General features: G+C 72.1%; 53 protein-coding genes and 1 pseudogene (1 of these 54 cut by a window edge). 33 read left to right on the top strand and 21 right to left on the bottom strand.

What is annotated here, in order from left to right; translation table 11 throughout:
* Together K313_RS20980 and rlmN are read left to right on the top strand one after the other, a co-directional pair.
* Positions 1–163, top strand: partial view of a phosphatidate cytidylyltransferase gene (locus K313_RS20980; protein ID WP_240483977.1) — the 3' end only. 746 nt of this gene lie to the left of the window's left edge; 163 of the gene's 909 nt are visible here — the last part of the coding sequence; its start codon lies beyond the left edge, outside the window; the stop codon is at positions 161–163.
* A 78-nt stretch (positions 164–241) separates the two neighbouring features.
* A complete protein-coding gene (gene rlmN, locus K313_RS0111895) occupies positions 242–1,414 on the top strand; it encodes a dual-specificity RNA methyltransferase RlmN (protein ID WP_019284518.1) in 1,173 nt (390 codons plus the stop codon).
* A gap of 3 nt (positions 1,415–1,417) precedes the next feature.
* On the opposite strand, the gene K313_RS0111890 is transcribed toward rlmN, so the two are convergent.
* Both K313_RS0111890 and K313_RS0111885 read right to left on the bottom strand, forming a co-directional pair.
* Positions 1,418–2,119, bottom strand: coding sequence for a DedA family protein (locus K313_RS0111890; protein ID WP_029211812.1), 702 nt, complete (start codon positions 2,117–2,119; stop codon positions 1,418–1,420).
* Positions 2,120–2,180: 61 nt separating this feature from the next.
* Positions 2,181–3,278, bottom strand: coding sequence for an LOG family protein (locus tag K313_RS0111885; RefSeq protein WP_029211811.1), 1,098 nt, complete (start codon positions 3,276–3,278; stop codon positions 2,181–2,183).
* 132 nt (positions 3,279–3,410) lie between these two features.
* Between K313_RS0111885 and K313_RS0111880 the strand changes: the two genes are divergently transcribed.
* From K313_RS0111880 to K313_RS0111850, 7 genes are all read left to right on the top strand, one after another.
* The gene (locus tag K313_RS0111880; RefSeq protein WP_019284521.1) at positions 3,411–3,890 is read left to right on the top strand and encodes a hypothetical protein; all 480 of its coding nucleotides are present in this window, start codon (positions 3,411–3,413) and stop codon (positions 3,888–3,890) included.
* Between the two features lie 196 nt (positions 3,891–4,086).
* Positions 4,087–5,991, top strand: coding sequence for a propionyl-CoA synthetase (locus K313_RS0111875; RefSeq protein ID WP_019284522.1), 1,905 nt, complete (start codon positions 4,087–4,089; stop codon positions 5,989–5,991).
* A gap of 158 nt (positions 5,992–6,149) precedes the next feature.
* A complete protein-coding gene (locus K313_RS0111870) occupies positions 6,150–7,316 on the top strand; it encodes a polyamine ABC transporter substrate-binding protein (RefSeq protein ID WP_029211810.1) in 1,167 nt (388 codons plus the stop codon).
* Positions 7,313–8,485, top strand: a complete 1,173-nt coding sequence (locus K313_RS0111865) for an ABC transporter ATP-binding protein (protein WP_240483976.1) — start codon at positions 7,313–7,315, stop codon at positions 8,483–8,485. The genes K313_RS0111870 and K313_RS0111865 overlap by 4 nt, the downstream gene beginning before the upstream one ends.
* Positions 8,482–9,327 carry an ABC transporter permease gene (locus tag K313_RS0111860; protein ID WP_019284525.1) on the top strand — a complete coding sequence of 282 codons (846 nt, stop codon included), beginning with the start codon at positions 8,482–8,484 and terminating at the stop codon, positions 9,325–9,327. Before K313_RS0111865 ends, K313_RS0111860 begins: the two co-directional genes overlap by 4 nt.
* Complete coding sequence (locus K313_RS0111855) at positions 9,324–10,160, top strand: ABC transporter permease (protein WP_029211808.1); 837 nt, start codon at positions 9,324–9,326, stop codon at positions 10,158–10,160. The genes K313_RS0111860 and K313_RS0111855 overlap by 4 nt, the downstream gene beginning before the upstream one ends.
* 12 nt (positions 10,161–10,172) lie before the next feature.
* Positions 10,173–11,093 (top strand): AEC family transporter, encoded by a 921-nt coding sequence (locus tag K313_RS0111850; RefSeq protein WP_029211807.1) that lies wholly within the window; start codon positions 10,173–10,175, stop codon positions 11,091–11,093.
* 41 nt (positions 11,094–11,134) lie between these two features.
* On the opposite strand, the gene K313_RS0111845 is transcribed toward K313_RS0111850, so the two are convergent.
* A complete protein-coding gene (locus K313_RS0111845) occupies positions 11,135–11,323 on the bottom strand; it encodes a hypothetical protein (RefSeq protein WP_019284528.1) in 189 nt (62 codons plus the stop codon).
* A 185-nt stretch (positions 11,324–11,508) separates the two neighbouring features.
* Between K313_RS0111845 and K313_RS22455 the strand changes: the two genes are divergently transcribed.
* The 5 genes from K313_RS22455 to ispG all read left to right on the top strand — a co-directional run bounded on the left by K313_RS22455 (position 11,509) and on the right by ispG (position 17,030).
* Positions 11,509–12,288: a peptidoglycan-binding domain-containing protein gene (locus K313_RS22455; protein WP_084412776.1), complete on the top strand. Its 780-nt coding sequence runs from the start codon at positions 11,509–11,511 to the stop codon at positions 12,286–12,288.
* A gap of 78 nt (positions 12,289–12,366) precedes the next feature.
* Positions 12,367–13,062, top strand: a complete 696-nt coding sequence (locus K313_RS22450) for a peptidoglycan-binding domain-containing protein (RefSeq protein ID WP_029211806.1) — start codon at positions 12,367–12,369, stop codon at positions 13,060–13,062.
* A gap of 220 nt (positions 13,063–13,282) precedes the next feature.
* Positions 13,283–14,482, top strand: coding sequence for a 1-deoxy-D-xylulose-5-phosphate reductoisomerase (gene dxr, locus K313_RS0111830; RefSeq protein ID WP_051274123.1), 1,200 nt, complete (start codon positions 13,283–13,285; stop codon positions 14,480–14,482).
* Between the two features lie 13 nt (positions 14,483–14,495).
* Positions 14,496–15,851, top strand: coding sequence for a M50 family metallopeptidase (locus tag K313_RS0111825; protein WP_029211804.1), 1,356 nt, complete (start codon positions 14,496–14,498; stop codon positions 15,849–15,851).
* 18 nt (positions 15,852–15,869) lie between these two features.
* Positions 15,870–17,030 carry a flavodoxin-dependent (E)-4-hydroxy-3-methylbut-2-enyl-diphosphate synthase gene (gene ispG, locus K313_RS0111820; protein ID WP_029211803.1) on the top strand — a complete coding sequence of 387 codons (1,161 nt, stop codon included), beginning with the start codon at positions 15,870–15,872 and terminating at the stop codon, positions 17,028–17,030.
* Between the two features lie 103 nt (positions 17,031–17,133).
* Here ispG and K313_RS23565 read toward each other — a convergent pair whose 3' ends face one another.
* Positions 17,134–18,816 (bottom strand): malectin domain-containing carbohydrate-binding protein, encoded by a 1,683-nt coding sequence (locus K313_RS23565; RefSeq protein ID WP_029211802.1) that lies wholly within the window; start codon positions 18,814–18,816, stop codon positions 17,134–17,136.
* A 461-nt stretch (positions 18,817–19,277) separates the two neighbouring features.
* Here K313_RS23565 and K313_RS0111810 point away from each other — a divergent pair, with 461 nt between their 5' ends.
* Positions 19,278–20,132 carry a GNAT family N-acetyltransferase gene (locus K313_RS0111810; RefSeq protein ID WP_029211801.1) on the top strand — a complete coding sequence of 285 codons (855 nt, stop codon included), beginning with the start codon at positions 19,278–19,280 and terminating at the stop codon, positions 20,130–20,132.
* A 170-nt stretch (positions 20,133–20,302) separates the two neighbouring features.
* Positions 20,303–21,634, top strand: coding sequence for an MFS transporter (locus K313_RS0111805; RefSeq protein ID WP_029211800.1), 1,332 nt, complete (start codon positions 20,303–20,305; stop codon positions 21,632–21,634).
* Between the two features lie 31 nt (positions 21,635–21,665).
* On the opposite strand, the gene K313_RS0111800 is transcribed toward K313_RS0111805, so the two are convergent.
* A complete protein-coding gene (locus K313_RS0111800; protein WP_029211799.1) occupies positions 21,666–23,213 on the bottom strand; it encodes an alpha/beta hydrolase in 1,548 nt (515 codons plus the stop codon).
* 122 nt (positions 23,214–23,335) lie between these two features.
* Here K313_RS0111800 and K313_RS0111795 point away from each other — a divergent pair, with 122 nt between their 5' ends.
* The 3 genes from K313_RS0111795 to K313_RS0111785 are packed head-to-tail and all read left to right on the top strand — an operon-like array spanning position 23,336 to position 26,644.
* Entirely contained in the window at positions 23,336–25,120 is a 1,785-nt protein-coding gene (locus tag K313_RS0111795) for a proline--tRNA ligase (RefSeq protein ID WP_034253026.1), read from the top strand.
* A gap of 38 nt (positions 25,121–25,158) precedes the next feature.
* The gene (locus K313_RS0111790) at positions 25,159–25,872 is read left to right on the top strand and encodes an HAD family hydrolase (RefSeq protein ID WP_029211797.1); all 714 of its coding nucleotides are present in this window, start codon (positions 25,159–25,161) and stop codon (positions 25,870–25,872) included.
* The gene (locus K313_RS0111785) at positions 25,865–26,644 is read left to right on the top strand and encodes a TSUP family transporter (RefSeq protein WP_029211796.1); all 780 of its coding nucleotides are present in this window, start codon (positions 25,865–25,867) and stop codon (positions 26,642–26,644) included. Before K313_RS0111790 ends, K313_RS0111785 begins: the two co-directional genes overlap by 8 nt.
* A gap of 36 nt (positions 26,645–26,680) precedes the next feature.
* Here the strand turns inward: K313_RS0111785 and K313_RS0111780 are convergent, their stop codons facing one another.
* The 3 genes from K313_RS0111780 to K313_RS0111770 are packed head-to-tail and all read right to left on the bottom strand — an operon-like array spanning position 26,681 to position 28,340.
* Positions 26,681–27,052, bottom strand: coding sequence for a hypothetical protein (locus K313_RS0111780; protein WP_029211795.1), 372 nt, complete (start codon positions 27,050–27,052; stop codon positions 26,681–26,683).
* A 5-nt stretch (positions 27,053–27,057) separates the two neighbouring features.
* The gene (locus tag K313_RS0111775) at positions 27,058–27,552 is read right to left on the bottom strand and encodes a dihydrofolate reductase (RefSeq protein WP_029211794.1); all 495 of its coding nucleotides are present in this window, start codon (positions 27,550–27,552) and stop codon (positions 27,058–27,060) included.
* Positions 27,549–28,340, bottom strand: coding sequence for a thymidylate synthase (locus K313_RS0111770; RefSeq protein WP_029211793.1), 792 nt, complete (start codon positions 28,338–28,340; stop codon positions 27,549–27,551). Before K313_RS0111770 ends, K313_RS0111775 begins: the two co-directional genes overlap by 4 nt.
* Before the next feature lie 256 nt (positions 28,341–28,596).
* Between K313_RS0111770 and dapA the strand changes: the two genes are divergently transcribed.
* Genes dapA through K313_RS0111755 form a run of 3 tightly spaced genes read left to right on the top strand, consistent with a single transcriptional unit; the run spans position 28,597 to position 32,179 of the window.
* Entirely contained in the window at positions 28,597–29,487 is an 891-nt protein-coding gene (gene dapA, locus K313_RS0111765; protein ID WP_029211792.1) for a 4-hydroxy-tetrahydrodipicolinate synthase, read from the top strand.
* Between the two features lie 26 nt (positions 29,488–29,513).
* The gene (locus K313_RS0111760; protein WP_029211791.1) at positions 29,514–31,193 is read left to right on the top strand and encodes a ribonuclease J; all 1,680 of its coding nucleotides are present in this window, start codon (positions 29,514–29,516) and stop codon (positions 31,191–31,193) included.
* A complete protein-coding gene (locus K313_RS0111755; RefSeq protein WP_029211790.1) occupies positions 31,190–32,179 on the top strand; it encodes an endonuclease/exonuclease/phosphatase family protein in 990 nt (329 codons plus the stop codon). The genes K313_RS0111760 and K313_RS0111755 overlap by 4 nt, the downstream gene beginning before the upstream one ends.
* 125 nt (positions 32,180–32,304) lie before the next feature.
* On the opposite strand, the gene K313_RS0111750 is transcribed toward K313_RS0111755, so the two are convergent.
* Positions 32,305–33,234, bottom strand: a complete 930-nt coding sequence (locus K313_RS0111750; protein WP_029211789.1) for a DMT family transporter — start codon at positions 33,232–33,234, stop codon at positions 32,305–32,307.
* Entirely contained in the window at positions 33,231–34,472 is a 1,242-nt protein-coding gene (locus tag K313_RS20960) for a glycosyltransferase family 4 protein (protein WP_156911366.1), read from the bottom strand. The genes K313_RS0111750 and K313_RS20960 overlap by 4 nt, the downstream gene beginning before the upstream one ends.
* Positions 34,473–34,743: 271 nt before the next feature.
* Here K313_RS20960 and K313_RS0111740 point away from each other — a divergent pair, with 271 nt between their 5' ends.
* Positions 34,744–37,593, top strand: coding sequence for a DNA translocase FtsK (locus tag K313_RS0111740; RefSeq protein ID WP_084412769.1), 2,850 nt, complete (start codon positions 34,744–34,746; stop codon positions 37,591–37,593).
* Here the strand turns inward: K313_RS0111740 and K313_RS0111735 are convergent.
* Positions 37,587–38,576, bottom strand: coding sequence for a dipeptidase (locus K313_RS0111735; protein WP_029211786.1), 990 nt, complete (start codon positions 38,574–38,576; stop codon positions 37,587–37,589). The two genes, K313_RS0111740 and K313_RS0111735, sit on opposite strands and share 7 nt — an antisense overlap.
* A gap of 36 nt (positions 38,577–38,612) precedes the next feature.
* Between K313_RS0111735 and rimO the strand changes: the two genes are divergently transcribed.
* The 4 genes from rimO to K313_RS0111715 all read left to right on the top strand — a co-directional run bounded on the left by rimO (position 38,613) and on the right by K313_RS0111715 (position 41,792).
* Positions 38,613–40,247, top strand: a complete 1,635-nt coding sequence (gene rimO, locus K313_RS0111730) for a 30S ribosomal protein S12 methylthiotransferase RimO (RefSeq protein ID WP_029211785.1) — start codon at positions 38,613–38,615, stop codon at positions 40,245–40,247.
* Complete coding sequence (gene pgsA, locus K313_RS0111725) at positions 40,244–40,852, top strand: CDP-diacylglycerol--glycerol-3-phosphate 3-phosphatidyltransferase (protein WP_029211784.1); 609 nt, start codon at positions 40,244–40,246, stop codon at positions 40,850–40,852. The genes rimO and pgsA overlap by 4 nt, the downstream gene beginning before the upstream one ends.
* Positions 40,849–41,331, top strand: coding sequence for a CinA family protein (locus K313_RS0111720; RefSeq protein WP_029211783.1), 483 nt, complete (start codon positions 40,849–40,851; stop codon positions 41,329–41,331). The genes pgsA and K313_RS0111720 overlap by 4 nt, the downstream gene beginning before the upstream one ends.
* Positions 41,332–41,465: 134 nt before the next feature.
* Complete coding sequence (locus K313_RS0111715) at positions 41,466–41,792, top strand: helix-turn-helix domain-containing protein (protein WP_029211782.1); 327 nt, start codon at positions 41,466–41,468, stop codon at positions 41,790–41,792.
* A 175-nt stretch (positions 41,793–41,967) separates the two neighbouring features.
* Here K313_RS0111715 and K313_RS0111710 read toward each other — a convergent pair whose 3' ends face one another.
* The 7 genes from K313_RS0111710 to K313_RS20945 all read right to left on the bottom strand — a co-directional run bounded on the left by K313_RS0111710 (position 41,968) and on the right by K313_RS20945 (position 50,166).
* Positions 41,968–42,834: a DNA-formamidopyrimidine glycosylase family protein gene (locus K313_RS0111710; protein WP_029211781.1), complete on the bottom strand. Its 867-nt coding sequence runs from the start codon at positions 42,832–42,834 to the stop codon at positions 41,968–41,970.
* Positions 42,835–42,888: 54 nt separating this feature from the next.
* The gene (locus tag K313_RS0111705; RefSeq protein WP_029211780.1) at positions 42,889–43,290 is read right to left on the bottom strand and encodes a VOC family protein; all 402 of its coding nucleotides are present in this window, start codon (positions 43,288–43,290) and stop codon (positions 42,889–42,891) included.
* 49 nt (positions 43,291–43,339) lie between these two features.
* Positions 43,340–43,741: a VOC family protein gene (locus K313_RS0111700; protein WP_029211779.1), complete on the bottom strand. Its 402-nt coding sequence runs from the start codon at positions 43,739–43,741 to the stop codon at positions 43,340–43,342.
* 49 nt (positions 43,742–43,790) lie between these two features.
* A complete protein-coding gene (locus K313_RS0111695; RefSeq protein ID WP_029211778.1) occupies positions 43,791–44,324 on the bottom strand; it encodes a DUF488 domain-containing protein in 534 nt (177 codons plus the stop codon).
* 88 nt (positions 44,325–44,412) lie between these two features.
* Complete coding sequence (locus tag K313_RS0111690) at positions 44,413–49,266, bottom strand: ATP-dependent helicase (protein WP_029211777.1); 4,854 nt, start codon at positions 49,264–49,266, stop codon at positions 44,413–44,415.
* 132 nt (positions 49,267–49,398) lie between these two features.
* Positions 49,399–49,788: a WGxxGxxG family protein gene (locus K313_RS24255; RefSeq protein WP_029211776.1), complete on the bottom strand. Its 390-nt coding sequence runs from the start codon at positions 49,786–49,788 to the stop codon at positions 49,399–49,401.
* A gap of 66 nt (positions 49,789–49,854) precedes the next feature.
* On the bottom strand, positions 49,855–50,166 hold the full coding sequence (locus K313_RS20945) for a WGxxGxxG family protein (protein WP_029211775.1): 312 nt from the start codon (positions 50,164–50,166) through the stop codon (positions 49,855–49,857).
* A 238-nt stretch (positions 50,167–50,404) separates the two neighbouring features.
* Between K313_RS20945 and K313_RS0111675 the strand changes: the two genes are divergently transcribed.
* From K313_RS0111675 to K313_RS24800, 4 genes are all read left to right on the top strand, one after another.
* Positions 50,405–50,641: a DUF3046 domain-containing protein gene (locus tag K313_RS0111675; protein WP_029211774.1), complete on the top strand. Its 237-nt coding sequence runs from the start codon at positions 50,405–50,407 to the stop codon at positions 50,639–50,641.
* Positions 50,642–50,694: 53 nt separating this feature from the next.
* Positions 50,695–51,159, top strand: coding sequence for a deoxycytidylate deaminase (locus K313_RS0111670; protein WP_029211773.1), 465 nt, complete (start codon positions 50,695–50,697; stop codon positions 51,157–51,159).
* 221 nt (positions 51,160–51,380) lie between these two features.
* Positions 51,381–52,472 (top strand): recombinase RecA, encoded by a 1,092-nt coding sequence (recA, locus tag K313_RS0111665; protein ID WP_029211772.1) that lies wholly within the window; start codon positions 51,381–51,383, stop codon positions 52,470–52,472.
* Between the two features lie 5 nt (positions 52,473–52,477).
* Positions 52,478–53,488, top strand: coding sequence for a RecX family transcriptional regulator (locus K313_RS24800; RefSeq protein WP_029211771.1), 1,011 nt, complete (start codon positions 52,478–52,480; stop codon positions 53,486–53,488).
* 51 nt (positions 53,489–53,539) lie between these two features.
* On the opposite strand, the gene K313_RS0111655 is transcribed toward K313_RS24800, so the two are convergent.
* A complete protein-coding gene (locus tag K313_RS0111655) occupies positions 53,540–53,932 on the bottom strand; it encodes a YccF domain-containing protein (protein WP_029211770.1) in 393 nt (130 codons plus the stop codon).
* A gap of 445 nt (positions 53,933–54,377) precedes the next feature.
* Between K313_RS0111655 and K313_RS0111645 the strand changes: the two genes are divergently transcribed.
* Entirely contained in the window at positions 54,378–55,028 is a 651-nt protein-coding gene (locus K313_RS0111645; protein ID WP_156911364.1) for a hypothetical protein, read from the top strand.
* Between the two features lie 57 nt (positions 55,029–55,085).
* Here the strand turns inward: K313_RS0111645 and K313_RS0111640 are convergent, their stop codons facing one another.
* The gene (locus tag K313_RS0111640; RefSeq protein WP_029211768.1) at positions 55,086–55,349 is read right to left on the bottom strand and encodes a hypothetical protein; all 264 of its coding nucleotides are present in this window, start codon (positions 55,347–55,349) and stop codon (positions 55,086–55,088) included.
* 341 nt (positions 55,350–55,690) lie between these two features.
* Positions 55,691–55,867 (bottom strand): hypothetical protein, encoded by a 177-nt coding sequence (locus tag K313_RS23555; RefSeq protein ID WP_156911362.1) that lies wholly within the window; start codon positions 55,865–55,867, stop codon positions 55,691–55,693.
* A 164-nt stretch (positions 55,868–56,031) separates the two neighbouring features.
* On the opposite strand from K313_RS23555, the pseudogene K313_RS20935 reads away from it, so the two are divergent.
* Positions 56,032–56,218, top strand: a pseudogene (locus K313_RS20935) (IS21 family transposase); the annotation flags it as partial.

The following is a 56,218-nucleotide window of genomic DNA, read 5'->3' as shown; positions in this document are numbered from 1 at the left end:
CGGGGACCTGTGCGAGTCGGTCATCAAGCGCGACCTCGGCATCAAGGACATGGGCCACATCCTCCCGGGGCACGGCGGCATCATGGACCGGCTGGACTCGTTGCTGCTCACCGCGCCGATGGCCTGGCTGGTCATCACCTATCTCGTGCCCGCGGCGGTCTGAGCTGCCGGCACGGCCGCGCGAAGGGCGTCACCACGCGTGGGGGCCGGCGGGGCGTCATACCTGAGACAATGGTGAGCGATGAGTGACTCCCAGCCGCAGGACCTGCCCACGCCGACGACCCGTCCGGTGCCGGGCCAGCTGACCTTCTCCGCGCCGCGCCGCGGCAAGCCGCCGGCCCACCTGGCCGACTTCGCGCTCGACGAGCGCAAGGCGTTCGTGACCGAGCTCGGGCAGCAGGGCTTCCGGGCCAAGCAGCTCAGCGTGCACTACTTCGACCGGCTGGTGACGGACCCCGAGGACATGCCGGACCTGCCCAAGGCCCAGCGCGCCGAGCTGGTCGCGCAGTCGCTGCCGCAGCTGCTCACCCCCATCACGACGCGGGTCGCCGACGGGGGAGCGACGCACAAGAAGGTGTGGCGGCTGCACGACGGCGCCCTCGTCGAGTCGGTCGTCATGCGCTATCCCGGCCGGGCGACGATCTGCATCTCGAGCCAGGCCGGCTGCGGCATGAACTGCCCGTTCTGCGCCACCGGCCAGGGTGGGCTGCAGCGCAACATGAGCACCGCCGAGATCGTGGAGCAGGTCGTGAGCGCTGCCCGTGCGCTGCGGGCCGGCGAGCTCGGCCCGATGCCCGAGGGCGACCAGGGACCGCTGCGCGTGTCCAACGTGGTGTTCATGGGGATGGGCGAGGCGCTGGCCAACTACAAGGCCTCGATCGGGGCGATCCGGCGTCTCGTGGAGCCCGCTCCAGCAGGGCTCGGGATGAGCGCGCGCGGGGTCACGATGAGCACCGTCGGGCTGGTGCCCGGCATCGACAAGCTCGCGGGCGAGGGCATCCCGGTCACCCTGGCATTGTCGCTGCACGCCCCCGACGACGAGCTGCGGGACGAGCTGGTCCCCATCAACACCCGGTGGAAGGTCGACGAGGCGCTGGACGCCGCGCGCCGCTACTTCGACACCACCGGGCGACGCGTGTCGATCGAGTACGCCCTGATCAAGGACATCAACGACCAGGCCTGGCGCGCCGAGCTGCTCGCCGACAAGCTCAACGCGCGAGGGAACGGGTGGGTGCACGTCAACCCCATCCCGCTCAACCCCACGCCGGGCAGCCGGTGGACGGCCAGCCGCAAGGGCGTCGAGCAGCAGTTCGTGGAGCGGCTGCGCGGGCGCGGCATCTCCACGACCGTGCGTGACACGCGGGGGCAGGACATCGACGGGGCGTGCGGCCAGCTGGCGGCGGCCACGGCCTGACGGTCAGGGGGTGCGGCGGCCCTTGAGCTTCTGCCGCACCCACCGCGCGATCAGGATGACGAAGAACGCGATCACGGCGTACTGGAACCAGCCGGCCCACTCCTCGATGCGCGCCCACTGCGAGCCGAGGGCGTAGCCGCCGAGGATGAGCGCGGCGTTCCAGCAGAGCGAGCCGAGCGTCGTGAGCAGGCAGAAGGTCGCTAGCGGCATCCGCTCGACGCCCGCGGGGATGGACACCATCGAGCGCACCATCGGCACCATGCGGCCGAAGAACGTGACGGTGCGCCCGTGCCGGTCGAACCACTCGAAGCCCTTGTCGATGTCGTGCACGTCGACCAGGGGGACCTTGCGGGCGATGGCGTTGACGCGCTCGCGGCCGAGGACGGCCCCGGCCCAGTAGAGGATGAGCGCGCCGATCAGGGAACCGATGGTGCTCCAGATGATCGCGCCCGCCAGGGTCATGCCGCCGCGGTAGGCGGTGAAGCCCGCCAGCGGCAGGATGAGCTCGCTGGGGATCGGCGGGAAGACGCTGTCGAGGATCGTCGCCACCATGGCGCCGGGCCCGCCGAGGGTCTCCATGAGGCTGACGGCCCACCCGGTGATCCCGCCGCTGTCGGGGGCCGCCGAGGGGAGCTGGGCGAGGAGCGCGAGGGAGGTCAGGGCAGTGTCCTTTGCAGGGGCAGCGGTCAGGTCCAGGTCGTCCAACGTCGCTCGTACCCCGAGGAGTTCCGTCCCAGCCCTCCCGAGCGGGCGACGGGCGGGGTCCTCAGCGCAGGGGCGTGGTGCTGGACTCGCGGAGCAGCTCGGGGACGTCGGCGATGTCGTCGACCAGGTGGATCCGGTCTCCCATCTCGCGGCCCTCGCCGAGGGCCTGCAGCAGCGGCCACACCGGGAGGGTCTGGGTCCAGTGCTCGCGCCCGACCAGCACGAGCGGCACGGTCTCGCCCTCGGCGGCGTAGTAGAGCCGCGTCGTCAGCTGGAACACCTCCTGCACCGTGCCCGCGGCGCCGGGGAGGACGACGACGCCGGCCGTGCAGCGGGCGAGCAGCAGGTCCTCGCGCAGGGCGTTGGAGAAGAACTTGGCGATGGCCTGCGCGAACGCGTTGGGCGGCTCGTGGCCGTAGAACCAGGTCGGGATGCCGATGCTCGTCACCGCATCGGGGGCACCGAGCCCGTCGCGTACCTCCAGGGCCACCCGGGCCCAGGGGCTCACCTCCGGCCGGAAGGACGGCACCGTGGCCAGCCGCCGCAGCGCAGCCTCCAGCGTCGCGTCGTCCGGGCACGCGGCGCCGAGGTTGGCGGCCTCCATCGCGCCCGGCCCGCCCCCGGTGGCGACCACCAGGCCGTATGCCGCCAGCGCCCGCCCCAGGCGCGCAGCCTCGGCATAGCGCGCGGTCCCGCGGTCGACGCCGTGCCCGCCCATGATCCCGACGACGCGCCGGTCCGCCAGCAGGTCGTCGAGGGCGTCCTCCATGGAGTCGTCGTGCAGGGAGCGCAGCACCGCGACATAGGGGTCACCGACGAGGCTCGCGTCCTGCGACCAGGCGTAGGCCAGCGCGTCCGGGGTCTCGTCGTAGCCCCGTTCGATCCCGGCATACAGCTCCTCCGGGGAGTAGAGGCGCGAGCGGTAGACGTCGACGGGGGAGTCGTGGACGGTGGGGAAGACGACGGCGCCGGCACCGACCAGGTGACGCACGAGCGGCGGTCCCATGGCGCCGCCGAGGACGACGAGCCCGTGCAGGTCCGACCGTGCGAGGAGCCGGTCGGCGCACAGGTCGAGGTCGATGCCCTGGACGCGCACGCCGTGCAGGCTGCGGCCCTCGTCGAGCAGGGCGGTGAGCGTGGCCAGGTCCTCGATCTCCATGTCGCCATCATGCGTGACCCAACCGTGACGAGGGGATGACGACGCGAGCCAACCAACCGCGCCGCTGCGGCGTCATCATGGTGATGTCGGCGCAACGCGCCGCAACCGCACACTCGAGAAGGATCCCCCGTCATGCTCCGCCGTTCACTGATCGCGACCTCCGCCACCGCCACCGCCACTCTCGCCCTCGCCCTCGGCCTGGGGATGTCCGCCCCCGCCGTGGCCGCCGCCCCCTCCGTCCCCACGGCCCGAGCGACCCAGCAGGTCACCGCGACCGCACCCGCCGCCTCGGGCGCCGTCACCGCTCGCACCCGCTCGACCCAGGTCACCCGGACGACCGTGCACCAGATCTACGTCGCCATCGCGGGCGACCGGTCCATGCGCGGCTGGAAGCGCGCCGATTGGCGCGTCCAGCGCATCAGCCTCGCCCCCGGCGCCCCGACCTGGGCACGCGCGACGGTCCACCCGACGCGCGGCCAGACCGACGACGCGACCGTGCTGCTGCACAAGGTGGCCGGCCGCTGGCGTGTCGCTGACCTCGGCACCGCGCAGGTCGGGTGCGGCGTCGCCCCCGTCAAGGTCCTGCGCGGCCTGCGCCTCGGCGGCTGCTGACCCGCCGGGCGAGCCCCGACTGGTCCGGGCGAGCCCCGACTGGCCGGCCTAGCCCGGCCGCCCCGTCATCCGGCCCGAGTGGTCGGTCCCTCGCCTCGCGACCGGGACCGACCACTCGCCGCGCACGACCTACCTGTCGTCCAGGCCACACCGTGTCCCGCTGGCCGTCGCCCGGCCAGGCGGGTTGGATGGAGGCATGAGCAAGGGTGCTTACGCCAGGGCGTACGAGACGAGCAGGCAGGACCCCGAGGCCTTCTGGGCCGAGGCGGCCAAGGACATCGACTGGATCACGAAGCCGAGGCAGGTCCTCGACGAGAGCCGGGCCCCGTTCTACACGTGGTTCCCCGACGGCCGGCTCAACGTCTGCTACAACGCGCTGGACCGCCACGTGGTCCACGGCCGCGCCGACCAGGCCGCCCTGCACTACGACAGCCCGGTCACTGGTGCCCGCGCGAGCTACACCTACGCCGAGCTGCTCGAGCTGGTGTCCCGCTTCGCCGGCGTGCTCCGCGACCTCGGCGTGACCAAGGGCGACCGGGTCGTCATCTACATGCCGATGGTCCCCGAGGCCGTCGTGGCGATGCTGGCGTGCGCCCGCATCGGCGCCATCCACTCGGTCGTGTTCGGTGGCTTCGCCCCGCAGGAGCTGGCCGCCCGCATCGACGACGCAGCCCCCAAGGTCGTCGTCAGCGCGAGCTGCGGCATCGAGCCCAAGCGGGTCGTGGCCTACAAGCCCTACCTCGACGAGGCGATCCGCCGCGCGGAGCACAAGCCCGACCGCTGCGTCATCCTGCAGCGCGAGCAGCAGCCCGCCGAGATGGGGGAGCGTGACCTGGACTGGGCCGAGGTCATGCGCCCCGGGGTCGTGCAGCCCGCCGAGTGCGTGCCGGTCGAGTCGTCCCACCCGCTCTACATCCTCTACACCTCCGGCACGACGGGGAAGCCCAAGGGGATCGTGCGCGACAGCGGCGGCTACGCCGTGGCCCTGCGCTGGTCGATGCCCAACCTCTACGGCATCGAGGCGGGCGACACGATGTTCACCGCCTCCGACGTCGGCTGGGTGGTCGGGCACTCCTACATCGTCTACGCCCCGCTCCTGGTGGGCGCGACCACGATCGTCTACGAGGGCAAGCCGATCGGCACCCCCGACGCCGGCGCCTTCTGGCGGGTCGTGCAGGACTACGGCGTCGCCTCGCTGTTCACGGCGCCCACGGCCTTCCGGGCGATCAAGAAGGAGGACCCGGAGGCGAAGCTCTTCGCCGACTACGACACGTCCAGCCTGCGCACGATCTATCTCGCGGGCGAGCGGCTCGACCCCGACACCTACCACTGGGCGACCGAGCGCACCGGCAAGCCCGTCGTCGACAACTGGTGGCAGACCGAGACCGGCTGGCCGATCGCGTCCAACCCGCGGGGGATCGAGGAGCTGCCGATCAAGCCCGGCTCGCCGTCGACCGCGGTCTGCGGGTATGACGTGCGCGTGCTCGACGACCAGGGCAACGAGGTCCCCGCCAGCACCGAGGGCGCCATCGTCATCAAGCTGCCCATGCCCCCCGGCACCCTGCCGACGCTGTGGCAGGACGACGACCGCTATGTCTCGAGCTACCTGTCGGCCTACGACGGCTACTACCTGACCGGCGATGGCGGCTACATCGACGAGGACGGCTACCTCTATGTCATGGGCCGCACCGACGACGTGCTCAACGTCGCCGGCCACCGCCTGTCGACCGGGTCGATCGAGGCCGCGCTCGCCGGTCACCCCGCCGTGGCGGAGTGCGCGGTGATCGGGGTGGCCGACTCGTTCAAGGGCCAGGTGCCCCGCGCGCTGGTCATGCTCAAGTCCGGCATCGACGCGTCGACCCCGCAGGCCCAGGAGACGCTCCGCAAGGAGCTGGTCCAGCGCGTCCGCGAGGAGGTCGGCGCCGTCGCCGCCCTCAACCAGGTCGACATCGTCGACGGTCTGCCCAAGACGCGCTCCGGCAAGATCCTGCGCAAGACCATGCGCCAGATCGCGGACGGGCAGGAGGCGCAGGTGCCGTCGACGATCGAGGACCGCAGCGTGCTCGACAGCCTGACGGCCGTGCTCCGGCCCCAGGGCTGAGCCTGCACCACGCCCGCCGTATGTCGTGAGGGCCGGTCGCCGCAGGGCGACCGGCCCTCTCACGTCCGTCGTCCGCGCGCCGGGCCCCGGCATACCGCTGGTAGCGTTGCCCAGGTTTGTCTCCGCCCACCTGGGCCGCCCCCGGAGGTCCGTGCCTGATGCCCGACCGCGCGCTGTCGCGCCGCAGCCTGCTCGGCTCGGCTGCGGCTGCCGGCCTGCTCGCGGCCTGCGCCCCGCCGGAGCCCCCCGCGGCCGCGCGGACGACCAGGGCGCTGCCGGTGGACCGTTCGGCCACCGACCGCCGGGTCGCGTTCGCGAGCTGGACGCAGTATCTCGACCAGGACGAGTCCACCAAGCGGTTCCCGACCCTCGACGCCTTCGTCCGGGCCACCGGGATCCAGGCGAGCTACGCCGAGGAGATCGACGACAACGACCTCTACGTCAACAAGATCGCCCCGCAGCTGCGCGCCGGCCAGGACATCGGGCGTGACCTGGTCGTCCTGTCGGACTGGATGGTCAACCGGGTCATCGACCAGGAGCTGGTCCAGCCGCTCGAGCTGATCCGGATGCCGCACGCCGGCAACGTGCTGCCCGAGCTGATGGACGCGCCGTTCGACCCGGGGCGCCAGCACTCGCTGCCGTGGCAGTCCGGCCTGACGGGGATCGGCTACGACGCGAGCAAGGTCAAGGAGATCCGTTCCGTCGAGGACCTGTGGCGTCCCGACCTCGAGGGCCGGGTCGTGGGGCTGAGCGAGTGGCGCGACACGCTCGGCGTGATCCTGCGCAGCCAGGGCGTCGACCCGGCGAGGCCCTTCACCCGCGACCAGCTGGCCGCCGCCGTCGAGGTCGTCGACCGCCGGCTGCGCGACGGCCAGATCCGGCGGATCCGCGGCAACTCCTACGTCCAGGACCTGCAGAGCGGCAACGCGCTGGCCGGCCTGGTGTGGAGCGGCGACATCGCGACGCTGCGCGCCGAGACCGGCAACGAGCGGTGGACCTTCGTCGTCCCCGAGTCCGGCGGGATGCTGTGGAGCGACAACGCCGTCGTCCCGATCACCTCGCCGCGCCGGCGCAACGCCCAGCGGCTGCTCGACTGGTACTACCAGCCCGAGATCGCCGCGCAGGTCGCCGCGTGGGTGGGCTACATCTGCCCGGTTGCCGGCGCGCAGAAGGCCATGGAGAAGGTCGACCCCGAGCGCGTCGAGGACCCGCTGATCTTTCCCACGGCGGACTTCCTGGCGCGCCGGACGAGCGTGTTCCGGGCCCTGGACCCGCGCGAGGAGCAGGAGTACGCCGCGATGTGGACGCAGGTGGTGGGGCAGTGAGCGCCGGTGACCTGAGGCTCGACGGCCTCACCAAGAGCTTCGGGCGGGACGTGGTCGTGGACGACCTGTCCCTGCACGTGGCGGCGGGCAGCTTCTTCGCGCTCGTGGGGCCCTCGGGGTGCGGCAAGACGACGACCCTGCGGATGGTGGCGGGGCTCGAGCGCCCCGACGCGGGGCGGGTGCTGCTGGGGGAGCGGGACGTCACACTGCTGCGGCCGCACGAGCGCCCGGTCAACACGGTGTTCCAGTCCTACGCGCTCTTTCCGCACCTCAGCGTCGGGGACAACGTGGCCTTCGGACCGCGCCGTCGTGGGGTCCCGCGCGCCGCGGCCGCCGAGCAGGCCCGCGAGGCGCTCGCCCTCGTCGAGCTCGACGGTATGGCGAGCCGCCGCCCCTCCCGGCTCAGCGGTGGCCAGCAGCAGCGCGTGGCGCTGGCGCGGGCCCTGGTCAACCGGCCCGAGGTGCTCCTGCTGGACGAGCCGCTGGGCGCCCTCGACCTGCGCCTGCGGCGGCAGATGCAGCTGCAGCTCAAGCGGATCCAGGCCGAGACGGGCCTGACCTTCGTGCACGTCACGCACGACCAGGAGGAGGCCATGAGCATGGCCGACACCGTCGCCGTGATGCGCCAGGGCCGGATCGAGCAGCTCGGGCCCCCGGCCGAGCTCTACGACCTGCCCCGGACCAGGTTCGTCGCCACCTTCCTCGGGCAGTCCAACCTCGCCCCGGTCACGGTGGTCGGGGCGGAGGGCGACCTGCTCGTCGTGGAGCTCGGCGGCCAGCGGGTGCGGGTGCTGCGGTCACGGGCCGCCGCGCCGGACGCCAGGCGCTCGCTGGTCGGGGTGCGACCGGAGAAGGTCCGGATCGTCGCTGACGGGGCCGAGGTCCGCCGGCGGTCCGTCGCGAACGTCCTCGCGGGGGCGCGGGTGCTCGACGTCGCGTTCACGGGCGTGGCGACGCAGTACGTCCTGGACGTCCCCGGCGTCGGCACCTGGACGGCCTACGAGCAGAACCTCGACGTCGACGCCACGGCTCGCCCGGGGGACCTCGTCACCGTCGCCTGGGACCTGCGGCACACGTTCACGCTCCCCAGCGACGAGGGCAGCGACGCCGATCTCGGCGCCGACGCCTCGGCAGCGGGGTCCGCGCCCGTGCGGGTGACCTCTCCGTGAGCAGGCGCGCGGCATACCTGCTGCTCCTCCCCGGGCTGCTCTGGCTCGGCGTTCTGTTCGTCGCGCCGCTGGTGCAGCTCGCGAGCGTGAGCCTGCAGTCGGGCTACCCGGGCTTCCCCGGCTACTACTACCGCGACGTCAACGTCGGCAACTACCTCGTGGCCCTGACCGGCTTCGGCGGGCAGCTGGGTCGGTCCTTCCTGTATGCCGGCCTCGCGACGCTGCTGTGCCTGGTGCTGGCGTTCCCGCTGGCCTGGACCATGGCCTTCCGCGCGGGGCGGTGGCGTGGCGTGCTCATGGTGCTGGTCGTCGCGCCGTTCTTCACGCCGTTCATCCTGCGCACGGTCGCGTGGCGCCAGATCCTCGCCGACGACGCGCCGGTCGCGTCCACCCTGCGGGCGCTGCACCTGCTGCCCGGCGGGCACCTGACCGAGACGCCGTTCGCCGTGGTCATGGGCCTGACCTACACCTTCCTGCCCTTCATGCTCCTGCCCGTCCTCGCCTCCCTGGAGCGGGTGGACCGGTCGGTGCTGGCCGCCGGCGCAGACCTCTACGCCGGCCCGTGGCAGACCTTCCGGCTGGTCACCGTGCCGCTGGCGATGCCGGGCATCGTCGCCGGGACGCTGCTGACCTTCATCCCCGCAGCCGGAGACTACGTCAACGCCGACCTGCTCGGCTCGGACCGCGGCACGTCGATGGTCGGCAACGCCATCGACGCCCAGTTCTTCCGCGTGATCGGTGGCTACCCGGTGGCCGCGGCGCTGTCGTTCACGCTGATGCTGGCCATCCTCGTGCTCGTCCTGCTGTACCTCCGGCGCTACGGCACCCGGGAGCTGGTGTGAGCGGGGGCTCGTCGCGCTCGTCGTCGGCCCGGCGGTGGGTCGCCGACCACGTCGTCGTCCTGGTGTCCGTGCTGGTGCTGGCCTACCTGCTCCTGCCGGTGGCCTACGTCGTGGTGTTCTCGTTCAACGGCTACACGAGGTCCAACATCGCCTGGAGCGGCCGCCCCACCCTGGACCACTGGCGCGACCCGTGCGGCGCCCCGGGGGTCTGCGAGGCGCTCGGCACCTCGCTGGAGGTGGGGCTCGCCACGACGGTGCTGGTCACCACGCTGGGGACCATGATGGCGCTCGCGCTGGCGCGGGGCCGGTTCCGCGGCCGACAGGCGGTCGAGGCACTGGTGCTGCTGCCCATGGCCACCCCCGAGGTCGTCCTCGGCGCGTCCCTGCTGACGATCTTCGTGCAGGGCTTCACCCGCGTGGGGCTCGAGCTGGGGTGGTGGACCGTGGTCCTCTCGCACGTGATGTTCTGCCTGTCCTTCGTCGTCGTGACCGTGCGGGCTCGGCTCGAGTCGCTCGATCCCGGCCTGGAGGAGGCGGCCGCCGACCTGTATGCCGGGCCCGCCGCGACCTTCTGGCGGGTCACGGTGCCGGGGGTGCTGCCCGGCGTGGTCGCCGCAGCCCTGCTGTGCTTCGCCCTCAGCATCGACGACGTCATCATCACGACCTTCGTGTCGGGCGAGGTCGCCACCTTCCCGACCTATGTCTATACGGCCTACCTGCGGGGGATCCCGGCGGAGGCCAACGTCATCGGCGTGCTCATGCTGCTGGCCGCCGTCGCCTGCGCGGTGGCGGCCCGTCTGCTCGGTGGACGCCTCCCGTCCACCGAGCGCTGAGAGGAGCACGCCATGTCCGGTGTCGCCGCGGGGTTCTGGATCATCGGCGCCCTCGCGGGGCTGGGCTTCCTGCTCGCGCACCTCGGGGTCCTCGACGCGAGCGCGCAACGCGTGCTGTCCCGCCTGGCCTTCTTCGTGGCCTCGCCCGCGCTGCTGGTCGACGTGCTGTCCCGCACCCCCTTCGCCCAGGTGGTGGGGCACAACCTGCTCGTGTCCGCCTCGTCCGTCGTGATCACCGTGGCGGTCTACCTCGCCGTCGTGGTGCCGCGCTGGCACCCGGACCTGGGCGAGGCAGTGATCGGCTCGCTGGCCGCGGCCTACGTCAACGCCGGCAACCTCGGGATCCCCATCGCGGCCTACGTCCTCGGCGACGTCGCCCTGATGGCACCCACCCTGCTGCTGCAGCTCGTCTGCCTCACCCCGCTCGCCATGGCGTTGATGGACGTCGATGCCCTCGGCCGTCGCCCGCGCCCGCTCGAGACGCTGCTCGCGGTCGGGCGCAACCCGATGACGGTGTGCGCGCTCGCGGGCGTCGTGATGTCCCTGGTCGGCTGGCGGCCGCCCGGCCTGGTGATGCGGCCGGTCGAGATCGTCGGCGGGATGGCCGTGCCCGCCATGCTCCTGGCCTTCGGGGTGTCGCTGCGGCTGGGTCCTCGCCCGGGCGCCTCCGGGTCGACGGGGCAGATCGTCACCATCGTCGTGTGCAAGCTGGGGGTGCAGCCGCTGGCCGCCCTGGCCCTGGCGAGCGCGCTCGGCCTGACCGGCGTCCACCGGCTCGCGGCGGTGGTGACCGCCGCGCTGCCGTGCGCGCAGAACGTCTTCACCCACGCCGTCCGCTACGACCGCAGCGTGCTGCTGGCCCGGGACGCCGTGCTGCTGACGACCCTCGTGTCGCTGCCCGTGATCGCCGTGGTGGCGGTCCTGGTGCACTGAGCCGACGGGCCCGGCATACGGCCCGCTCGCCCCGGAGGGGCTCAGGCCGGGGGAGTCGTCCCGGCCGCGGCGTGGGCGGCGGCGACCTTGCGCCGCCGCTCGCGCAGCAGGTTGTCCTTGGGGTCGTTGTCGGGGTCCAGCTGGGCCGGCCCGAACACGCTCACCCCGACGTAGCGGATCCGCCACATGATGCGGTAGCCGAGGCTGAGCCCGGTGCGGTCCTTGGCCATGATGGTCCTCCCCGTGGATGTCGGTGGCGGTCGCCGCCCTCGACCACCCTAGTCCCGGAGGTGACCCCGCGACCGCCCTCGTGCTGTGACCTCCCCCTCGCCGTGGAGGGTGGGTCGAGACGCCGTCCGGGTGAGCCGTGCGCGGTCCTCGCGCGTCCTGCCCGGTCGCGCGGGAGGATGACCCCATGGGGACGCGTATGACGCCGCGCCGCAGCCTCCTGCAGGTGCTGCTGGCGGGCGGGGGATGGACGCTCACGATAGCGGTGACCGTGACGCTGACCGGTTGTGGGGCGGGCGCAGGGACGGCCGCCCCGACCCGGACGGTCACCGTGACGCCGACGCCCTCTGCAGCCACGACGTCTCCGTCACCCGCCGCGTCCGCGACCGTCACCGTCACGACGACGGCCCAGCCACACGCCGGTTCCGGTGAGGGCGCCTCGCCCGGCGTCGCGGCCCGCGAGGGCCCGACCACCGGCCGTCGCGCGACCGCCTATCCCGAGCAGGCTGCCGGGCGCTGTGGGACGCCCGACCACTACGGGCTGCTGACGATGGGGCAGCGCGGACGCAGCGTCGCGACGCTCCAGTGCCTGCTCGACCAGGCCGGCGAGGACGTCGTGGTGGACGGCGTGTTCGGCGAGCAGACGGCCATCGCGTACGCCCGGGTGGTCGAGCGGGCGCTGGGGGAGTCACCCCAGTCCCCCGACGTGATGACGCGCGAGTGGATCGTCCTCTACGCAGCCGGCCCCACACCCAGGCTCACCCGGGGGTCGCGCGGCGAGGCCGTGCGTCGGGTCCAGCGCGCCATCGGGATCGCGGTTTCGCCCATCCCGGTCGACGGCATCTTCGGCGAGCAGACGGACGCGGCCGTGCGGGAGTACCAGTCCCTCACCGGCCACACGGTCGACGGCGTCGTCGGGCCGGCCACCTGGCGCGCGCTGCAGACCGGTGAGCACGTCGGAGACTGATCCTCGGATCCACCCCCTCCCGTTGGAGGCGGCGGCGCGAGACCATCGTCAGCGACCACGCGGCACCAGGAGGCATCGATGAACCGCTCCACCAGCTCCATCCCACCCGGGAGGGGCAGCGCCGCAGCCGTGGCCACTGCCGCCGTCCTGACGCTCTGCCCGGCGATCGCGGGCTGCTCCTCGGGGGTCGAGGGGACCGAGGTCGTGCAGGTGACCCGGACCGTGACCGCGACGGCTACGGGATCGGCGGCGGGCGAGCCGGTCTCGGCGCCGGCGACCGAACCCGCTGGGACGCCGGCCGCCGGACCGGCTTCGACGCAGGCCGTGAGGACGGGCGCTACCGTGAGCCCGACCAGCGTGGTCGTCGCAGGCGCAGCCCCCGCCGCCCGGGCGTGCTCCCCGACCCTGCGGCGCTATCCCGACCTCGATCCCGGGGCGCGCGGTCCGGCGGTCGAGGCCTTCCAGTGCCTGCTCCGCCAGCAGGGAGCGAGCCTGACGGTCGACGGCGTCTACGGCCCGGTGACCAGGCAGGCCTACGACCAGGTCGCCCGCCGGCTCGGCTGGCAGGCCTGGGTCCCCCACGTCGAGGCGCACGTGTGGACCCTGCTCCTCTCGCAGGGCCCCACGCCCAGGCTGCGCCGGGGCAGCACCGGCGAGGCGGTCTCGCGGGTGCAGCGATCGCTCGCGGCACAGGACATCCCGGTCACCGCGGACGGACGCTTCGGCGCCGACACCGAGCGCGCCGTCCGCACGCTGCAGACCGGCTGGGCATGACGGTCGACGGCATCGTCGGTCCCGACACCTGGCGGGTGCTGCAGTCCGGCGGCGGGCCCACCGACTGAACGGGCACGCCCCGGGGACGGCCGAGACACGGGTCGATCGGTGCGAGGATGGTCGGGTGAGCCAGAGCCCGTATGCCGACAGCCCGCCGCCCCCCGCGCACACCTATCGCGCCGGCCACCGCACGGTCGCGCTCCTCGGCTCCACCGGCTCCATCGGCACCCAGGCGATCGACGTGATCACCCGCAACCCCGACCGGTTCACGGCGACCGCGCTCAGCGCCGGCGGCCGCAACCTCGCCCTCCTCGCGGAGCAGGCCGTCCGGCTCCAGGTCGAGCTCGTCGGCGTCGCGGACGGCGACGAGGCGGCGGTGCGGGGCGCCATCACGGCGGCCGCCCGTGAGGCCGGGCTGGCGTCATACGCCCCGCGGGTGGTCGTGGGGGAGGGTGCCTCCGAGGAGGTGGCGGCGCACGGAGCGGACGTCGTGCTCAACGGCATCACCGGGTCGATCGGCCTGCGGCCGACCCTGGCGGCGCTCCGAGCGGGCAGCACGCTCGCGCTCGCCAACAAGGAGAGCCTGATCGTCGGCGGCCCGATCGTCACACGTGCGGCCCGGCCGGGCCAGATCGTGCCGGTCGACTCCGAGCACAGCGCCATCGCCCAGAGCCTGCTGGCGGGTCGCCGGGACGAGGTGCGGCGGCTGGTGATCACCGCCAGCGGCGGGCCCTTCCGCGGTCGCGCCCGCGACGAGCTGCGCGAGGTGACGCCGGAGCAGGCGCTGGCTCACCCCAACTTCGCCATGGGCAAGGTCATCACCACCAACTCCGCGACCCTGGTCAACAAGGGGCTCGAGGTGATCGAGGCGCACCACCTGTTCGACGTGCCCTTCGCCGACATCGAGGTCGTGGTGCACCCGCAGCAGTACATCCACTCCATGGTCGAGTGGTGCGACGGCGCGGTGGTCGCCCAGATCGGGCTGCCCACCATGCTGGTGCCCATCGCGCTCGGGCTCGCCTGGCCCGATCGCCTGCGCGACGTGGAGACGCCGGTCGACTGGACCCGCGCGTCGACGTGGGAGTTCCTCCCGCTGGACCGTGAGGCCTTCCGCTCCGTCCCGCTGGCCTACCGGGTCGGCGAGGCGGGCGGGACCTACCCCGCCGTCTACAACGCCGCCAACGAGGAGTGCGTCGAGGCCTTCCACGCCGGCCGGATCGGCTTCCTCGACATCGTCGACACCGTCGAGCGGGTCGTCGACGAGCACCACGCCGGCGGCGAGCAGGCCGCCAACGTCGGGAACAACGCCTCGGACCTGGACGTTGCCGCTGTGCTGCGTGCCGAGTCCTGGGCGCGTGCCCGGGCCCGCGAGGTGCTCGGCCTGAGTCCCGCCTCCACCCCGACCGAGGAGCCCGCATGACCGAGGAGTCCGCATGACCGTGGTCCTGACGATCCTCGGCATCCTGTTCGTCGTCGTCGGCGTGGGTGTCTCCATCGCGCTGCACGAGATCGGCCACCTGGTCCCGGCCAAGCTGTTCGGGGTCAAGGCGCCGCAGTACATGATCGGCTTCGGCCCCACGCTCTGGTCGCGCCGGTTCGGCGAGACGGAGTACGGCCTCAAGGCGATCCCGCTCGGCGGCTACGTCCGCATGATCGGGATGTTCCCGCCCAAGGGCAGGGGTGAGGACGAGCACCACCTCCGGGCCTCGAGCACCGGCCGCTGGGCCGCCATGGTCGACGACGCCCGCACCCAGTCGATGGAGGAGATCCAGCCCGGCGACGAGGACCGCGTGTTCTACAAGCGCAAGAGCTGGCAGAAGGTCGTCGTCATGCTCGGCGGCCCCACCATGAACCTCGTCATCGCGACGGTCCTCATCGGTGGCGTCCTCATGGGGCACGGGGTCTTCGTCGAGCACGGGGCCAAGGTCGCCTCCGTCGTCGAGTGCGTGCGCCCGGCCGGCGCCGACGCCACGAACGCCTGCACCGAGAACGACCAGCGCACCCCGGCCGCGGTGGCCGGGCTCCTGCCCGGCGACCGCATCGTCTCCATCGGTGGCACGACGGTCGACGGCACCGCCGCCGTGGGACGGGTCGTGCGTCCCAGTGCCGGCAAGGCCCTGCCCGTCGTGGTCGAGCGCGCGGGGCAGCAGCAGACCCTCACCATCACCCCCATCACCAACGCGCTCCCTCGGCTCGACGCCGAGGGCGTGCCCGTGACCGGGGCGGACGGCAAGCCGCTGACCGTGCAGACGGGCTACATCGGGATGCAGTCGGCGCCCGTCGGTGCGATCGAGAAGCAGCCGATCACCGCGGTGCCGGGGGCGGTGGGCAACGCCGTCGCGCAGACCGCGGGCGTCATCGTCAAGATCCCCGAGAAGATGGTGGGGATCGCCAAGGCGGCCTTCGGCTCGGGGGAGCGCGACCCCAACGGCCCGATCTCGGTCGTGGGCGTCGGGCGCATCGGCGGCGAGGTCGCCGCCGGCCAGGTCCAGGGGCTCGAGGGCACCACCTCCAAGCTCATCACGCTGATCATGCTCATCGCGTCGCTCAACGTGGCGCTCTTCGTCTTCAACCTCATCCCGCTGCTGCCGCTGGACGGTGGTCACGTCGTCGGTGCCGTGTGGGAGGCCATCCGTCGCGGGTTCGCCCGCGTGGCCCGGCGCCCCGACCCGGGCTACATAGATGTCGCCAAGGGGTTGCCCATCGCCTATGCCATGTCGGTCGTCCTGGTCGTCATGGGTGGCCTGCTGATCTATGCCGACATCGTGCGGCCCGTCAAGCTCGGATGAGTGAGGGATACTGACACCATGACCGTTTCGCTAGGGATGCCTGCTGCTCCGGCGCCGGTGCTCGCACCGCGTCGCAAGACCCGCAAGATCAAGGTCGGCAAGGTCGATGTCGGTGGTGACGCGCCCGTCTCGGTGCAGTCCATGACGACGACCCTGACCTCGGACGTCAACACCACCCTGCAGCAGATCGCCCAGCTCACGGCGGCTGGCTGCGACATCGTGCGCGTGGCCTGCCCCAGCCAGGACGACGCCGACGCCCTGGCGCAGATCGCCCAGCACAGCCAGCTCCCCGTCATCGCGGACATCCACTTCCAGCCCAAGTACGTCTTCGCCGCCATCGAGGCCGGCTGCGCCGCGGTCCGCGTCAATCCGGGCAACATCCGCAAGTTCGACGACCAGGTCAAGGAGATCGCCGCGGCCGCCCGCGACCACGGCACCTCGATCCGCATCGGCGTCAACGCCGGATCCCTCGACAAGCGCCTCCTCGAGAAGTACGGCAAGGCCACCCCCGAGGCCCTCGTCGAGTCGGCGGTGTGGGAGGCCAGCCTGTTCGAGGAGCACGGCTTCCACGACTTCAAGATCTCGGTCAAGCACAACGACCCCGTCGTGATGGTGCGGGCCTACGAGCTGCTGTCCGAGCGCGGCGACTGGCCGCTGCACCTCGGCGTCACCGAGGCGGGCCCCGCCTTCCAGGGCACCATCAAGTCCGCCACCGCCTTCGGTGCGCTGCTGTCCAAGGGCATCGGTGACACCATCCGGGTCTCCCTGTCCGCCCCTCCCGTCGAGGAGGTCAAGGTCGGCATCCAGATCCTGCAGAGCCTCAACCTGCGGCCCCGCAAGCTCGAGATCGTCTCCTGCCCGTCCTGCGGGCGCGCCCAGGTGGACGTCTACAAGCTGGCGGACGCCGTGACCGCCGGGCTCGAGGGCATGACCGTGCCGCTGCGCGTCGCCGTCATGGGCTGCGTCGTCAACGGCCCGGGCGAGGCTCGCGAGGCCGACCTGGGGGTCGCGTCCGGCAACGGCAAGGGACAGATCTTCGTCAAGGGCGAGGTCATCAAGACCGTCCCCGAGGCCGCGATCGTGGAGACCCTCATCGAGGAGGCCATGCGCCTCGCCGAGGAGATGGGCGAGCCTGCGGACGAGGAGTCCGCCGGCAGCCCCACCATCACCGTCGGCTGAGTCCGCGGCGTCCGTATGACGTGACGCGCGATGACGACCGACGAGAGCGGGCCACCCCACACGAGGGGTGGCCCGCTCTCGTCGAGCCCGTCGGCGGACGCTGTCAGAGCTTGGTGACCTCGACGGCGGCCAGGCTCGGGGTGTCCTTGACGGCGTGGAAGCCCAGGTCGAGCCGCCCGTCGGTGACCGTCACGGTGAAGGTCGGCTCGTAGGCCCGGAAGGCGCCGCCGGTGCGGGCGAAGACGTCCACGTCCTTGAGGACCGTTGAGCCCTCCGCCCGGACGGAGTAGACCCGGCGCCCGGGAGCCGTGAAGTAGTCCTCGGCGGTGTAGAGCTTGACCCGGTAGGTCCCGTTGGCGACCTTGGTCCGGTAGGAGGTCATCCCGTAGACCGTGGAGCGGTACAGCTGGTCGTCACCGGTGCCGGCCACGTCACGGCCCACCATGGCCGTACCCGTCTTGTACGAGTCGAACGCGTCACCGCGCCCGGCCCATCGCCGGCCCTGGGCATCGGTCTGGTCGAGCCAGGCCGCGGTCTGCCGAACGGTGGCGACGCCCGGTCCCGGCACCGGAATGGTCGGCGTCGGGGTGGGCGTGGGGGTCGGGGTCGGGGCCGGGGTCGACTTGGTGGGAGTGGGCGTCGGAGTGGGAGTGGGCGTCGGGGTGGGTGCGGGCGCCGACGAGACGGGCGCCTCGTAGTTCATCGGCAGGACCTCGAGGAGCTCGAGCGGGAAGCCACGCTCGCCGCGTCCGGGGTCGCCCAGCATCTCCTGCCAGTCGGCCCGCCCGCGGAACAGCTCGGGATAGGGGTCGCTGGTCATGCCGATCGGGTTCTCCGCGCGGAAGCTGATCGATCCCGCCGTGTCCCAGACGACCACGCCGTACTCCTGGGCGGCCTTGGCGATGGTCCGCGCCGTCGGCGACAGGCGCAGGGCGTCGAGGTTGACGGAGGCCGGGATGCGCAGCATCTGCCCCTCGGCGGCGGCCGGTCGTCTCGACGGGTTCCAGCCGTCGGTGCGGTTGGCCGGACGGGAGACGTTGGGCCAGGGGGCGTTGTGGGGCAGCGCGATGCCGATGACGTGGTCGATACGACCGCGGCGCAGCTCCTCGGGGCGGATGGTGCCCCCGGCGAGGGAGAGCCCGCTGGCAGTGGTGCCGAAGGGGTGCGGGAAGACGCCGTTGCTCTTGGAGGCGTCCGGGATGCTGCCGCCCCAGCACGCCGACCAGGTACCGTTGTTCTTGCGGGTGACCCAGGTCTCCGTGAGGCGGCGGGAGCTCGCGTCGTACACCAGCATCTCGAGGTCCGTCCCCTCTGCCGGACGGGCGTAGGCCGGGATCCTCAGGTTGCTGAGGTGGTTGGCGATCAGGCCGGTGTCGCCGTACGACTTGCCCTGGCAGTTCTCGAACCTGAACGACGTGGTGGGGTCGCCAGCCTTGGCCATGTACATCGGCGCGGAGTAGCGCACCGTGTTGACCGCGATGGACGGGGCACCGGGGCGGCCGTAGTACGAGACGCCCTGGTCGTAGATGTGCTTGGAGATGTCCGCCGAGCGCGGGTCCTTCGGGGTGTTCGCCGGCAGCCTGCGATACCAGAACGCGTCGGGGGCGAAGATGCGCTCGGGCAGCCGGTCGCGATCTGCGGTCGCCGCAGCGGGCGCCGCCGTCACGGGCGCCGCGGAGGCGGCGGCGAGCTGGGCTGACCCCAGGGCGGTTGACGTGAGCAGGGCGGCGCCGATGACGCCTCCCGTCAGCCGGCGTCGCCGGCGTGCGGACAGGGGGGTGTGCATGAGACCTCGAGAGGGTGAGGGGAGAACTGCAGCCGGGCCGGATGATGGCGCTACGGCCGCGACAACCACTCTGTGCAACCGTTTCTGCACGAATGGCTGTCCATCAGCCAGTGTGATAGTTCAAAGCACTCGAGGGTAGGCCTATTCGGGGAAAAAAAATCACTCTATGTGTTGTATGACGATTCAAGGCCGTGGCGCCCCGAAGGTCACTTCGACATCGAAGTCTTTGATATGGTGAGGGTGTTGCGAGGCGCGGCCGGATGGGGGCCACCTCGGGGGAGCACGGCGAGATGGGCGCCGCCCCCGGCGCCGTTCGCAACCGCGGGGCCTGAGCAGCCCCGCAGCCAGAAAGGGCCTCGTCCGGCAGCTGCCGTGGCGGGGCCTTTTTCTGCTGCGCGAACTCGTCCCGGCGCGTCGCGTGGTGGCGTGACAAGCGACCCACCGCAGTCCACCCTTGGGGGGTGCTCCGCTCCCGATCGCCGATCCAGGCCCTGACGCCGGCCGACGAGGACGCGGCGATCGCTGTCTGTGCACGTCGGCCTGACGCCCACGTCTTCGTGGCGGCGCGCATCCGTGAGGGTGCGCTGCGGACCACCCCCGGCTGCGTGCTCGGCTACGCCGACCGGGGCGACCCCCTCGGCTGGCGATCTCTGGTGTGGACCGGAGCCAACGTCGTTCCGGTCGAGGTCGGACCGGACACGGCCCCGGCCTTCGCCCAGCGACTACGCCGGCGCAGCCGCTGGGCCTCCTCGCTGTTCGGCCCGTCCGACGAGGTGCTCGGGCTCTGGGCGTTGCTCTCGCCGTCGTGGGGGATGCCACGGGCCGTCCGCGGGTCGCAGCCGCTCATGGCGACGACCGTCCCGCCCAGCGAGCTCGGCCTCGCTCTGGACCCTTGCGTGCGGCTGGCCGGGCCCGACGAGCTGGACGCCGTCGTGCCGGCTGCGGCGGCCATGTTCACCGAGGAGATCGGCTACCCGCCGTACGTCGGCTCGGTGGCGTCATACCGCCGATCCGTGGCCTCGCTGATCGAGCAGCGGCGGACCTATGTCGTCACCGAGGGGCCCGACGTGGTGTTCAAGGCCGACGTGGGTTCGGTCGCTCTCGGGACCGCCCAGATCCAGGGGGTCTGGCTGGCGCCGCACCTGCGCGGCCGACGGCGTGCGGGGCCGGCCATGGCAGCCGTCGTCGAGGCAGTGCTGGCGGAGCACGCCGCTCGCGCCTCGCTGTACGTGAATGACTTCAACGTCGCCGCGCGGGCCACCTACGCCCGCATCGAAATGCGGGAGGTCGGGGAGTTCGCCACCGTCCTGCTGTGAGCGCGCCGTTCGTCGGTGGGTGGACATGCGGTCACCGACCGCCCGTCAGGAAGGGGCGACCGTTCGTCGCAGGGCACCGGCGAGACGCATTCCGTTGACGTGGCGTCAAGCAACACCCTCCGTCCAGGAGCCGTCCGACGGAGCACGGCTCACCCGCCCGAGGAGCCTGCATGAGCACCGTTGCACCCACCCCCGAGTCCACCCTCCCCCCGCCGGCGACGCCGACACCCGGGGCCTTCCCGGTCAAGCCCATCGCCGCGGCGACCGTGGGCCACGCGGTCGAGTGGTTCGACTGGACCATCTACGGCCTGTTCGCGACCTACTTCGCGACCCAGATCTTTCCGAAGGAGAACGAGGACCTCGCACTCCTGCTGACCTTCGCGACCTTCGGCGCCGCGTTCTTCTTCCGCCCCCTGGGTGGCTGGATGATGGGCCGGGTCGCGGACCTGACGGGGCGTCGCGGCGCGATGCTCGTGTGCGTCGCGCTCATGGCCGGAGGCTCGTTCGTCATCGGCGCACTGCCGACCTACGACCAGATCGGGATCTGGTCGCCGCTCGTCCTCGTCCTCGCGCGCATCGCCCAGGGGATCGCGGCCGGCGGCGAGCTGTCCAACACCTCGGCCTACCTGTCCGAGGTCGCCCCCGCAGGTCGGCGTGGCCGCTACGTCTCGTTCATGTACATCGGCACGGGCGTCGCCCTGCTGCTGGCGACGACGCTCGGCTTCTGGCTCACCCGCACGCTGGGACCCGCCAAGATGGCGGAGTTCGGCTGGCGCATCCCGTTCATCCTCGGCGGCATCTTCGCCCTCGTCGGTCTGTTCATGCGCAAGGACCTCAAGGAGTCGGCGCACTTCGAGGAGCACAAGGCCAAGGCGGTCGACAAGGTCAAGAACCCCCTGATGACCACCCTGCGGCTCTACCCCAAGTCCGTGCTGCACGTCGTCGGCACCACCATGCTGTTCGCCGTCGCCTACTACACGCTGATCGGCTCCATCAACTCCAGCGTCGTCAAGAAGTTCGCCAAGACCAACCCGGACGTGGGTCAGAACGTGTTCATGGCGCTCACGATCTCGATCGTCATCTTCATCGCCCTGCAGTACCCGTTGGGAGCACTGTCCGACAAGATCGGGCGCAAGCCGATGATGCTGATCTTCACGGTGTTCTATGCCGTGGCGATGGTGCCCTTGTCCTCGCTGATCAAGCCGGACCTGCTGAGCCTGACCATCCTCTACGTCCTCGGCATGTCCGCGTTCGCCTTCGCGTCGTGCATCCTGCCGGCGATCATGGCCGAGCTGTTCCCGACCGAGGTCCGGTCCACCGGCATCGGCGCCTGGTACAACATCACGGTGGCGATCTTCGGCGGGGGAGCGCCCTACCTGATCACCTGGCTCAACCAGAACCAGATGGGCGACCGCTTCTTCTGGGTCGTCTCGGCAGTCGCCGCGGTGGCGACGCTGATCATCCTGACGATGCCGGAGACGCGCGGCAAGAAGCTCGACTGATCGACGATCGACTGATCGACTGATCGAACCGTCACTGCACCGCCTCGCCCGCGTCGCCGGGGTCCGAGGCGCTCGACGAGCCGCCCGTGAGCATCGCCCACGGGCGGCTCGTCAGCTTGATGCGGGGCTGGTCGTCCGCGACCACGGCCGCCAGGTGGAGCAGGCTCGCGGTGCCGCGGTGGTAGTACTGCTCGTGCCCGACCGGCGGCCGCAGCACCGTCCAGGTGCCGTCGGGGTAGACAACGCGTCGGGCCAGCGGGGACAGCTGGTGCACGCCGGGGATCCGCAGCACCTCGCCGCCGAAGATGCCCAGGATGCCGATGAGGTCGCCGGGAGCGACGCAGGCGTACAACGTGCCGGGCGCCAGCCCGAGGTCGGAGAGGCGGGAGGCGAAGATGCCCGGTGCGCCGGCCGTCATCGCGGCGTCCACCACGTGGTGGTGCCGGGCGGCGAGCTGGGCGAGGGCGAGCCCCATGGCGGACGCGCCGTAGGAGTGGCCGCTCGCCACGATGCGTGCCCCCGCCGGAGCGATCTCCCGCACCCCCTCCAGGGTGCGCGCCAGGTGGTCGGCTGCCTCCCGCGCATATCGAGGGTCGGACGCCTCACCGGGCACGAGGACGCGCATCCCCGTGTCTCCCAGGGCCTTTCGCGTGGCGATGTCGTATGGCGCCTGGTAGCCGATCCAGTCGATCACCGCCACGCGTGCGTCGGGGCCGAGCAGGCGGACCGTCTCGTCGCGCAGCCAGGACATCCAGGTGGCCTCGCGATAGAGGCGCAGGTCCACGGTGGTGGTCGTGCCGGGCACGTGCACCACCAGGTGGGTGGCGGTGTCGGGGTCGCCGAGCGCGATGGCCGTCCGCAGGGGATAGCTGCGGGCGTCCAGGAGATAGAGGAAGCGACGCGAGGGCGGGGTCGAGACCTGGGCGAGCCCCTCGGGGACCTCGGCCAGCAGCTCGGGGTCGGAGAACAGCGCCCGGAGCTTGAGCAGGCCGCGCAGGTCCCGCTCCTCCTCGACGGTGGCCTCGTCGGCGGGTGCGCCGGTGTCGACGTCGAGCTCGCGGCTGCGGCGGGCGATCTCGGCCTCGAGCACCTGCAGGTTGGCCGTGTGCCGCACGGCGGTGGGGAGCCCGTCCGCCCGCCCCACCCAGGGGGCGTGGCGCCGCAGGACCTCCTCACGGTCGCCGGCGTCCAGGTCCCGCCACCAGGCGGCGACCACGTCGGGCGCCTCGTCGCGGGGGATCGGCAGCACGTCCTCGCCAGCCAGCCCGAGGCGGGGGTAGCGCGAGGCGGCGGTCCGGGCCTCGGTGCGGAGCTGGTCGACGAGCAGGCCTGCGGCATACAGCCCGACGTCGGTGCGCCGCGTCAGGATCTCGTCGAGGACGGCGTCGCCGGGCCGGGCCCACGTCCGCTCGGCCGCCAGCGCCTCGGTGAGGTGCAGGTGGGCGCTCGTCGCCGCCGCCACGGCCTGCTCCAGGGACTTCGCCGCGGCCAGCAGCCCCGCCTCCAGCGTGAGGGGTCCGGTGCCGGCGTCCCCTCCAGGTCGCACGCCCTCGCCCGGCGTCTCGACGCCCTCCTCCACGACCACTCACCTCCGTCTCCGAGGCTACGCCCGAACGTGGTCGAGGCCAGGAGCCAGGGCCGATATCCTGCCGTGGTCCCACCTTCGCCCATCCGAGGAGCCCCACCGTGTCCGGTGAGATCATGCGCATGTCGTCCCTGTTCCTGCGGACCCTGCGCGAGGACCCGGCCGACGCGGAGCTGCCCGGTCACCGGCTGCTGGTGCGCGCCGGCTACGTCCGTCGCGCGGCGCCCGGCGTCTACAGCTGGCTCCCCCTGGGGCTCAAGGTGCTTCGCCGGGTCGAGGGCATCGTCCGCGAGGAGATGGACCAGATCTCGCAGGAGCTGAGCTTCCCCGCGCTGCTGCCGCGCGAGCCCTACGAGTCGACGAACCGGTGGACGGAGTACGGCGACAACCTCTTCCGCCTCACCGACCGCAAGGGCGCCGACATGCTCCTCGGTCCGACGCACGAGGAGATGTTCACCCTCGCGGTCAAGGACCTCTACAGCTCCTACAAGGACCTGCCGCTGTCGCTGTACCAGATCCAGACGAAGTACCGCGACGAGGCGCGTCCCCGCGCCGGCCTGCTGCGCGGCCGCGAGTTCATCATGAAGGACTCCTACTCCTTCGACGTCTCCGACGAGGGGCTGCAGAAGTCCTACGACGCCCACCGCGACGCCTACGTCAAGATCTTCGACCGGCTCGGCTTCGACTACGTCATCGTCCAGGCGACCTCGGGCGCGATGGGCGGGTCGGCGAGCGAGGAGTTCCTCGCGATCAGCGAGGTCGGCGAGGACACCTTCGTGCGGGACGACAGCGGGTATGCCGCCAACGTGGAGGCCGTCGTCGTGCCGCAGGCCGAGCCCGTCGACGCTTCGGGCGTGCCGGCGGCGCAGGAGGTGGACACCCCCGACACGCCGACCATCGAGACCCTCGTCGACATGCTCAACGCGGAGCACCCGCGCCACGACGGCCGCGCGTGGACGGCCGCCGACACGCTCAAGAACGTCGTCGTCATGCTCGTGCAGCCCGACGGCACCCGCGAGCCCCTCGTCGTGGGCCTTCCCGGAGACCGTCAGGTCGACCTCAAGCGCCTCGAGGCCCAGGTCGCGCCTGCCGAGGTGGAGGAGTTCACCGAGGCGGACTTCACGGCCTACCCGCAGCTCGTCCGCGGCTACATCGGGCCGGGCGCGCTGGGGGAGACCGTCGAGCGCGACGAGCAGGGAGAGGTGGTGTCCCGCACCGGGATCCGCTACCTGCTCGACCCGCGCATCGCCGACGGCTCGTCCTGGGCCACCGGGGCCAACAAGCCCGGCGTGCACGTCGTCAACCTCGTCCACGGCCGCGACTTCACCGCCGACGGGACCGTCCAGGCCGCCGAGGTCCGCGACGGCGACGTCGCGCCCGACGGCGCCGGCACCCTGCGCACCGCCCGGGGCATCGAGATGGGCCACATCTTCCAGCTCGGCCGCAAGTATGCCGAGGCCCTGGGTCTCAAGGTGCTGGACGAGAACGGCCGGCTCGTCACCGTCACGATGGGCTCCTACGGCATCGGCGTCTCGCGCGCGGTCGCCGCCATCGCCGAGGCCAACCACGACGAGATCGGCCTGGTGTGGCCGCGCAACGTCGCCCCCGCCGACGTGCACGTCGTCGCGACCGGCAAGGACGAGGCGGTCTTCGTCGAGGCCGACCGGATCGTGACCGAGCTCGCCGCGCAGGGGATCACCTCGATCGTGGACGACCGCGCCAAGGTCAGCCCCGGCGTGAAGTTCAAGGACGCCGAGCTCATCGGGGTCCCGACCATCGTGGTCGTGGGCAAGGGCCTGGCCGACGGCACCGTCGAGATCAAGGACCGGCGCACGGGCGACCGCCGCGAGGTCGCCGTGGCCGACGTCGTCGCCGAGATCGCCCGGGAGGTGCGGTCCTGACCGGCCCCGCGCGCGCTCCGGACCCGGCGACCTCGCCGGTGGGTGCCGTCATCTTCGACTGGGGCGGCACCCTGACCCCCTGGCACGACGTCGACCTGCGCCAGCAGTGGGTCGAGTTCTCCCGCGGCTACGGCACGATGGCCTGCTCGCTCCACGAGCTCACGGCGCGCATCCTGCTCGCCGAGGACGAGCTCTGGCAGCGTGCCCGCACCAGCCACGAGTCTGGGCGCCTCGCGGACCTGCTGACGCAGGTGGGCCTCGACCCCGAGCACGAGGCGACGCTGGCCGGGCTGGCGGCCTACGAGACCTTCTGGGAGCCGCACACGCTCACCGACCCGCAGGTCGAGCCGTTGTGGACCGGCCTGCGCGAGCGGGGGATCCGCGTCGGCGTGCTGTCCAACACCATCTGGACCCGCGACTACCACCGTGGCGTCTTCGAGCGGGACGGGGTCGCCCACCTCATCGACGCCGACGTCTACTCGAGCGAGATCCCTTGGGCCAAGCCGCATCCCGAGGCCTTCCTCGCTGCTGCACGCGCCGTCGGCGTCGAGCCGGAGCGGTGCGTCTACGTCGGGGACCGGTCCTTCGAGGACGTCCACGGCCCCCAGCAGGTGGGCATGCGAGCGGTGTGGGTGCCCCACTCGCGGATCCCCGTCGCGCAGCAGGTCTCGCACGAGGCGGAGCCCGACGCCGTGGCCCACGAGCTGCTCGACGTCCTCACGATCGTCGACCGGTGGTGCGGGCGTGGGTGAGCTGTCCCTCCAGGTCGTGCTCTTCCTGGTGGCGTCCGCGTTCTGCGCGGGCTGGGTCGACGCCGTCGTCGGCGGGGGAGGGCTGATCCAGCTGCCCGCGCTGCTCGTCGGTCTGCCCGGCGCCTCGCCCGCGCAGATCCTCGCCACCAATAAGCTGGCCTCGATCTGCGGCACCTCCACGAGCGCCGTGACCTACTACCGCCGGGTGCGTCCCGACCTGCGCACCGCGATCCCGCTCGCGGTGGCGGCGTTCGCCGGGTCGTCGCTCGGCGCGGTCGTGGCCACCAGGATCCCCAAGGAGGCGTTCAACCCGATCATCCTGGTGGCGCTGGTCGTCGTGGGCGCCTACACCGTGGTCAAGCCCAGCCTCGGCGCCTCGACCCAGCTGCGGTTCTCCGGCCAGCACCACCTCGCGGCGGCACTGGTCATCGGGGTGGTCATCGGCTTCTACGACGGGGCGCTGGGACCCGGCACCGGGTCGTTCTTCGTCTTCGCCCTGGTCGGGCTGACCGGCTACGCCTTCCTCGAGGCCAGCGCCAAGGCCAAGATCGCCAACTTCGCGACCAACCTCGCGGCCCTCGTGGTCTTCATCCCGCACGGGGCCGTCATGTGGCCGATCGGGGTCGTCATGGGGCTGGCCAACATCGCGGGCGGCTACATCGGGGCGCGGACGGCGGTGTCGCGAGGCACGGGCTTCGTCCGCATCGTGTTCATCGTGGTGGTGGGCGGCTTCGTCGTCCGCATCGGCGGGCAGCTGCTCGGCCTGTGGTGAGCGTCGGCCGCTGGTGACCCGCGCTGGGCGCCTCGTTCAGCCCCGGCGCGGTCGACGCGGTCGCCGCAAACGGTTCTGGCGGCGCCACACGGCCCTGATCGTCGCCCAGCGGGCGAGGCCGGCCCCGAGGCCCGCCAGCATCCCCGGGACGAGCAGGAAGGTCCCGTCCATGGCGTCCCGGCCCAGGTCCGCGCGTCCGCCGGCGAGCCCGGTCAGGACGCCCACGGCCACCCCCAGGAGCAGCCCGGCCAGCGCACCGCCGAGGGTGAGCGGCCAGACGAGCGCGCGACCCCGACCCCGACCCGCAGCCCGGGCGGCCAGCTCTCGGGACCGCGTCCAGGCGACCGCGACCCCGACGGCGGCGACGATCGCCGGGAGCATCAGCAGCAGGACGGCGCGGTTGCGCACGAGCGTCAGCCCAGCACCCGGTCGTAGGTCACGAACGCGAAGCCCGGGTGGGCCTGGGTCGCCGCGACCTCTTCGCGCCGGACCTCGCGCCACTGCGCGCGATCGATCTCGGGGAACCACGTGTCGGCGTCCGGGGCGTCGTCCACCTCGGTCAGCTCGAGCCGGTCCGCCAGGGGCAGGGCGAGGGCATAGATCTCGCCGCCTCCGCCGCAGCGCACCTCGTCGTGGCCGGCCAGCGCCAACGCCTCCTCGAGGGAGGACGCGGTCTCCGCATCCGGGACGACCCACCTGGCGTCCCGGGTCACCACGATCGTCCGTCGGCCCGGCAGGGCGCGACCGATCGACTCGTAGGTCTTGCGCCCCATGACGAGCGGACGCCCCTGCGTCAGGGCCTTGAAGCGGGGGAGATCGCCCGGCAGCTGCCACAGCAGGTGCCCGTCCCGCCCGAGGGCGCCGTTGCGACCGACGGCCGCGACGAGGGTGAGCGTCCGGGACGTCATACGGCGATCGGTGCCTTGATGCTCGGGTCGGCGACGTAGCCGTCGAGGGTGAAGTCCTCGAGCTCGTAGGCGTCGATCGACGGGCGCCGCGCGACGTGCATCGTGGGGAGCGGGTGCGGCGTGCGCGTGAGCTGGAGCCGCGCCTGGTCCAGGTGGTTGGAGTAGAGGTGCGCGTCGCCGAGCGTGTGGACGAGGTCGCCCGGCTCGAGGTCCGTCTGCTGCGCGACCATCATCGTGAGCAGCGCGTACGACGCGATGTTGAACGGCACCCCGAGGAAGATGTCGGCGCTGCGCTGGTAGAGCTGGCAGGACAGCCGCCCCTCGGCGACGTAGAACTGGAACATCGTGTGGCACGGCGGCAGGGCCATGCGGTCGACGTCCGCGACGTTCCAGGCGGAGACGATGTGGCGCCGCGAGTCGGGGTTGCTGCGCAGCGACGCGATCACCTGACCGATCTGGTCGACGTGGCGGCCGTCCGGGGTGGGCCAGGACCGCCACTGGTGGCCGTAGACGGGTCCGAGCTCGCCGTCCGCGTCGGCCCACTCGTCCCAGATGGAGATGCCGCGCTCCTGCAGCCAGCGCACGTTGGTGTCGCCCCGCAGGAACCACAGCAGCTCACCGATGATCGACCGCAGGTGGAGCTTCTTGGTCGTGAGGACCGGGAAGCCCTGGGCGAGGTCGAAGCGCATCTGGTGCCCGAAGACGCTGCGCGTGCCGGTGCCCGTGCGGTCCGCCTTGTCCACCCCGGTCGTGAGGACGTGGTCGAGGAGGTCGAGGTACTGCTGCATGGCGACCACGGTAGCCGGGCGGGTCCGTCATACGGTCATCGACGGGGCGCGAGAGAGCGGCCAGCCGATGTGAGCCAGGTCACACGAGTTCCCGCGACCCGGCTGTAACGAGATCGCCCTCCTTGCCGATGTAGTCCGTGAATCGCGTAGCCACCCGGACCCCCGAGCGGGTGGCTACGCGATTCACATGTCCGGCGCCGACCCGTGGCCGTGGCGGTCACCGCCCCTCGCGCGCACCCCGGGATACATTGACCTCATGACGACCTCACCCGCGTTCGGCCGAGTCCTGTCGGCCATGGTGACCCCGATGCTCCCCGACGGCTCGATCGACCTTGACGGCGTGCGTCAGGTCGCGCGCCACCTCGTCGACCACGGCCACGACGGCATCGTCGTCAACGGCACCACCGGCGAGTCGCCGACCACCACGGACGACGAGAAGGCCGAGCTGGTCCGCCTGGTGCGTGAGACCGTCGGCGATGGCGTGCACGTCGTCGCGGGCGTCGGCACCAACGACACCAGGCACACGATCGAGCTGGCCGGCCAGGCCGCCGACGCGGGCGCCGACGGGCTGCTCGTCGTGACGCCCTACTACAACAAGCCCCCGGTGGCCGGGCTCGAGGCGCACTTCCGCGCCGTGGCCGACGCCACCGAGCTGCGCGTCATGCTCTACGACATCCCCGGTCGGGCGGGCGTCCCGATCCCCACCGACCTGCTGGTCCGGCTCGCGGACCACCCGCGCATCGTGGCCGTCAAGGACGCCAAGGGCGACCTGTGGGCCGCGACCAAGGTCCAGCGCGCCACGGACCTGCAGTGGTACTCCGGCGACGACGTCGCCAACTTCTCCCACCTGGCGCTCGGCGCCGTCGGCATCGTCAGCGTCGTGGCCCACGTGGCCGGCGACGCGTATGCCGAGATGGTGGGGGCCATCCAGGGCGGCGACGTCGAGCGGGGGCGCGAGATCCATCGCCGCCTCGTGCCCGTCGTCGACGCCGTGATGAACGTGACCCAGGGGGCCATCATGACCAAGGCGGCACTCGTCGAGCTGGGCGTCATCGCCCACGCCGACGTGCGCCTGCCGCTGGTCCCGGCCACCGACGACCAGGCCGAGATCGTCCGATCCGGCCTCCGTAGCTCAGGACTGATGTGACTTCTGCTTCCGCTGCACCCGACCTCGTGACCGAGGTCCCCACCACCCCGCCCGCGCTGCCCAAGGACGGCCTGCGGGTCGTCGCCCTCGGCGGCCTCGGCGAGGTCGGCCGCAACATGACGGTGCTCGAGCACCGCGGCCGGCTGCTGATCATCGACTGCGGGGTGCTCTTCCCCGAGGAGCACCACCCGGGGATCGACCTGATCCTCCCGGACTTCGACTACCTCGAGGATCGGCTGGACGACGTCGACGCCGTGGTCCTCACGCACGGGCACGAGGACCACATCGGGGCACTGCCCTACCTGCTCAAGCGCAAGCCCGACATCCCGCTCATCGGCTCCCAGCTGACCCTGGCGCTGGTCGAGGCCAAGCTCAAGGAGCACCGGATCACGCCCTACACGCTGGGCGTGCGCGAGGGGCAGCGCGAGCAGGCCGGCGTCTTCGACCTGGAGTTCGTCGCGGTCAACCACTCCATCCCCGACGCCCTCGCGGTGTGCGTGCGCACCGCCGCGGGCACGCTGCTGCACACCGGTGACTTCAAGATGGACCAGCTGCCGCTGGACCGCCGCCTCACCGACCTGCGGGCCTTCGCGCGTCTGGGCGAGGAGGGGGTCGACCTCTTCCTGACCGACTCCACCAACGCCGAGGTCCCCGGCTTCACCACGCCCGAGCGCGAGATCGCCCCGGCCATCGACAAGGTCTTCCGCCACACCACCGGTCGCATCATCGTGGCCTGCTTCTCCTCGCACGTGCACCGGGTCCAGCAGGTGCTCGACGCGGCGCACAAGGCCGGGCGACGGGTGGCCATGGTGGGCCGGTCGATGGTCCGCAACATGACCATCGCCGCCGAGCTGGGCTACCTCCACGTCCCGCCCGGCGTGCTCATCGACATCAAGAAGGTCGGGTCCCTGCGCGACGACCAGCTGGTCCTCGTGTGCACCGGCTCGCAGGGCGAGCCGATGGCTGCCCTGAGCCGTATGGCGAACCGCGACCACCGCATCGAGGTCGGCCCCGGCGACACGGTGCTGCTGGCCTCGTCGCTGATCCCCGGCAACGAGAACGCCGTCTACCGCGTGATCAACGGCCTGATGCGGCTCGGCGCCGACGTCGTCCACAAGGGCAACGCCAAGGTCCACGTCAGCGGGCACGCGAGCGCCGGCGAGCTGCTCTACTGCTACAACATCGTCAAGCCCCGCAACGTCATGCCCGTGCACGGCGAGTGGCGTCACCTGGTGGCCAACGGACGCCTGGCCGAGGCGACCGGCGTGCCGGCCGAGCGGGTCCTGCTCTGCCAGGACGGCACCGTCGTCGACCTCGTCGACGGGGTCGCGAGCATCGTGGGCGAGGTTCCGTGCGGCTACGTCTACGTCGACGGGTCGGCCCTCGGCGGCGAGACGAGCGACGAGCTCCTGCGCGACCGGCGGATCCTGCGCGACGAGGGCTTCGTGACCGCCATCGTGGTCGTGGACACCTCGACCGGCGAGGTGGTCAGCGAGCCCGAGATCACCTCGCGCGGCGTGGCCGAGGACCAGGAGGTCTTCGACCGGGTGCGCCCGCAGGTCGAGAAGGCCGTGGTCGAGGCCATGGCCAAGGGCACCACGGACACCTACGCCCTGCAGCAGGTCGTGCGACGCACGCTCGGCTCCTGGGTCGGCACCAAGCTCCGGCGCCGCCCGATGATCATCCCGGTCGTCATCGACGCATGACGGCGGGGTCGACCCGCACGAGGCCCACGACGACGATCTGGTCACCCTCCTCGCGGGTGCTCCTCGTCGCGGGGGCCGTGCTGACGCTGGCGGGCACCGGGCTGCTCGCGCTGCGCTGGGCCGTGGTCCCCGAGCGCACCGGCTTCCTCGCCCTGCAGGCCGTGTCGCCGCTGGGCGGGGTCCTCGTGGGGCTCGGGGTCGCGGCCCTGCTCCTGGCGCGGGCCTGGGGCCCGCTGGCGGTGGCCCTCGTCCCGGCCCTGGCGTATGGCGTTCTGGCCGCCCCCACGGTCCTGCCCGACACGGTCCCGCCCCGCCCGGACGACCTGGTGGTGCTCTCGACCAACCTGCAGTACGGCCGGGCCGACCCGCACCGCGTGATCGCCGCCATCGACCGCGTCGACGCCGACGTGGTCGTGCTGGTCGAGGTCACGCCGGGCGCCCTCGAGCGGCTCGACGCGGCGGGGCTGTCCGGGCGCTACGCGCACTCGATGGGTCAGCCCGGGCCGCGGGCGAGCGGCCTCGTGGTGCGCACCCGTGACCCCCTGCGCGTCGTGTCCCCGTCCTACGACCCGCGCACCGGGACGCCATACGGCCTGCTCGGCACGAGCAGGGGAGAGGTCCTGCTCTGGGGGGTGCACCCGGCCGCCCCGACCAGCCCCGACCGCTGGCGCAGCGACCTCGCGGACCTCGAGTCCTGGATCTCTCGGGTGGCCCGGCTCGACCCGGAGCAGCCGGTCGTCGTCGCGGGGGACCTCAACGCGACCTACAGCCACCCGCCCTTCCGCCAGGCCGTGGCGCCGCTGACCGACGCCGCGCGGTCGGCGGGAAAGGGCTGGGAGCCCACGTGGCCCCAGGGCCGGTGGTACCCACCCTTCGCGCAGATCGACCACGTGCTGGTGCGCAACGTCGGGGTGGTCGACAGTGGGGTCGTCGCGATCCCGGACACGGACCACCGGGCGGTGTGGGCGCGGTTGCGGGTGGGGTGAGCTGCGCGGGTCGGGCCGCTCAGGCCAAGGTGCTCAGCCACGGTGCTCAGCCACGGTGCTCAGCCACGGTGCTCAGCCACGGTGCTCGGGCCGGCGCACTCAGGCCGCGCACTCAGGCCGCGCACTCAGGTCAGGACGGGTCGCTCGTCGGCCGGCCCCTCGGCCGGCCCGTCTGCCACGGCATCGTCCTGCTGGTGCCGGGCGGACAGCCGGCTGAGGGCGAAGACCGAGGCGAGCAGGACCGCGAGCCCGATGCCCTCCAGCAGCAGGTCCTTGGGGGCGGAGTGAAGGCGCTCGCCGTAGACCGCGCCGCCGATGATCAGGCTGAACAGCGGGTCCAGGCTCGCGATGACCGGCAGGCTCGACGACAACGGCCCGGCCTGGAAGGCCATCTGGTTGAGCACCAGGGCCAGCCCGCCGGCGATGATCAGGGTGTAGAGCTGCCAGGAGAGCAGCAGTTCCGGGATGCCGTGCTCGACGATGCGGGTGCAGGTCTTGATGAGGGCGGCCGTGCAGGCGTAGAGCGCGGCGACCGCCGTGGCCAGCAGGGCGGCCTTGCGTCGAGGGCCGACGCGGCGGGCCACCGTCACGCAGACGAGGACGAGCATGGTGGTGCCGACACCCACGACGATGGCGGGGTTGCGGGCGCCCTTGGCCTCCGGCCCCTTGGGGGCGGCGGCCCCGGAGGCCCACAGGAACAGCACGAGGCCGCCGACCAGCGCGAGCGCCAGGAGCACCTCGCGCCCCGAGGGGCGCTGCTTGAGGAACCACGCGTTGAGGACGAGGGAGAAGACCAGGGCGAGCGTCAGCATCGGCTGCACGACCGAGATCGCACCCTCGCGCAGCGCCAGCACCTGCAGGATGATGCCGCCGGCGTCGCACACGAGGCCGCCGAGCCACAGAGGGTGCGAGACCATGGCCTGGACGAACCGCCGCACGCGGACGAGGCCCGTCCCGGTGATCTCGGGCATGGTCCCGGCGGAGCGGTGCTTGAGCACCGAGCTGAGCGCAAAGACCGCGGTCGCCGCCAGCGACAGCAGCAGGACCGTCGTCACCGGTCCGACCAGCCCTGCTGGCGGGTGCGCGCGGTCTCGTCACCCTGGAGGGGCGTGATGTCGATCTCGGGCAGGAGCGAGACGTCACCGGCGCCCGCGGTCTCGTAGACGTCGGCCAGCAGCGAGAGCGTGTGCGGCCAGATGACGGCGCAGTCCTGGGTGCGGTTGTAGTGCTGGATCCGGCGCAGCAGGGAGCGGTCGCGCGCCAGCCGCTCGAGGGCGTGGGTCATGTCGCCGTCCGTCTCGCAGATGAGGCCCTCGCGCTCGTGCCGGACGAACTCCGGCAGGCCGCCGGACGCCTTGGCGACGATGGGGAGCCCCGCACACCGCGCCTCCAGCGCGGCGAGCCCGAAAGACTCGAGGTTGGCGGGGGCGATGAACGCGTCGCTGGACTCGAGCATGAGGCGGACGTGGTCACGGTCCAGGCGCCCGTGCAGCGTGACCTGGTCGGCGAGCCCGTGGCGGCGCAGGTAGCGCTCCATGGCCCCCTGCCGGGGTCCGCACCCGGCGATCTGCAGGCGGATCGTGGTGGTCGGTCCCAGGCGGTTCTGCGCCTCCCGCAGCATCCGCAGCAGCGGCATCGGGCGCTTGCGGGCGCTGAGCCGCATCACGGCCGCGACGGTCAGCTCGCCCTCGCGGTCGGGGTAGCCGCCGCGTCTGGTCCACCGGGCCGGATCGACCCCGTTGGGGATCACGTGCACCTGGGCACCGTCGGGCAGGACCCGCCGGACGTGGCGGGCCGCCATGTCGCTCACCGCGGTCCAGGTGATGGGGAGCGTGGTCCACCCCCACACCAGGTTGCACAGGCGGAAGATGCCGATGGCCCAGGCCCACAGCGAGTGGACGGTGACGACGGTCGGGATGCCGGCCCTGGCGGCGGCCCGGGCGACGAAGAACCCGAGCGGCGAACCGACCCCGACATGGCAGTGGACGAGGTCGTAGCCGCCCTCGCGGACCTCGCGGCAGCCGTCGCGCCACGCCGCGGGGTGGATGGCGTGCTGGACCCGGAAGCCGTCGGTCAGCCGGACGACCGCGTCGGGGCCGAACGGCACCCCCGCGCTGGTGTGGCTGGGGGCGTAGGGGTCGCCAGAGGCGGGCGCGTCGCGGTTGCTCGGCGAGCTGGTGACGACCACGACCTCGTGACCGGCCGCGCGCTGGCGGCCGGTGAGCTCTGCGACCTGCATCTCGATCCCGCCGAGGCGGGGGAGGTAGAAGTCGGTGACGTGCGCGATCTTCATCAGTCGTCGTGGTCCTTCGTCGTGCCCGCGCGTCACGGCGACGGTGTCGTCGTGCAGCACGGCCCCCGTGCGGGCGCGCTATGGGCACGCCCACCAGCGATCATGCCGGAACGGACAGATCCTCGCAGATGCCGTCGTCGGCGTGTCGGCTCCCGGTCGTGGGGGACGTCCAGGTCCCCCGTGCTGGCGCGGGCTGCCCGTGGTCACATTGTGATCACCGGCGCGCGTGTGCCTCGGGGGCCGGGAGGGGCGGTCCCGTAGCCTGCGGAGCATGGCGACCCGTGGCTCCACCAGCACCACACGCTCCACCTCGACGAGTCGTGGCGGATCGACGCGCCCCGGCTCGAGCAAGGGCGGCGCGACCCGCAAGCCTGCCCCGGGACGCACGCGCGACGGGGGGCTGCCGCTGCCCGTCAGGGCTCTGAGGGGCACCTGGATGGGGCTGGCCCATGTCGTCGGAGGGGGCGTGCGCAGCGTGGGACACGGAGCCGCAGACCTGGAGCCGGAGCACCGCCGCGACGGCGTCGGGTTCGCCCTGGTCGCCCTCGCGATCGTCGTCGCCGCCCGAGAGTGGTGGAACATGCCCGGGTGGCCCGGCGCGGTCGTCCACACGGTCGTCGCGGGCACCATCGGGTGCGTCGCGCTCGTCCTGCCCCTGGTCCTGCTGGGCTTCGGGCTGCGCGTGCTGCGCGCACCGGACGACGGCCACGCCACCAACCGCATCGCCATCGGCTCGTTCGCCCTCCTGCTCGCCACCTGCGGGATCGTGCACATCGCCAAGGGTCTGCCCACCCCGAGCGGCAGCGCGGAGGAGATGCAGGCCGCCGGCGGCATCATCGGCTTCCTCGCCTCGAGCCCGCTGGCCGCAGCCGTCAGCATCTACGGCGCCGTCCCCATCCTCGTGCTGCTGGGGATCTTCGGCCTGCTGGTCGTGACGGCGACGCCGGTCCACCAGGTGGGTCCGCGGCTGCGGGGCGCCTACCTGCGGCTCTTCCACGGCGAGGGCGCCGAGAGCGACGGGGGCGCCGACGGGACGCCCGGCCACGGCCAGGACCTGATGGCGCAGCGCGCCGGTGGGGCGACCCGGCGCCGCCGCGGCCGGACCGACGCCGAGCTCGACGAGCGTGCCGGCGACGAGGCCTACGAGCAGGCCGCCGTGGTCGAGCCGACCGGCCGGCCCGCCCGTCCCGGCCTGCGACCCGGGCAGAAGCGCCCCGTCGGCGCCGAGGCCGAGGCACTGCGTCGCGCCCGCGACAACGCCGCCGCCCAGGGGCACGCGCCCACCGCCGACGGGGTCGAGGATGCAGCCGATCCCACCGATCCCACCGATCCCACCGGGCTCCTCGACGCCGCCGGTGCCCCTGGAGCGCGGCGCACCGAGGGCGCCCGCACCGCCACCTCCGCCCCGGTGCCGAGCAAGCCGCAGCTGGAGGCCCCGCCGACCGAGCCGCTGCCGCAGCGGGTCGAGCAGCTGGCCCTGGCCGGCGACATCACCTACCACCTGCCCGAGGACTCGATCCTCAAGCCCGGCCCGCCCCACAAGGAGCGCAGCGCCGCCAACGACCGCGTCGTCGACGCCCTCACCGGCGTGCTCGACCAGTTCGACATCGACGCCCAGGTCACGGGGTTCACCCGCGGCCCCACGGTCACGCGGTACATCGTGGAGCTGGGGCCCGGGGTCAAGGTCGAGCGCATCACGGCGCTGTCCAAGAACATCGCCTACGCGGTGGCGAGCGCGGACGTGCGCATCCTGTCGCCCATCCCCGGCAAGTCCGCCATCGGCGTCGAGATCCCCAACACCGACCGCGAGAACGTCTGCCTCGGCGACGTCCTGCGCTCCCAGGTCGCGCGCAACAACACCCACCCGATGGTCATGGGCGTCGGCAAGGACGTCGAGGGCGGCTATGTCATCGCCAACCTCGCCAAGATGCCGCACATGCTCGTGGCCGGCGCGACCGGCGCGGGCAAGTCGAGCTTCGTCAACTCGCTGATCACCTCGATCCTCATGCGATCGACCCCGGACGAGGTCCGGATGATCCTGGTGGACCCCAAGCGCGTCGAGCTGACGGCATACGACGGCATCCCGCACCTGATCACCCCGATCATCACCAACCCCAAGAAGGCCGCCGAGGCGCTGCAGTGGGTCGTGCGCGAGATGGACCAGCGCTACGACGACCTCGCGAACTTCGGCTTCAAGCACGTCGACGACTTCAACAAGGCGGTGCGCGCCGGTCAGGTCAAGCCGCCGGCCGGGTCGGAGCGGGAGATCCACCCCTACCCCTACCTCCTGGTCATCGTCGACGAGCTCGCCGACCTGATGATGGTCGCCCCGCGCGACGTGGAGGAGTCGATCGTCCGGATCACCCAGCTGGCGCGCGCCGCGGGCATCCACCTCGTGCTGGCGACCCAGCGTCCCTCCGTGGACGTCGTCACCGGCCTGATCAAGGCCAACGTCCCCAGCCGGATGGCGTTCGCCACCTCCTCGCTCGCCGACTCCCGCGTCGTCCTCGACCAGCCGGGCGCCGAGAAGCTCATCGGTCAGGGCGACGCGCTCTTCCTGCCGATGGGCGCCTCCAAGCCGATGCGCGTCCAGGGCGCCTGGGTCACCGAGTCCGAGATCAGCGAGGTGGTCAAGCGCGTCACTGAGCAGCTCAAGCCGAGCTATCGCGAGGACGTCGCGGTCGTGGCGCCCACCAAGCAGATCGACGACGACATCGGCGACGACCTCGACCTGCTGCTGCAGGCCACCGAGCTGGTCGTGACGACGCAGTTCGGCTCGACCTCGATGCTGCAGCGCAAGCTGCGCGTCGGCTTCGCCAAGGCGGGCCGGCTCATGGACCTGCTCGAGTCCCGCGGCGTCGTGGGCCCCTCCGAGGGCTCCAAGGCGCGCGACGTGCTCATCAAGCCGGACGACCTGCCCACGACGCTCGCCGTCATGCGCGGGGACGAACCCCCGGCAGCCCCCGTGGCAGCCGCGCCCGTGGCCGGTCCTGCGGCCGGCGGTGACCGGTATGCCGGAGCGAGCGACGACATGGCGACCGGCCGCGTCGTCGAGGGTGAGGGCGACGAGGAGTCCGAGGACGCCTGGGCGCTGACCGATCGCGGCTCCGAGCGCTACTGACGCCGCGTGACGGCGTCCAGGACGCGCAGGACGTTGCGGTGGGTGAGGGCCTCCAGGTCGGTCCGGCTCCACCCCCGCGCCTCGAGGGCGGCGAGCAGGGCGGGATAGGTGCTGACGTCACCGAGCCCCGCGGCGACCAGCGGCGTCCCGTCGTAGTCCGCCCCGATGCCCACGTGCTCCACGCCGACGAGCTCGCGGACGTGCTCGACGTGGGCGACCACGTCGTCGATCCCGGCGGTCCGCTCGTCCGCGGCGACGAACTTCGGCACGAACGGGATGCAGCACACCGCACCGGTCGCGGCCGCCGTCGCCAGGACGTCGTCCGGGACGTTGCGGACGTGATCGGTGACGGCGCGCGCCCCCGAGTGGGTGAACAGCACCGGGTTGGCGGTGGTGGCGAGCGCATCGCGCATGGTGTCGGCCGCGACGTGGGACAGGTCGACGATCATCCCGAGCCGGTCCAGCTCGCGGACCACCTCCCGGCCGTATGCCGACAACCCCTGGTGCACGGGCACGTCCGTGGCGCTGTCGGCCCAGGGGGTGTTGTCGTTGTGCGTGAGCGTGAGGTAGCGCGCCCCCATGGCGTGCAGGACCCGCAGGACGCCGAGGGAGGACCCGATCGAGTGGCCGCCCTCGACGCCGATCAGCGATGCGAGACGCCCGTCCGCCCAGGCCGCCTCGACGCCCGGGACGTCGACGGCGAGGCGGTCGGCATACGAGGCGATCATGCGGTGCACCAGGTCGAGCTGGTCGAGGGTGGCGACCACGGCCTCGGGCTCGGGCAGGGCGGAGGAGACGTAGACCGACCAGAACTGACCACGCAGGCCGCCACGCGACGCCCTGGCCCAGTCGGTGTGGAGCGTGGGCTGGTCGGCGCGCAGGTCGACCGCCGTCGGGTCGCCCGCCCACCGCTCGCGCAGCTGCCACGCAAGGTCGTTGTGGGTGTCGAGCACGGGCAGAGGGCTCTTCGCCAGGTCAGGCATGCCGCCATTCAACCGCAGGGCAACTAGGGTTGTCCCATGACCTCCCAGCCGATCGAGACCGACCTGCAGCCCTCCCGGACGGTGGCGGTCGTGACGCTCGGCTGCGCGCGCAACGAGGTGGACTCCGAGGAGCTCGCCGGTCGGCTCGCCGACGGGGGCTGGATCCTCGTCGAGGACGCCGGGGACGCCGACGTCGCCGTCGTCAACACCTGCGGGTTCGTCGAGCAGGCCAAGAAGGACTCGATCGACGCCCTCCTCGAGGCGTCCGACCTCAAGGAGCACGGCCGCACGCAGAAGGTCGTGGCCGTGGGCTGCCTGGCCGAGCGCTACGGCAAGGAGCTGGCCGACCAGCTGCCCGAGGCCGACGCGGTGCTGGGCTTCGACTCCTACACCGACATGAGCTCGCACCTGCGCGCCATCCTCGCGGGGAGCACGCCCGAGGCCCACACGCCCGGCGACCGGCGCCGCCTGCTGCCGCTGTCCCCGGTGGACCGCCAGGCCGCCTCCACGGGCGTCGCGCTGCCGGGCCACGGCGCCGACGCCGTCCACCACGGCGTCGCCCAGGTGCCGGACCTGCCCGAGGGGGTCGCGCCCGACAGCGGCCCGCGCGTCGTGCGCCGCCGCCTCGACGGGCGCCCCTGGGCACCCCTCAAGATCGCCTCCGGCTGCGACCGGCGCTGCGCCTTCTGCGCGATCCCGGCCTTCCGGGGATCGTTCGTGTCCCGGCGCCCCGCCGACGTCCTGGCCGAGGCTCGCTGGCTGGTCGACCAGGGCGTGCGCGAGGTCTTCCTCGTCTCCGAGAACTCCACGTCCTACGGCAAGGACCTCGGTGACCTGCGGCTGCTCGAGTCCCTGGTCGAGTCGCTCGGCGAGGTCGAGGGGCTGCCGCGCATCCGCGTGTCCTACCTCCAGCCCGCCGAGATCCGACCCGGTCTGATCGAGACGCTGCTCGCCGTGCCGACCGTGGTGCCCTACTTCGACATCTCCTTCCAGCACGCCAGCGAGCCGGTGCTGCGCCGGATGCGGCGGTTCGGGTCCACCGAGGCCTTCCTCGCGCTGGTCGAGCAGATCCGGGCGATCCGGCCCGACGCCGGCATCCGGTCCAACGTCATCGTGGGCTTCCCCGGCGAGACCGAGGAGGACGTGGCCGAGCTGGAGCGCTTCCTCACGGCGGCGCGGCTCGACGTCGTCGGCGTCTTCGGCTACTCCGACGAGGACGGCACCGAGGCCGAGGGCTACGCCGACAAGGTCGACGAGGACGTCGTCGCCGAGCGCGTGGCCCGCGTGCAGTCGCTGGTCGACGAGCTCATGGCCCAGCGGGCCGAGGAACGGGTCGGCTCCGTGGTCGAGGTGCTGGTCGAGTCCGTGGAGCGAGCGGACGGCGATTCTGGCGGAGACGCCGATGCTGACGCTGAGGTGGAGGTCCAGGGTGTCGGCGACGAGGTCGAGGTGGTCGGGCGCTCGCCCTTCCAGGGCCCCGACGTCGACGGCGTGACCCTGCTGTCGTATGCCGACGGCGCGACCCTGCCTCGCGTGGGTGACCTCGTCCGCGCGACGGTGGTGGCCAGCGAGGGCGTCGACCTCGTGGCCGAGCCTCTGGCAGAGCCGCCGTCGCCGGAGCCCCGGACGCAGCAGGCACCCGAGCCGCTGGAGGCGGGGGCGGAGCGGTGAGCGCGCCCGTCACGCCCGGCGGCCGCGCCCCTCAGCGGCACGTCAGCAACTGGAACATCGCCAACGCGCTGACCATGCTGCGCATCCTGCTCGTCCCGGTGTTCGTGTGGCTGCTCATGCGCCAGGGCGGTCTGGACGCGAGCGACCGGTGGTGGGCCTGGGGTGTCTTCGTCCTGGCGTCGATCACCGACAAGATCGACGGCGACCTGGCGCGCTCTCGAGGCCTGATCACCGACTTCGGCAAGCTCGCGGACCCCATCGCCGACAAGGCCCTCATGGGCGCCGGACTCATCTGCCTGTCGCTCGTCGGCGACGTGTGGTGGTGGGTGACGATCGTCATCCTCGTGCGCGAGATCGGCATCACCCTGCTGCGCTTCGTGGTCATCCGCTACGGCGTGATGGCGGCCAGCCGCGGCGGCAAGCTCAAGACCATGCTGCAGGCTGTCGCGCTCGGCATGTACGTCCTGCCCGGCAACGACCTGTGGCACTGGGCCTGCGCCGTCGTCATGGCCGCGGCCCTCGTGGTCACCGTCGTCACCGGCGTCGACTACCTCCTCGCCTCTCACCGGCTGCGGCGCGACGCGCGCCGCGGCGGCGGGGTGTGACGGCGGCCAGGGAGGTGGACCTGGCGTCGCGGCTCATCGCCCGGCTGGCCGGTCGCGGGCTGACCGTCGCCACCGCCGAGTCGCTCACGGGTGGGCTCGTGGTCGCCGAGCTCGTCGCTGTGCCGGGTGCGAGCGCCGTGGTGCGTGGCGGGGTGGTCGCCTACGCCTATGACGTCAAGGCGAGCGTGCTGGGCATCGATGAGGACCTGCTGGCGGCCCGAGGCGCGGTCAACGACGACGTCGTCCGACAGCTGGCCGAGGGCGCGCGTCGGGTCTGCCGGGCGGATGTCGGGCTCGCCACCACGGGAGTGGCAGGACCGGACCCCGCCGACGGTGAACCGGTCGGGACCGTCTACGTCGCCGTGGCCGACGAGCACGGTTGCGCGTCGTGGCGACTGGCGCTCGCGGGGGACCGCGCGACGATCCGCGCCGCGACGGTGCAGACCGTCATCGGACGAGCCTTGGAACGTCTCGGCTGAGTCGGGTGTTGTCCAGGGAGTGCTCTGACGGCGCTGCTCCGACCGAGGGGCGACCGCATGGCAGCACGGCCGCCGCAGGGCCGGCACGCTATCGTGGGCCTCGGATGTCCGTGCGGGTGAGAAGGGAGCGAGAGATGATCCTGCTGCGTCGTGAGCTGGGCCAGGTCCTGCGCGACCGCCGACGCTCGCTCGGTCGCACCCTGCGTGACGTGTCGGCGTCCGCCAAGGTCTCCCTCGGCTACCTGTCCGAGGTCGAGCGCGGCGAGAAGGAAGCGTCCTCCGAGCTCATCTCCTCGATCTGCGCCGCCCTGGACGTGCCCCTGTCGGTCGTCCTCGGCGACGTGTCCACCCGGGTCGCCGCCTCCGAGCGGATGTCCCGGCCCGTGCCCCTCCCCGTGGGTGCCGAGCGCGTGGCACCCGAGCGCGAGCCGGCCACGGCGACCGCCCGCTCCGCGGCCTGACCTACCCCAGGTAGTCACATCGACCCGCCTTCGCATGCCAGGCTGATGGACCTACCCCAGGTAGTCACATCGACCGGCCTTCGCACGCCAGGCCGATGTGACCGAGGCCGGTCGATGTGATCAACCCCGGCCGATTTCTGCTGCGGTGCCTGCTCGACGTCCGGCCAGCGCCGCATCATCCGTTGCGGCTCGGCCCGCTCCGCCCCTCGCCGAGCGGACGCTGCCGTCGACCGTCGTCGTCCGGCCCCAGACCGCCCTGGCACACCGGGCAGTAGAACATCGCCCGGTCCTGCGGCGGCTCCCCGATGCGCGACAGCCGGACCGGCCCCCCACAGCCCCGACAGGGCAGGGCGCTGCGCCCGTGGACGAGCATCTCCTGACCTGGCACCAACGACCCTGTCGAGGTGGACTGCCGGAGCAGCTTGCTGCCATCGACCAACCCCTGCACCCGGGTGACGATGGCCCGCAGCTGGCCCGGGCCGAGCTCGCCGACGCGTGTCCACGGCCACACACGCTCCAGGTGCAGCACCTCCGCGTCCCACATCGTGCCGACGCCGGCGAGGTTGCGCTGGTCGAGCAGCGCCGCCCCGATGTGCCGGTCCGGGCGGCGCAGCAGGTTGGTGACGGCGACCTCGGTGTCCCAGTCGGGGCCGAGCAGGTCGGGGCCGAGATGTCCGACGAGGCGGCCTTCGTCGGCCGTGCGGACGAGGTCGATCATCCCGAGCTTGGTGCCGATCGCCGTCGCCGTCTCGCACCCCACGACGGCGCGGACGTCCGTGTCCCGCAGGTGCCGCAGCGTCAGTCTCGCGGGGTCGTGCGTGCGCCACGATCCGTCCATCCTCAGGTGCGAGTGCAGCGTGAGCCCGTCGTCGAGCCGGTGCAGGATGTGCTTGCCGCGCGGGACGACCTCGACCGTGGTGCGCCCCCGCAGGTCGGCGGTGGCCAGCGAGGGCCAGCGCAGGTCGCAGTCGGTGACGACGCGCCCGGCCAGCGCCCGGTGGAGGCGCCGGGCGGTGCGCCATACGGCATCTCCCTCGGGCATGGGCTGATCCTGGCACGACCGGTCGTATGCCGGGAGCCCGGCGCGTCGCGGGGCTCAGGCGTCGGGCTGGAACCCGATCAGCCAGTGCAGCCCGAACCGGTCGATCACCTGCCCGTCCCAGTCGCCCCACGGGCGTCGCTGCAGGTCGTCGACGACGGTGCCACCGTCCGCGAGGGCGTCGAACCATCGCCGCGAGGTGTCGGGGTCGCCGGCACCGAGCAGGGCCAGCATGAGGCCGGTCGTGTGCACGGGGTCCTCGCCGTCGGCTGCGTCCGACCCGAAGATCGTGATCGGACCGGTCAGCTGGCCGTGCCCGATCGCGTCGAGGGGCTCGTCGGTGCGCTGGAGGTCGCCGCGGGTGTGCAGGCTCAGCTCCCCGCCAAAGATCCGCTGGTAGGCGCTGAGCGCCTCTCGGGTCGTGCCGGGGAACGTGACGTAGGGGGAGGGAGCGCTCATGTGGACACCGTACACACCCAGCGGGCAGAAGGGGAGGGCCGGCGTCGAATCAGCCCTGGACGAGGCAGAAGGGGTGACCCGCTGGGTCGAGGTAGACGCGGAAGTCGCCCTCCTGCGTGGGCTGGTGCTCGTGCACCCGTGCGCCGAGCTCGAGGACGCGCGGCTCGGCGGCATCGATGGCAGGGACGCTCAGGTCCAGGTGGAACTGCTGCGGGTGTGCGCCACCGGGCCAGGTCGGGGCGACGTAGTCGTCGATGCGCTGGAAGGCCAGTGTCGCTCGCCCGTCCGGGTTGTCCTTCGAGACCCCGCCGCCCGGGGGGACGAGGTTGACCCAGTCGCGGTCGGCGCCGTCCTCCAGCTCGTAGCCGAGCAGGGCGCCGTAGAAGCGACCGAGCTCGACGGCGTCTGGGCAGTCCAGGACGATGAGGTCGAGCGTGGGGGTGATGTCCATGGCAGGACCGTAGCGACGATTGCGGACGGCTCGCGTCCGGTAGCCGCGATCAACGGGGCCGCTCCGGGGGATAGGTGGGATAGGTGACCGAGGTGCCCTCGACATGGGCGAAGGAGGTGAGCGTGTGCTCGCTCGTCCTGGCCGGGCCCATGATGTCGACGACCTGCACCCCGCGGACCACAAGTGCGTCGGCCACGAGCGAGCGGTGGCACCGCCAGGGCACGGCCTCGGCGCACATGATGGCCGTCCGACGCTCGCCCGCCAGGTCCACGAGATCGTCCACCGCCGCACCGAACTCGGGCGTCTGCATGTAGTCGGCGTAGCCGCGGAAGGACGCGTTGCGCCAGGCTCCGTTGACCGACTCCGGCACCCCCTTGCGCAGGCCGCCGAGCTCCTTGAGGTAGACGTACCGGACTCCGCGCTCTGGGAGCGAGCTCTCGAGGGCGTTCTGGGAGTACTGCGGGTTGCGGCGTGACCCCGGCACCGTGCGGATGTCGACCAGCTGGGTGATGTCGTGCTCGCGCAGCAGCCCGACGAGCTCCTCGATGGGGCGTGTCGAGTGCCCGACGGTCCAGATCGTCATGCGCCGAGCCCTGTCCAGCACGTGTGCGGCCTCCATCCTGGCGTCGTCGCGAGCGGTGGAGCCGGCTCTGCTCGGTCGTCCCACGGTGTCACCGGCGCAGCCGCAGCCCGCGGGGGGTGTGGTGGAAGCCCGCGTCGGCCAGTGCCTGGACCAGGGGGTGGTCGGACCCGAGGAGCGCGGCGCCGTCGGCGCGCTCGACGCTGAGCCTGCCGAGCGCCCCACGATGCACCACGTCGGCCAGGGCCTTGGCGGCAGCGCCGAGGTCGGCGGGGTCCTCGCTGAAGGACAGCAGCGTCTTGCCGCCCCGCTCCACGTAGAGCACGAGCCGCCCGTCGACCAGGACGACGAGGGCGCCGGCCTTGCGAGCTGGACGATGCCTGCCGGCGTCGTCGGGACGCTCCGGCCAGGGGAGCGCGGCGCCGTAGACGTTGGCGGGGTCGGTGGCGGCCAGGACCAGGGCGGGACGCTCAGGCTGGGCGCCGCGTCGCTGAGCGCTCACCGACCAGGCGTCGCCGAGGTGCGCGAGCGGGCTGGCCGGCAGGCCGGCGCCCTGCTGGCCACCGGCCGTGTCGTCCAGGACCCGGCTGCCGGCGCGCAGGCGGTCCACCGCTCCCGCGGTCGCGAACTGGGACCCGCCCAGACCCTCCACGAAGTAGCCGCGTCGGACGCGGCCCGCCTCCTCTGCGGCCGCGAGGACGCGATAGACCGAGGCGAAGCCGCCCACGACCTCCTCGGCCACCGCACTGCCTCGGGTGACCACGCCGTAGCGGTCGAGCAGCAGCTCCGCCTGAGCCCACGCGCGGACGGTCGCGTCGGTCTCGGTGGCCGGCAGGACGCTCCAGCGTCCGACGCCGCGAGGGTCGGTGATGCGGACGGCCGAGGCGGGCCGAGCCAGACCGCTGCGTGGACCGCCCCCGCGCAGGGTGCCGAGCGTGCCTCGCCGCCCGCCGCGTCCGGACCGAGGTCCGCTGCGGCGCGGCTTGTGCGCCGTGTGGCCACCGTCGAGCAGGCCCCGCACGGCGGTGAACGTGTCGCCGGTGACGTGCCCACCCCAGACCAGGGCCCACAGGTCGTCGACGACCGTGGCGTCGGTGCCGCGTCCGAGAGCCGCGGCGAGGCCGGTGACGAAGTGTGCCCCGCCCAGCCGCAGGTGCTCGAGCAGCGCCAGCTGCTCGGCGCTGAGATCGGCGTCCGGACCCGGGACGGCCAGGGTCAGGTGGGAGGTGTCGGCCAGGTGCAAGGAGACCCAGCCGTCGTCTCCCGGCAGCGAGCCGTGGCCCTGCCACAGCACCTCACCGGTCGCCATCAGCTCGTCGAGCAGGGCAGGTGAGTAGTCGGGGACGCGGGCCGGCAGCACGAGCGTCTCAACGGCGCTGGCCGTCAGGCGCGCCCCGGCCAGCTGCTCCACGGCCCGGGCCACGGCCTCGACGCCGCGGCTCCGGTCGCCGATGCCGTGCCAGGCGGGCACGAAGCGCGCCAGGTCGGTGACCGGGACCGGCTCGACCTCGGCGCGCAACGCGGCCAGCGAGCGGCGCCGCAGCGTGCGCAGGACCTGCACGTCGCAGTACTCGATCCCGTGCTGGCCACCACCGAGCTGCTCGGGCAGCAGCTCCCCCTCGACGAGCTGCCCGCGGCCTACCAGACGAGCCAGGGCGTGCGTGGCGACCGAGGTGCCGAGGCCGAAGGCCGCGGCGACGGCCGCGGCCGTGAACGGCCCGTGGGTGCGCGCGTAACGATGGACGAGCCCCCCAAGCGGGTCGTCGCCGCCGTCCAGCAGGCTGTCGGCGATGCCCGGAGGCACGGCCACCCCGAGCGCATCACGCAGCCGACCTGCGTCCTCGACGACGGCCCAGCGCTCCTCGTCGCTAATGCGGACCCGCACGACGCGGCGTGCCGACTCGAGTGCCTCCAGCCAGGTCGCGGCCTGCCCCTCGTTCGGGTAGGCGTCCTCGTCGACGACGGCGCAGCGTGCCGCGACCTCCGGGGTCGTCAACGGCCCCACGACGCGCAGGAGGTCGGCGACACCCTCGGCGTCCCGGCACCGTCGACCCGGCGAGAGTCGTTGCAGGTCGGCCTCCGTCGCCGTGATGACCTCGGGATCCAGGAGGTCCCGCAAGGAGCTGCCGGCGTCCTGACCGAGCAGGTCCGACAGCAGGTCGGCGTCGAGGGAGAGCGCGGCGGCCCGGCGCTCGGCCAGGGGGGAGTCGCCCTCGTAGAGGTACTGGGCGACGTAGCCGAACAGCAGGCTCTTGGCGAACGGCGACGGTGTGGGCGTCTCGACCTCGACGACGCGGACGTCCCTCGACCGCACGCGGGTCATCAGGTCGATCAGGCCGGGGACGTCGAAGACGTCCTGGAGACACTCGCGCACGGCCTCGAGCACGATGGGGAAGGACGGGTAGCGGCTGGCCACCTCGAGCAGCTGGGCGGAGCGCTGCCGCTGCTGCCACAAGGCCTGGCGCTTGCCGGGCTGGCGCCTCGGCAGCAGCAGGGCGCGGGCGGCGCACTCCCGGAACCGCGCGGCGAACACGGCGGAGCTGCCGATCTCGGCCGTCACGAGGGCCCGCACGTCGTCCGGGTCGAGGGTGATCAGGTCGACGATCTCGCGGGTCCAGCCCGAGACGTCACCGGCATCCCCGTCCGGCCCGTCGTGCCCGTCGAAGGCGTCGTCCAGGTCGGGCAGGCGCAGGATGATGCCGTCGTCGGCGTTCATCGCCTGCACGTCGTAGCCGAACCGCTCGCGGAAGCGGGCCGCCACGGCCAGGGCCCAGGGCGCGTGCACCTGCTGGCCGTAGGGGGAGTGGATCGCGATCCGCCAGTCCCCGATCTCGTCGCGGAAGCGCTCCACCACGACGGTCCGGTCGTCGGGCACCACGCCCGTCGCCTCGCGCTGCTCGCCGAGATAGTCGACGAGGTTGTCGGCCGCCCAGGCGTCCAGCCCCCCGTCGGACAGCCGTCGTATGGCGTCCTCCCGCGGCAGCCGGGAGAGCTCGCGCAGCTGTGCCCCCACCGCCGCCCCGAGCTCGGCCGGGCGCCCGAGCTGGTCGCCCTTCCAGAACGGCAGCCGCCCGGGCTGGCCCGGGGCCGGGGTGACGAGCACCCGGTCGTGCGTGATGTCCTCGATCCGCCAGGCCGTCGAGCCGAGGGTGAAGACGTCGCCGACCCGCGACTCGTAGACCATCTCCTCGTCGAGCTCGCCCACGCGGCGGCCGGGTCCGTCGCCGGTGGCGAGCATGACGGCATACAGCCCGCGGTCGGGGATGGTGCCGCCGCTGGTGACGGCCAGCCGCTGCGCACCGGGACGACCGGACACGGTGTCGGCGACGCGGTCCCAGACGATCCGGGGACGCAGCTCGGCGAACTCGTCGCTGGGGTAGCGCCCGGCGAGCATGTCGAGGGTGGCCTCGAGGACGGACCGGGGCAGGGACGCGTAGGGCGCCGCTCGCCGGACCAGCTGCTCGACGTCGCCCACGGTCCAGTCGTCCAGCGCGCACATGGCCACGATCTGCTGGGCGAGGACGTCGACGGGGTTGGCGGGGATGCGCAGCGCCTCGATCGCGCCGGCGCGCATGCGGTCGATGACCACGGCGGTCTGGACCAGGTCGGCGCGGTACTTGGGGAAGAACACGCCCCGGGAGACCGCCCCCACCTGGTGCCCGGCGCGGCCGACACGCTGCAGGCCGCTGGCCACGCTCGGGGGGCTCTCGACCTGGACCACGAGGTCCACCGCGCCCATGTCGATGCCGAGCTCGAGCGAGCTGGTGGCGACCACGGCGGGCAGCAGGCCGGACTTGAGGGCCTCCTCGATCTCCTGGCGGTGCTCCTTGCTCACGGATCCGTGGTGGGCCCGCGCCAGCACCGGTGCGGCGCCGTGGCTCTGCCCGGCCTGCCCCATGAGGTGCGCGGGGGTGCCGTGGGTGAGACGGGCAGGGGCGGGCAGACCGTCCGGGGCGATGGCGGCGGGCTCCGGCACACGGCCGCCGTCCTCCTCCTCGGCGGGCGAGAGCCGCTCCTCCCACAGCTCGTTGAGACGTGCGGTGAGGCGTTCGGCCAGCCGTCGTGAGTTGGCGAAGACGAGGGTCGAGCGCTGCTGGGCGACGAGGTCGACGATGCGTTCCTCGACGTGGGGCCACACCGAGGCGGCCCGGCGCGGGTCCGTGTCGCCGGGTCCGTCGAGGTCGACCGGGGCTGCGGCTCCGAGCTCGGCCAGGTCGGGCACCGGCACGACGACCTGCAGGTCCCACTCCTTGGTCGAGGGGGGCTGGACGACGCTGACGGGCCGACCGCCCGCGAGGTAGCGCGCCACCTCCTCGACCGGGCGCACGGTCGCCGACAGGCCGACGCGGGTCGCGGGACGGTCCAGCAGGGCGTCGAGGCGCTCGAGGGACAGGGCGAGATGGGCCCCGCGCTTGGTGCCGGCGACGGCGTGGACCTCGTCGAGGATCACCGTCTCGACCCCGCGCAGGCTCTCTCGCGAGGCGGACGTGAGCAGCAGGAAGAGCGACTCGGGGGTGGTGATCAGCACGTCGCTCGGGCGGCGTTGGAAGGCGCGGCGGTCGGCGGCCGGGGTGTCCCCGCTGCGCACCGACACCGTCACCTCGGGGGGCGGGACGCCCAGCCTGCGAGCGGCGTGCTCGATGCCGACCAGGGGCGAGCGGAGGTTGCGCTCGACGTCGACGGCGAGCGCCTTCATCGGGGAGACGTAGAGGACGCGGCAGCGGCGCAGGGGGTCCTCGGGCGGCGGGGTCGCTCCCACCTGGTCCAGCGCCCACAGGAACGCGGCCAGGGTCTTGCCCGACCCGGTGGGGGCGACGACGAGGGTGTGCTGACCGGTCGACACGGCCTCCCACGCTCCGGTCTGGGCCGGGGTGGGCGCGGGGAAGCTGCTCCGGAACCACGCGCGGGTGGCGGGGGAGAAGCGGTCGAGGACGTCGCTGGTCATGGTGCGTCCAAGAGTGCCACGGGGGTCCGACATACCCCTGCTGCCCACGGCGCGACGACGAGGAGGTCCCCGACCAGCCGGCCGGGGACCTCCTCGATGGTGCTGCGCTCGGGCGTGGTGCCCGTGCTCGTGTCAGCGGCGGGTGTCGTCACCCAGGCCGTCGCGACGCGTGCCGCCGAGGCCGTCACGATCGGTGTCGGTGGTGCGGATCGCGGTGTCGCGGTCGACGTTGCTGTGGGTGACGTTGGTGTCGTGGTGCGTGCCCACGTGCTCGGTGCGGGTGTTGCGGTGGTCCACGTGGTCAGCGGTGTGGACCTCGTGCTTCTTGTTCTTCTTGAGCAGGCCGGCCAGGCCCAGCAGGCCGAGGAGGCCCCACAGGCCGGTCTTGTCGGACTCGGTCGTGGTGGTGGTCGTGGTGACCGAGGTGCTCGGCGAGGGCGTGGCCGTGTCGGCCATGGCGGCACCTGCGGGGACGACGGCGAAGGCCGTGGCGGCGACGGCGGTGAGGATGGTCTTGCGCATGATGATCAAACCTTTCGATCGGGGAGCGGGTCGACGGTGTCGTCGACGGAGCTGGAGGGGGACTGCTCAGTGAGAGCGGTCGTCGGTCCGGTTGGCCGTGGTGGCCTGGGTCGAGGTGGCACGCGTGGCGCCGGAGGCGCGACGCTGGTCGACCGCCTGCTTGCCCTTGAGCAGGCCGGCAAGGCCGAGGGCACCGAGGAGGCCGGCGAGGCCCCACATGCCGGAGTTGTCGTCGGCCACCTTGTCGTCGGCGGCGACGACGGTGACGCTGGGTGCGTGCTGGGCAGGCTGAGCAGCCATCGAGGGGGCAGCAGCGGCAGTGACCGAAGCGGCTCCGATCACGGCTGCGGCACCCAGGCGGGTCATGGTGCGGCGCATGATTTTCCTTTCGTCGTACGGTCGTTCGCTCTTTGTACTGCTTCATGTTTGCCAGGTGAGGGCAGGCTCATGCGGGAGGTTGGATGCGATCCATGTCACAGTCTGCGCGAGGTGTAACAGGTCACCCTGCGTACTCGTGCTGGTCACAGGCTCGGCGACTCCTGAGCGAACCGCGGCTTGCGTTACGCCGTTCGGGTGGCGAGTTGCATCTTCGTGACCTGAGCGACATGGTGTGCGGATGCGCCTGTCCGACCTCCGACGGCTCCTGGACGAGGAGTTCGGGCCCGGTTATGCCCCGACCGTGGCCGCCGACCACCGCATCTCCGGCCTCGGCAGCCGCACGGCGGACGAGGCCGTCGCCGACGGGGTCCAGCCACGCACCGTCTGGTTGGCCCTGTGCGACGACTTCGAGGTCCCGGAGTCCCGCCGGCTCGGACGCGATCGCCCGCTGCGGCGCGACGCACCGCTGGACTGACGCCCGCGAGCAGGTCGTATGCCGGGTCCCGCCGTCTCGGTAGGGTCGCCCCCATGACGACCGGCGCCGCATCCCGCACCACCCGACCGGACTGGGACGACTACTTCCTGGGGGTCGCGGACGCCGTCGCCGTGCGGGCCGACTGCCGACGTCGTCAGGTCGGGGCCGTCATCGTCTCGGAGGACCGCCGGATCATCTCGACCGGCTACAACGGCGCGCCCTCGGGGCACCCGGGCTGCCTGGACGGCCACTGCCCGCGCGGGCTGCTGACCTACGAGCAGACACGCGAGTTCACCGACTACGACACGGGCCCGGGCCGGTGCGTCGCCGTGCACGCCGAGGCCAACGCGCTGCTCTACGCCCGGGCGGACTGCCGCGGGGCGACGGCATACGTCACGGCCCGTCCGTGCCCGACCTGCCGCAAGCTCCTCGCCGGGGCCGGTGTGGTGCGCTCGCTGCACCGTGAGCCGGAGGGGCGCGTCATCGCGGACGAGCTGTCCCGATCCATCGTGCTCTGACCGTCCCAGGGTCGCGCGACACGCAGCGCGCCAATGCCCGACATCGAAATTGTGTTCGGTAGAGTCATCCACAGGAGCTCCGGCCGAGCGCAGCATCGTCCACAGGTCGTCACGACCCAGGGAGGGTCTGTCAGTGGTGGCTCCTAGCGTCTGACCCGAGACATCAACCACGTCACGGGTTGCCGGTGGGCGCGATCCGACGAGAGACAAGGACAGCAGTCATGGCAGCAGTCACCCCCATCAAGGGTTCCAAGGCCCCGGCCGACCCCAAGGACGCGAAGTTCCAGGCGCTGTCCTCGGTCCTCGGGCAGATCGAGAAGTCGCACGGCAAGGGCGCGGTCATGCGCCTCGGCGACGACGTCCGGCCCCCGATCGAGGTCATCCCGACCGGGTCGATCGCCCTCGACGTGGCCCTCGGGATCGGCGGCCTCCCGCGCGGTCGTGTCATCGAGATCTACGGCCCCGAGTCCTCGGGAAAGACCACGGTCGCCCTGCACGCGGTGGCCAGCGCCCAGCGCAACGGCGGCATCGCCGCGTTCATCGACGCCGAGCACGCCCTCGACCCGGAGTACGCCAAGAAGCTCGGCGTCGACACGGATGCCCTGCTGGTGTCCCAGCCCGACACGGGTGAGCAGGCGCTGGAGATCGCGGACATGCTGATCCGCTCCGGCGCGCTCGACATCATCGTCATCGACTCCGTGGCGGCCCTGGTGCCCCGCGCCGAGATCGAGGGTGAGATGGGCGACAGCCACGTCGGCCTGCAGGCCCGCCTCATGAGCCAGGCGCTGCGCAAGATCACCGGTGCCCTGTCCACGAGCGGCACCACCGCGATCTTCATCAACCAGCTCCGCGAGAAGATCGGCGTCATGTTCGGCTCCCCCGAGACGACGACCGGTGGCAAGGCGCTGAAGTTCTACGCCTCGGTGCGCCTGGACGTCCGCCGCATCGAGACGCTCAAGGACGGCGCCGACGCGGTCGGCAACCGCACCCGCGTCAAGGTCGTCAAGAACAAGGTGAGCCCGCCGTTCAAGCAGGCCGAGTTCGACATCATCTACGGCGAGGGCATCTCGCGCGAGGGTGGCCTCATCGACATGGGGGTCGAGCAGGGCTTCGTCCGCAAGGCCGGCGCCTGGTACACCTACGAGGGCGACCAGCTCGGGCAGGGCAAGGAGAACGCCCGTCAGTTCCTCAAGGACCACCCCGAGGCCGCGGACGAGATCGAGCGCAAGATCAAGGAGAAGCTCGGCATCATCAAGCCGATCGATGCTCCCGTCTCCGAGATCCCCGCGGTCGAGCCCCCGGTCGAGTTCTGAGTCGTATGCCGGACCCCACCGCCCCAGGGCGTGGGAGCTGGAGCGGGGCCGCCTCGTGGGATCACACCCAGGAGACCGGCCCCGCTGCCGTCCCGACGCCCCTCGCTGCCGACCGACCGGATCTCGAGGCGCCCGTCCTCACCGACGGTCCGGATGCCGACGCACCTGGTCACAGCGACCGGTCAGATCCCGACGCCCTCGGTGCTGCCGATCGGTCAGGTCCGGACGCGAGGCTCGAACGCGCCCGCGAGACCTTGGCGCGTGCGGAGTCCGGTGCGGCGCAGGGCGTTCCGGACTTCTTGCCCCAGGATGCCCAGGTCGCCCCTGCCACCTGGGAGGACCTGCGCACCGAGGGGCGTGAGGAAGCCCAGGCGCTGACCGCGCCGAGGGCGCCGAGGGCGCCGAGGGCGCCGAGTGCGCGTTCGGGGCGAGGCGGCGCGGCGATCGGCGGCAAGCGCGTACGATCCAAGCCCCGGCGCCGGGGCCGGGCCGAGGACCCGCCCGCGGAGGGCGCGGCCGCCGTCGACGCCGAGCCCGACCACGAGGACGTCGCGCGGCAGATCGTGCTGCGCCAGCTGGCCATGGCACCCCGCAGTCGCGCGCAGCTCGAGACCAAGCTCCGCCAGCGTGACTGCCCCGAGGACGTCATCACCCGCGTCCTCGATCGGATGACCGAGGTGGGGCTCGTGGACGACGAGGCCTACGCCGCGATGCTCGTCCGTTCGCAGCAGGCGACCAAGGGCCTGGCCAAGCGCGCCCTCGCGCACGAGCTGCGCAAGAAGGGCATCGACAAGGATCTGGCCGACGCGGCCCTCGACGAGGTCGATCCGGAGGAGGAGCGTCGCACCGCACGCGAGCTGGTCGACAAGAAGCTCCGCTCGATGGGCGGCCTGGCGGTGGAGGTCCAGACGCGTCGCCTCGCGGGCATGCTCGCGCGCAAGGGTTACGGCTCGGGGGTGGCCTACTCGGTCATCCGCGACGCCATCGCGGACGCCCCGGAGCATCAGCGCGACTAGCTCTCGCGGCTGGGGTGGTGGTGGCGGCCGCGGAGGTGAAGCGTGAGGCGGTCACAGCGAGTGCAGTGGCCTCTGGGCAGCGGGAATCATGCGCGCGTCGACGATCTCCTTGCCGTAGGGGAACAGCGTCACCGGGATGAGCTTGAGGTTGGCGACGGCCAGCGGGATCCCGACGATCGTGACCGCCTGCGCGGCAGCGGTGGTGAGGTGGCCGAGCGCCAGCCACCACCCGGCGATCAGGAACCACACGAGGTTGGCCACCCCGGACACCGGCCCCGCCCCGGGGGTCGTGACGACCGCCCGGCCGAACGGCCACAGCGCATAGCTCGCCATCCGGAACGACGCCACCCCGATGGGGATGGTCACGATGAACACGCACGCGATGATGCCCGCGATGACATAGGTCAACCACAGCCAGAACCCGCAATGTGGATATTGACGCACATCACAGTGGGGGTCTGACGGCACCACCGGGCGCACGAGCACCCTCGAGGTGGTGACGTATCGCCCGGAGTTCAGTCAGGATCTCTCGCTGAGTTTGCAGGACGACCTCCTCATGTTTCGCCTGCTCCTTCCGACTATTGACTTGCCAATTCTGGTTGGTCAGAAAGAAGTCCAGGCATCTCTCGACGTACCGCCAGTGGTTGGTCTCGTTGATTGAGTGAAGGTCAGATCCGAAGCCCATGCACAAAGAGTAGCTGTGGATCGCAGAGTGTGATCGGTGGACCCGCTGACGGCAGCCAGCCGGCTCGTAGCCGGGAGCACGGGGCCGATGGGTGTCCGTGGACCGTCGGACGGTTCCACTCCCTCTGAGGGGCTGCTGGCTCCCTCTGCGTCAACGGTGGCCCACACCGGGGGTATGTCAGTGGTGGTGGCTACGGTTACGGGCATGACTACAGAGACGGCAGCAACGGTGGCAGCGTGGGCGGGGGTGGTCACGGCTCTCGCGACCATTGGCCTGGTCATTGCGGGTTGGTATGCCTACAAGGCAGCCAACAAGTCTTGGAAGGCATCGACAGAAGCGAACGACCAGGCGAAACACGACAGCATCGAGCAGACGCGGCCCTACGTGTATGTCGAGTGGCTTCCCAGTGTGGCGGGGGAGCACACCATCGACATGCGGGTGACGAACTCCGGGAGAACGTCCGCTCGCAACCTGCGGATGGAATGCAACGACTGGCCCGAGCCGATGGACGACTTGGCGGACGGGGTGCTCCGGATGATGAAGACCGCGCGCACGTTGCCTCCGGGGTGCTCGTTCCGAAACTACTGGCTAATTCAGACTCCGCAAAACACGCGCATGGACGGTCAGGAGGATCCGCATCATGCCGGGATGGGGAAACTCGCCACAGTGACTGTCCGGTACGAAGGGGACCCTGCCCAACCGCCGTACGAGGATCAGTTCACATTCGACCTCGATGGGTGGGGTTTAGTCCCCATGCCCACAGAGGGTCCCGTGGTGAATGGCACGCCGTCCCCCAAGCAGTGGTACCGGCTTGGTCAGACCGTGCTCGGCAAGCTGGGAGAATTGGGCCGCTGACCCAACTACTCGTGACCCCCGGTCCTGTGTGGGCCGGGGGTCGGTGGGTGGTGGGGGTCAGGCGTGGCCGTGGTCCTTGCGGCAGGCGCGTCGTGCGGTGGGGGTGTTGTCGTGGTCGCACGCGGCGTGGCTCATGCGCGCCCAGCCGGTGGCGGTGGTGCCTGCGGGGCGGGCGGTGGTGGTGTAGGCGGCGGCAATGTCGGCCACGGTGGCGGTGGGCCGCATGTCGTCGAGGTGGGTGATGACCGGTGCCCACGATGCGGCGATGGTGGCGGGGCGGACGGGGGCGGCGATGCGGCGGGGGGCGGTGTAGTTCGTCATGGGTCAATCACACGAGGGCTCAGGGGAATCCGTCAGGTCTGCGGGGGCGGGTTAGAGCTTCCTGCGTAACGGGCGCGCCCACACGGCCCGGTCGCGCGGAGTAGTCCCGGCTGGGGAAACCCCCGCACAGAAGGAGACTAAGGTGCGGGGGTTTCCGGTGGGCGCAGGAGGGTCATTGCCTTGAAAGAAGTGAAGGGCTCTCCGTCCTTCCATTCCGCGTGTGTGGTCGCCATGAACGAGCTGCTGAGAGCAACGAATCGACCGGCGGTGAGGTTGACGCCCATATGGAGTTGTGCCGACCGGTGACCGCGTGACAAGGGCGGCGGTCACCGGGCGGGGTGTTATGCCGCAGCGATGGTCGCCTTGACGATGGCGGCGGGCTGGAAGGTCGTGACCTCGAAGCGGCCTTCGCAGCGGGCACGGACCTGGTTGCGAGAGAAGTCGTCATCCTGGGTGCCCCAGGTCAGGTCGATGCCGTTCACGTCCGTGTCGAGCACGATGGAGTCCTTGGACTTCACCCACTCGGTGCCACGGGTGAGTGTGCCAGTCTGAAGTGGCCCCACTTGGAGGCGTAGTGATGGCTTGATTTGGCCCCACCCTCGACCCGACCAGACCCGTAGGTTCCGTACTTGTCCGCCAAAGACGAGTACGAGAGGCCATGGGGTTGAAGGAGAGATCGAGAGTGGAGCAGTTCGAACGTATCCGACGGGACGCCCGCGATGAAGGCATGTCGATTCGCGCGCTCGCGGCCAAGCACAAGGTCCACCGACGCACCGTCCGCGCGGCGTTGGCCGACGCAGTCCCACCCACCAGGAAGGTCCCCGAGCGGGCGGCGCCGGTGCTGGGCTCGCATGAGGCCACGATCCGGG

This window comes from Arsenicicoccus bolidensis DSM 15745 (genome assembly GCF_000426385.1).
Classification (GTDB): domain Bacteria; phylum Actinomycetota; class Actinomycetes; order Actinomycetales; family Dermatophilaceae; genus Arsenicicoccus; species Arsenicicoccus bolidensis.
This window is presented reverse-complemented; position numbering and strand designations above follow the sequence as displayed.

What these genes read in the sequence shown, in the direction of transcription:
- K313_RS0111805 (WP_029211800.1), top strand. Translation starts at nt 20,303, where the DNA reads ATGAGCACCGTTGCACCCACCCCCGAGTCCACCCTCCCCCCGCCGGCG.
- recA (WP_029211772.1), top strand. Translation starts at nt 51,381, where the DNA reads ATGGCAGCAGTCACCCCCATCAAGGGTTCCAAGGCCCCGGCCGACCCC.
- K313_RS22455 (WP_084412776.1), top strand. Translation starts at nt 11,509, where the DNA reads ATGGGGACGCGTATGACGCCGCGCCGCAGCCTCCTGCAGGTGCTGCTG.
- K313_RS0111775 (WP_029211794.1), bottom strand. Translation starts at nt 27,552, where the DNA reads ATGACGTCCCGGACGCTCACCCTCGTCGCGGCCGTCGGTCGCAACGGC.
- K313_RS0111670 (WP_029211773.1), top strand. Translation starts at nt 50,695, where the DNA reads ATGACGACCGGCGCCGCATCCCGCACCACCCGACCGGACTGGGACGAC.
- K313_RS0111850 (WP_029211807.1), top strand. Translation starts at nt 10,173, where the DNA reads ATGTCCGGTGTCGCCGCGGGGTTCTGGATCATCGGCGCCCTCGCGGGG.
- K313_RS0111710 (WP_029211781.1), bottom strand. Translation starts at nt 42,834, where the DNA reads ATGCCCGAGGGAGATGCCGTATGGCGCACCGCCCGGCGCCTCCACCGG.
- ispG (WP_029211803.1), top strand. Translation starts at nt 15,870, where the DNA reads ATGACCGTTTCGCTAGGGATGCCTGCTGCTCCGGCGCCGGTGCTCGCA.
- K313_RS20960 (WP_156911366.1), bottom strand. Translation starts at nt 34,472, where the DNA reads ATGAAGATCGCGCACGTCACCGACTTCTACCTCCCCCGCCTCGGCGGG.
- K313_RS0111845 (WP_019284528.1), bottom strand. Translation starts at nt 11,323, where the DNA reads ATGGCCAAGGACCGCACCGGGCTCAGCCTCGGCTACCGCATCATGTGG.
- K313_RS0111885 (WP_029211811.1), bottom strand. Translation starts at nt 3,278, where the DNA reads ATGGAGATCGAGGACCTGGCCACGCTCACCGCCCTGCTCGACGAGGGC.
- K313_RS0111755 (WP_029211790.1), top strand. Translation starts at nt 31,190, where the DNA reads ATGACGGCGGGGTCGACCCGCACGAGGCCCACGACGACGATCTGGTCA.
- K313_RS24800 (WP_029211771.1), top strand. Translation starts at nt 52,478, where the DNA reads ATGCCGGACCCCACCGCCCCAGGGCGTGGGAGCTGGAGCGGGGCCGCC.
- K313_RS0111705 (WP_029211780.1), bottom strand. Translation starts at nt 43,290, where the DNA reads ATGAGCGCTCCCTCCCCCTACGTCACGTTCCCCGGCACGACCCGAGAG.
- K313_RS0111880 (WP_019284521.1), top strand. Translation starts at nt 3,411, where the DNA reads ATGCTCCGCCGTTCACTGATCGCGACCTCCGCCACCGCCACCGCCACT.
- K313_RS0111700 (WP_029211779.1), bottom strand. Translation starts at nt 43,741, where the DNA reads ATGGACATCACCCCCACGCTCGACCTCATCGTCCTGGACTGCCCAGAC.
- K313_RS0111795 (WP_034253026.1), top strand. Translation starts at nt 23,336, where the DNA reads ATGCGCATGTCGTCCCTGTTCCTGCGGACCCTGCGCGAGGACCCGGCC.
- K313_RS0111770 (WP_029211793.1), bottom strand. Translation starts at nt 28,340, where the DNA reads ATGCAGCAGTACCTCGACCTCCTCGACCACGTCCTCACGACCGGGGTG.
- K313_RS0111715 (WP_029211782.1), top strand. Translation starts at nt 41,466, where the DNA reads ATGATCCTGCTGCGTCGTGAGCTGGGCCAGGTCCTGCGCGACCGCCGA.
- K313_RS0111640 (WP_029211768.1), bottom strand. Translation starts at nt 55,349, where the DNA reads ATGACGAACTACACCGCCCCCCGCCGCATCGCCGCCCCCGTCCGCCCC.
- K313_RS0111870 (WP_029211810.1), top strand. Translation starts at nt 6,150, where the DNA reads ATGCCCGACCGCGCGCTGTCGCGCCGCAGCCTGCTCGGCTCGGCTGCG.
- K313_RS0111735 (WP_029211786.1), bottom strand. Translation starts at nt 38,576, where the DNA reads ATGCCTGACCTGGCGAAGAGCCCTCTGCCCGTGCTCGACACCCACAAC.
- K313_RS0111675 (WP_029211774.1), top strand. Translation starts at nt 50,405, where the DNA reads ATGCGCCTGTCCGACCTCCGACGGCTCCTGGACGAGGAGTTCGGGCCC.
- K313_RS22450 (WP_029211806.1), top strand. Translation starts at nt 12,367, where the DNA reads ATGAACCGCTCCACCAGCTCCATCCCACCCGGGAGGGGCAGCGCCGCA.
- K313_RS0111695 (WP_029211778.1), bottom strand. Translation starts at nt 44,324, where the DNA reads ATGACGATCTGGACCGTCGGGCACTCGACACGCCCCATCGAGGAGCTC.
- K313_RS0111875 (WP_019284522.1), top strand. Translation starts at nt 4,087, where the DNA reads ATGAGCAAGGGTGCTTACGCCAGGGCGTACGAGACGAGCAGGCAGGAC.
- rlmN (WP_019284518.1), top strand. Translation starts at nt 242, where the DNA reads ATGAGTGACTCCCAGCCGCAGGACCTGCCCACGCCGACGACCCGTCCG.
- K313_RS24255 (WP_029211776.1), bottom strand. Translation starts at nt 49,788, where the DNA reads ATGCGCAAGACCATCCTCACCGCCGTCGCCGCCACGGCCTTCGCCGTC.
- K313_RS20945 (WP_029211775.1), bottom strand. Translation starts at nt 50,166, where the DNA reads ATGCGCCGCACCATGACCCGCCTGGGTGCCGCAGCCGTGATCGGAGCC.
- K313_RS0111645 (WP_156911364.1), top strand. Translation starts at nt 54,378, where the DNA reads ATGACTACAGAGACGGCAGCAACGGTGGCAGCGTGGGCGGGGGTGGTC.
- dapA (WP_029211792.1), top strand. Translation starts at nt 28,597, where the DNA reads ATGACGACCTCACCCGCGTTCGGCCGAGTCCTGTCGGCCATGGTGACC.
- K313_RS0111825 (WP_029211804.1), top strand. Translation starts at nt 14,496, where the DNA reads ATGACCGTGGTCCTGACGATCCTCGGCATCCTGTTCGTCGTCGTCGGC.
- K313_RS0111740 (WP_084412769.1), top strand. Translation starts at nt 34,744, where the DNA reads ATGGCGACCCGTGGCTCCACCAGCACCACACGCTCCACCTCGACGAGT.
- rimO (WP_029211785.1), top strand. Translation starts at nt 38,613, where the DNA reads ATGACCTCCCAGCCGATCGAGACCGACCTGCAGCCCTCCCGGACGGTG.
- K313_RS0111690 (WP_029211777.1), bottom strand. Translation starts at nt 49,266, where the DNA reads ATGACCAGCGACGTCCTCGACCGCTTCTCCCCCGCCACCCGCGCGTGG.
- K313_RS23565 (WP_029211802.1), bottom strand. Translation starts at nt 18,816, where the DNA reads ATGCACACCCCCCTGTCCGCACGCCGGCGACGCCGGCTGACGGGAGGC.